The following is a 51,809-nucleotide window of genomic DNA, read 5'->3' as shown; positions in this document are numbered from 1 at the left end:
GAGTGAGCGAACCCTGGCGCAGCCAGGGCCGGATGACCGGGCGGAGGGTTTTGGTGACTTTTGTCGGGCCGGCCATCCGGGGCACGGTTGCTCGCCCGGGAGGGCGAAACCAAAGACATCAACCAAACCGCGGCAATCAGGAACAGACAGAAGAACAATCAACACCGTATTGCCAGTCCGGCATCAAGCAGCCCCGCACAAAATAAAAAAGCCCCGCCAGGCAAAGCCGGGCGGGGCTTTCGGGAGCGCCGCACGAGGCGGCGCAAACTGGCTTAGACGCTGTAGTACAGGTCGTATTCCAGCGGGTGTACGAAGGTACGTACCTTGATTTCTTCTTCGGACTTCAGCTCGATGTAGGCATCGATGAAGTCGTCGGAGAACACGCCGCCCTTGGTCAGGAACGCGCGGCCCTTGTCCAGCTCTTCCAGGGCTTCTTTCAGGCTGCCGCACACTTGCGGGATCAGCTTGCCTTCTTCCGGCGGCAGGTCGTACAGGTTCTTGTCAGCAGCATCGCCCGGGTGGATCTTGTTCTGGATGCCGTCGATACCGGCCATCAGCAGGGCAGCGAAGGCCAGGTACGGGTTGGCAGCCGGATCCGGGAAGCGTGCTTCGATACGGCGAGCTTTCGGGCTGGCAACGTACGGAATACGGATCGAAGCGGAACGGTTACGAGCCGAGTAGGCCAGCATGACCGGCGCTTCGAAGCCCGGAACCAGACGCTTGTAGGAGTTGGTCGACGGGTTGGTGAAGCCGTTCAGGGCCTTACCGTGCTTGATGATGCCGCCGATGAAGTACAGAGCGGTCTCGGACAGGCCGGCATAGCCTTCGCCAGCGAAGGTGTTCTTGCCGTCTTTGGCGATCGACATGTGCACGTGCATACCCGAACCGTTGTCGCCGTACAGCGGCTTCGGCATGAAGGTAGCGGTCTTGCCGTAGGCGTCGGCTACGTTGTGTACGCAGTACTTCAGGGTCTGAACTTCGTCAGCCTTGGCAACCAGGGTGTTGAACTTCACACCGATTTCGTTCTGACCGGCAGTGGCCACTTCGTGGTGGTGCACTTCGACGACCAGGCCCATTTCTTCCATGGCGTTGCACATGGCAGTACGGATTTCGTGGTCGTGGTCGCACGGCGGAACCGGGAAGTAACCGCCTTTGACGGCCGGACGGTGGCCTTTGTTGCCGCCTTCCACGTCCTGGTCGGTCATCCAGGAACCTTGCTCGGAGTAGATTTTGAACATCGAGCCGGAAATGTCGGACTTGAACTTCACTTCGTCGAAGATGAAGAACTCAGGCTCCGGGCCGACGAATACGGTGTCACCGATGCCGGTGGTTTTCAGGAACTCTTCGGCGCGCTTGGCGATGGAGCGCGGGTCGCGATCGTAGCCTTGCATGGTGCTCGGCTCGATGATGTCGCAGACCAGGATCAGGGTCGGCTCTTCGGTGAACGGATCCAGTACTGCGGTCTCGTCGACCGGCATCAGGATCATGTCGGAGGCTTCGATGCCTTTCCAGCCATGGATGGACGAGCCATCGAACATTTTGCCGTGCTCGAAGAAATCTTCGTCCAGGGCGTCACGGGCCGGCATGGTCACGTGGTGCTGCTTGCCCTTGGTGTCGGTGAAGCGCAGGTCTACCCACTTCACGTCGTGTTCTTTGATCAGTTGAACAGCCTTAGACATGTTGTCCTCCAGATGGAAAAGGCTCTTATCGTTGAGCCCCGATATGTACGGTGAAGCCCGGCGGGATAGTCCTTCAGGGCGACCTGCCTCACAAGGGAGCAAATTGCATGCCAGTGCCCCGTATTGGGCGGAGGCCCGGAAACTCAGGCACTGCGCGGCCTGCGCGTGGGTTTGAAGCTTATATTTGCACCATATTGAATCAGCAAAATATCGGAATGACCTATTTTGGTGCGCATCTGCTTGATGGCAGTATTTTTGGTCAAAGCTTGAACAATTTCCGCTATAATCCGCGCCCCTGTTTTTCCGCTGCCTGTTCGGGCACCTATTTCATGAAGCTGATCGTCAAAGTTTTCCCGGAAATCACCATCAAGAGCCGTCCGGTGCGCAAGCAGTTCATCCGCCAATTGGGGAAGAACATTCGCTCCGTGCTGCGCGATCTCGATCCCGAGGTGCGGGTGACCGGTGTCTGGGACAATCTGGAGGTCGAAACCGACCTCGACGATCCGCGCCTGCTCGAGGAAATGACCACACGCCTGCGTAACACCCCGGGCATCGGTTTGTTCCTCGAGGTGAATGAATACCCGCTGGGTGATCTGGACGACATCACCGAGCACTGCAAGCGCCATTACGCCGAGCAGTTGCCGGGCAAGATCTTCGCCGTGCGCTGCAAGCGCGGCGGCAAGCATGAGTTTTCTTCCATCGATGTCGAGCGTCATGTGGGCTCGCGCCTGCGCCGCGAGTGTGGTGCGGCCGGTATCGACCTGAAGAAGCCGGACGTCGAAGTGCGCATGGAGATTCGCGATCAGCGCCTCTTCGTGGTGCACAACCGTCACGAAGGCCTGGGCGGCTACCCGCTGGGCTCGCTGGAGCAGACCCTGGTGCTGATGAGCGGCGGCTTCGACTCCACCGTGGCGGCTTATCAGATGATGCGTCGCGGCCTGGTCAGCCACTTTTGCTTCTTCAATCTCGGTGGCCGTGCCCACGAATTGGGCGTGATGGAAGTGGCGCACTATATCTGGCAGAAATTTGGCCGCTCGCAGCGCGTGCTGTTCATCAGCGTGCCGTTCGAGGAAGTGGTCGGCGAGATTCTCGGCAAGGTCGACAACAGCCAGATGGGCGTCATCCTCAAGCGCATGATGCTGCGCGCCGCCACTCGCATCGCCGAGAAGCTGCAGATCGAGGCGCTGGTTACCGGCGAGGCGATCAGCCAGGTGTCGAGTCAGACCCTGACCAACCTCGCGGTGATCGATTCGGCCACCGACATGCTGGTGATGCGCCCGCTGATCGCCAGCCACAAGCAGGACATCATCGATACCGCCACGCAGATCGGTACGGCCGAGTTCGCCAAGAACATGCCCGAATACTGTGGCGTGATCTCGGTCAACCCGACCACCAAGGCGCGCGGTTATCGCGTAGAGAGGGAGGAGGCGCAGTTCGACATGGCCATCCTCGACCGTGCCCTGGAGCGCGCCACCCAACTGCCCATCGATCGGGTGATCGACGAGTTGGGCAAGGACGTGCAGATCGAGGAAGTGCGTGAAGCGCTGGCCGGACAGATCGTCATCGACATCCGTCATCCCGATGCCGCCGAAGATCAGCCGCTGGACGTGCCGGGTATCGAGGTGCAGGCGCTGCCGTTCTACGCACTGAACAACAAATTCAAGGAACTGGATGAGAACCGCCAGTACCTGCTGTATTGCGACAAGGGCGTGATGAGTCGCCTGCATGCCCATCACCTGCTGAACGAGGGACACGCCAATGTGCGCGTTTATCGTCCGGCATAGAACGCCGGGGTTGAATGGCGGAAGTATCCGCCATCGCCCTCCCGACTGCTCGCTTGCCCAGGTGGCTTGTTCGGCCCGCTGATTCCAATTTCTTCATATTCGTCGTCCAGGCTGGGCGACACACCGAAATCCTCTGATCGAGATACATACAGTGATCGAAAAACTGCGCAACATCGCCATCATCGCCCACGTCGACCATGGCAAAACCACCCTCGTCGACGCCCTGCTGCGTCAATCCGGCACCCTTGAGCGTAACGAGCTCAACGACGAGCGCGTGATGGACAGCAACGACCAGGAAAAAGAGCGCGGCATTACCATTCTGGCCAAGAACACCGCCATCAAGTGGAACGACTACCGCATCAATATCGTCGACACCCCCGGCCACGCCGACTTCGGTGGCGAAGTTGAGCGCGTGATGTCGATGGTCGACTCCGTACTGCTGGTCGTTGACGCCCAGGACGGCCCGATGCCGCAAACCCGCTTCGTGACCAAGAAGGCCTTCGAAGCCGGTCTCAAGCCGATCGTCGTGATCAACAAGATCGACCGTCCGGGCGCGCGTCCTGACTGGGTCATGGATCAGATCTTCGACCTGTTCGACAACCTCGGCGCCACCGATGAGCAGCTCGACTTCCAAGTTGTCTATGCCAGCGCCCTGAACGGCATCGCCGGTCTCGACCACACCGCCATGGCCGAAGACCTGACCCCGCTGTACCAGGCCATCGTCGACCACGTACCGGCGCCGAACGTCGACCTCGACGGCCCGTTCCAGATGCAGATCTCCGCGCTGGACTACAACAGCTTCCTCGGCATCATCGGCGTTGGCCGTATCGCTCGCGGCAAGATCAAGCCGAACACTCCGGTAACCGCCATCGACGTTGACGGCAAGAAGCGTAACGGCCGTATCCTCAAGCTGATGGGCCACCACGGTCTGCACCGCGTCGACGTTGAAGAAGCCACTGCCGGCGACATCGTCTGCATCAGCGGTATGGATCAGCTGTTCATCTCCGACACCCTGTGCGACATCAACCATGTCGAGGCGATGAAGCCGCTGACCGTTGACGAGCCGACCGTTTCCATGACCTTCCAGGTCAACGATTCGCCGTTCTGCGGTAAAGAAGGCAAGTTCGTCACCAGCCGCAACATCAAGGAGCGTCTGGACAAGGAGCTGCTGTACAACGTGGCCCTGCGCGTTGAAGAAGGCGACAGCGCCGACAAGTTCAAGGTCTCTGGCCGTGGTGAGCTGCACCTCTCGGTTCTGATCGAAACCATGCGTCGCGAAGGCTTCGAAATGGGCGTTGGCCGTCCGGAAGTAATCATCCGTGAAGTGAACGGCGTCAAGCAGGAGCCGTTCGAGAACGTCACCATCGACATCCCTGAAGAATCCCAGGGCAAGGTCATGGAAGAAATGGGCCTGCGTAAGGGCGACCTGACCAACATGTCGCCGGACGGCAAAGGTCGCGTGCGCCTGGAATACAACATCCCGGCTCGCGGTCTGATCGGTTTCCGTAACCAGTTCCTGACCCTGACCAACGGTGCTGGCATCCTGACCTCGATCTTCGACCGCTACGACACCGTCAAGCCGGGCACCATGTCTGGCCGTCAGAACGGCGTACTGGTGTCGATCGACACCGGCAAGGCGCTGACCTACTCCCTGGAGACCCTGCAGGCGCGCGGCAAGCTGTTCGTCGAGCACGGCCAGGAGATCTACAACGGTCAGATCGTCGGTCTGAACAGCCGCGACAACGACCTGGGCGTGAACCCGACCAAAGGCAAGAAGCTCGACAACATGCGTGCTTCGGGTAAAGACGAAACCATCGCCCTGGTGCCGCCGGTTCGCTTCACCCTGGAGCAGGCGCTGGAGTTCATTCAGGACGACGAGCTGTGCGAAGTGACGCCGAAGTCGATCCGTCTGCGCAAGAAGATCCTCGACGAAGGCGAGCGCACCCGCGCTGCCAAGAAAGCCAACAAGGCTTGATGCGGCTAGCTTAGCGCTGTAACTGAAAAGCCCCGCCAGAGCGATCTGGCGGGGCTTTTTATTGGGCGAGCGTCAGTCGCTGAAGGTCACGGAAAGCTTGGCGACAGCCTCGACGACGCGCTGGGACTCATTGCGAATGTCCTGTATCACTTCGCCCGCCTGGTTGACCAGGGTGACGCTGTCCCGTGCGCGGCCTCGGGTTGTGGCCATGCTGGACACCGCCATACGCGTAAGTTGGTTGTTCTGCTGCACGACGTTGTTGATTTCCTGAGTGGCCTGGCTGGTACGCGATGCCAGTTGTCTGACTTCGTCGGCCACAACGGCAAAGCCCCGGCCTTGCTCGCCTGCCCGCGCTGCCTCGATGGCGGCATTGAGTGCCAGCAAGTTGGTCTGATCGGCAATGCTGCGGATGACCTGGACAATGCTGCTTATCTGCTCGGACTGTTTGTTCAGGCCTTCGATCTGCTCGGCGACGGTGGTCAGTTCGTTGGCAATTTCATTCACTGCTGCCACGGTTTCTATCACCGTTTGAGTGCCATGGTTGGCGGTAACGTCGGTTTCCTTGGCAATGTCATGTGCCAACTGTGCTGCACTGGCTTCGGCATCGCGACGCTCCACTTGTGCAGTGATGTCGTTGGCAAACTTGACGAAGCCATAGATCTTGCCGTTTGCATCGTAGAGAGGGTTGTAAGTCGCGCGCAGCCAGACCTGGCGACCCTGCTTGGTTACTCGGCAGAAACGATCCGCTATGTATTCGCCTCTGTTCAGGCGCGCCCAGAACTGGCGGTAAGCATCGCTGCGGCTATCTTCCGGGCGGCAGAAGATGCGGTGATGCTGACCTGCTATCTCATCCTCGCGGTAGCCCATCAGCTCTTGGAAACGTTGGTTGGCATGCAGTACATGGCCATCCAGGCTGAATTCAATCACCGCCATGGAGCGGTTGATGGCCTCCAGATAGCTGCTGTGCTGTTGTTCGAGCTGTACTTGGCGGGTGATGTCAGAGGCAATCTTGATCACCTTGATGACCGCTCCCTGATCGTTCAGTACCGGCATGTAGGTGGCTTCGAGCCAAATCTCGCTACCCTCGCGTGTGCGGCGAGAGAAGCGGCTGCTGAAACGTTCGCCTTGCCGCAGGCGCTGCCAGAATTTGCCGTATTCCGGGCTTTCCGTCTGGCTGCGTGAGCAAAATATGCGATGGTGCTGGCCGACCACCTCATCGAGGGAATAGTGCACCACGCTCAGGAAAATCGGGTTGGCAGTCAGGACGACGCCCTGAGGATCGAACTCGATCATCGCCATGCTCTGGCGTATAGCCGAGAGCTCCGGAGACTCAATGGGCTTTGAGGCCCTTTCTTGTTGTAAGCGTTTTAGCCACATTGCGGGTCTCCCGGAGGGTGTGGTCGGCTCTTTGTGCGTTGTCTCACTCGGCGTGAAAGTTATACAAGAGTTGTACAAAGTCATAGCACGCCGAAGCATACTGAGCAATGCCCGCTGACAGGCGTCATGCAATCGAGCTGTCTGCTGCGGTTCGGGTCAGCTTGCCCAAGGAAGGGAAGCGTCTCTGTCGGAGGTTCGTGCCTATTTTCGGCAAGAGCTAAGCTGTCGCTGATCACGGTCACCTGCGAGCGGGCGCCGGACGGGTGGGGGACGTACGCCCGGGTCGATCTGCCTGCGCAGGCGGTTTCTCGACGACAACCCTAGCAAGCGTTTCGAGTTGGTGCTGGACGGGGGCTGATTCGGTCGCGCGACAGCTTGTGCCGCGCGAGGGGGAGGGGAGCGTGTGGAATCGGGTCAGGTACGGAACACACCCAGCCCGCTTCTTAGCGCGCGGGCGGTGTCGCCCAGTTCGGCGGCGGAGTCGTTGATTGCGTCGACGTCCAGGCGCGTGTGTTCGAAGGCGTTGCGCATCTGTCCCAGGCGGCCGGACATGTCGGTCACGGCATGCTGGATATGCGCGCTGCTGGCCAGGGCCTGCTCGACGTTGAGGTTCACTTCGTCCATTTGCCGCACCAGCGCATCCAGGGTGTCCAGGGCTTCGTCGGCATTGCCGGCGAGGGCGCGCGAGCGTTCGGCGGTGCTGCCCATGCGCTGGGCGATCTGGCGGATGGCACCGGTGACCTGATCGATCACCTTGTGCGCGTCGCCCAGCACGCTCTGAGTCTGGCTGGCCAGCTTGCGCACCTCGTCGGCGACCACGGCAAAACCGCGACCCGCCTCGCCAGCGCGGGCGGCTTCGATGGCGGCGTTGAGGGCCAGCAGGTTGGTCTGCTCGGAGATGCCGGCGATCATCTGCAGCACCTGGCCGATCTGTTGCGCTTCCTGGCTGAGGCGGTCGAGATCGCCAGCCAGCTCGATGTTCGAGTGGGTGCTGCCGTGCACCTCGGTGATCAGGCTTTGCAGTTCCTGATGGGCGCGGCTGAGTTCGCTGCTGGTGCGTTCCAGGTTGCTGCGCACGGCGCCGGCATGGGTGGAGGACTCGCCGGCGGCATGCTGGATGGAATGGCCGTGCTGGTCGACGTCGGCCAACTGCTGTGCGGCCTGTTGCAGTTGCTGGGTGATGTCGTCGGCGCGGCGCAGGAAGTTCTCTGCCAACTGCTGGTTGCTGTCGGCCATGCCCAGGGCAGCGGAGAGCGTCTGCCGTAGATCCTGTAGCAGGCTGGACAGGCGCGTGCCCATTTGTCCCAGCTCGTCGTTGCTGGTCACTGCCAGCGGACGTGAGAGGTCGCGGTTCTGTGCGATCTGGTTGAGTTGGCCGGTGAGTTGGCGGATGGCGCGTACCAGCATGCGCGTGGCCAGCCAGGACAGCAGCAGGCCAATGGCCAGGGTCACGGCGCCGATCAGCAGCAGGCTGTGCAGACTGTCGGCAATGGCCTGGTCGAGGCTGCTGAGGGTGACGTCGACGCCGACGACGTAGGGCTGGCCGCTGGCAGTGCGCATGGGCAGGAAGATCGAGCGGAAGGTACCGTAGCTGTCGGTGTATTCATCGAACTGGGGCTGGCCACTGCGGGCAGCCTCGAGCACGGCCGGGCTGGCATCGGTGTATTCGTCCAGATGCTTGGCATAGTTGTCCGCAGCGATTTCTCCCTGGCTGGCACCGTCGGAGAGGTAGAACACACGCTGGGCGCTATCGACCATCATGGTGTAGGCGAACTTCAGCCCGACTTCGGCTGCGTATTCACCCAGGTTGCGTACCTGAGTCAGGTATTCGCCATCGCGCAAGCCATCTGCCTTGCGCGTGCGCTCCAGGTAGTCGTTGCCGAGCAGGCGTGGCACGGCATGCGCGGCGGCGCGCAGGCGGTTGTCCATCTGCTCGCGGATGTCCTGGGATTTGACGTACTGGGCATAGCTGATGAAGGAGGCGATGCTGATCAGGTTGACCAGCGTGAAAGCCAGCAAAATCTTGGTTTGCAGGCTGAGAGCGCGAAGCGACGGCATGAAGTCAGTTCCATCCGAAGGGTGAGCAGGCCGTACTGGCGACGGCTTCACTGCTGTTTCGGAATAATCTGACACAACTTTAATGGCGAATGGCCAGTTCAGGGCATTAATTTTTCGCCAGCGGTGAGCCGTACCAGCCCCAAAAAACAACCCCGGCGTTTGCGCGCCGGGGTTGGTTCATTGCGAGGGCTTCAGCCTGCGCCTGGTCTGCAGGCCAGAACGCCGTATAGCGTCAGGCCGATCAGCACCAGGAGGCTGAGGGTCATCACTCGCCCGCCACCTGACGCAGGTTCTGCGCCGGGGTGTCGTCGAGGTTGTTGAGCATGCGCTCGCTGTACCAGTCGAGGAAGTTGATCACGCCGAACTCGTAGGTCTTGGAGTACGGGCCAGGCTGGTAGGCGGTGGAGTTGATACCGCGCTGGTTTTCTTCGCCCAGGCGACGATCCTGGTCGTTGGTGGCGTCCCAGACCTCGCGCAGACGGGCTACGTCGTAGTCGACGCCTTCGACCGCGTCCTTGTGTACCAGCCACTTGGTGATGACGATCGACTCCTGGGCGCTGACCGGCCACACGGTGAAGTTGATCAGGTGGTCACCCATGCAGTGGTTCCACGAGTGCGGCAGGTGCAGGATGCGCATCGAGCCCAGATCCGGGTCGGTGATGCGGCCCATCAGCTTCTTGCAGCCTTGCTTGCCGTCCAGGGTCATGGATACGGTGCCCTTGAGCAGCGGCATGCGCACGATGCGGTTGCGCAGGCCGAAGCTGGCGTGGGCGTAAGGGATGTTGTCCTTGTCCCAGCGGGTGGTGCACTCGGCAACCTGATCCTTGAACGCCTGGCTGGCGCGCGGGTCGGTGACGTCGTCCCATTCCAGCAGGGTGTTGAGCAGTTCCGGGTGCGAACCGTTGCAGTGGTAGCACTCGCGGTTGTTCTCGATCACCAGTTTCCAGTTGGCCTGCTCGCGCATGGTGCTCTGCACCGCGACCTTGGTGTTTTCCATGTCGTACGGTTCCATGTAGTGAGCCAGGGTGCTCAGGAACTCGTCGATGGCCGGCGGGTTGTCCGCCAGGCTGATGAAGATGAAGCCGCCAGCAGTCTTGCAGTTGACCGGCTTGAGGTTGTAGTCGGACAGGTTGAAGCCTTCACCCATTTCGGTGCCGGCGAACAGCAGACGACCATCCAGCTCGTAGGTCCACTGGTGGTAGGGGCACACCAGCTTGGCGACCTTGCCCTTCTCGGAAACGCACAGGCGCGAGCCACGGTGGCGGCAGACGTTGTGGAAGGCGTGGATCTGACCTTCGGCACCGCGGATGACGATGATCGGGTTGTCGCCGATCTGCACGGTGAGGAAGTTGCCCTTGGCCGGAATCTCGCTGGTCATGCCGGCGATCAGCCACTCCTTGTGGAAGATCTCCTGCATGTCGACCTGGAACAGGCGCTCGTCATTGTAGAAAGGCTGCGGCAGCGAGAAGGTGTGGTCACGCTCGTGCAGCATCTGGGCGGTGGCCTTGCGGACGGGCTCCAGCGGGTCGCCCAGGCTCAGGTTTTGGGTGCAGTCCATGTTGGCTCCTCAGTGGCTGGCGCGCGTTGCGCCTGCCGGAAAAAAGTGGCTGATACGGTGAATGCCGCAAGGTGGTCGTTTATCGCTGCCGCCTGCGATGGGCGTGCATGCTTGGTGAGGCGGAGTGTGGAGCCGAGCAAAGGCGAAACCTTATCCATGGGCGACATGGCCGGATGCGTTTCCGACGCGCCAGGCCCCGTGCTATCAGGCAGGTCGCGATAAGCATGTGGATGTCGCTGTTAGATAAATGACGCCACTCAGGCTTTCGCACAATCCGTCCCATATGGGCCGATATCCGGCCGTGTGGAGAGCTGTTCATGACTACCACCAACGCCTTCCTCAACCCGGTTACCACGCAGACCTGGACCAATGGCCGCCACCTGGTGCGCTGCGTCAAGGTCATTCAGGAAACCTGGGATGTGCGCACCTTCTGCTTCATGGCCGATCAGCCAGTGCTGTTCTTCTTCAAGCCCGGGCAGTTCGTCACCCTGGAACTGGAGATCGACGGCCAGCCGATCATGCGTTCCTACACCATTTCCAGCTCGCCTTCGGTGCCCTACAGCTTCTCCATCACCATCAAGCGCGTGCCGGGCGGCAAGGTCTCCAACTGGCTGCACGACAACCTCAAGGAAGGTGACGAGGTGCCGGTGCACGGTCCGGTCGGGCTGTTCAACGCCATCGATTTTCCCTCCGACAAGGTGCTCTACCTGTCCGGCGGTGTCGGCATCACCCCGGTGATGTCGATGGCGCGCTGGTTCTACGACACCAACGCCAACGTCGACATGGTCTTCGTGCACAGCGCGCGTTCGCCCAAGGACATCATCTACCAGCGCGAGCTGGAGCACATGGCGGCGCGCATCAGCAATTTCAGCGTGCACGTGATCTGCGAGAAGCATGGTCTGGGCGAGGCCTGGGCCGGCTACCGGGGTTACCTGAACAAGCCGATGCTGGAGCTGATCGCCCCGGATTTCCTCGAGCGCGAGATTTTCTGCTGCGGCCCGACGCCCTACATGAGCGCGGTCAAGCGTCTGCTCGAAGCCTCTGGCTACGACATGAGCCGCTATCACGAGGAAGCCTTCGGCCCGACGCCGCCGGAGATTCGTGCCGAGGTCAAGGAACTGGCCGCCGAAGCCGCCGATGCCCCCGAGGTGCCGGTGGGCGAGCTCAACCAGGTGGAGTTCATCAGTACTGGCAAGAGCATCCGCGTAGCCCCGGGCGAAACCGTGCATGCGGCGGCTGCCAAGCTCGGCCTGCATATTCCCAAGGCCTGCGGCATGGGCATCTGCGGCACCTGCAAGGTGATGAAGACCGCCGGCGAGGTGGACATGGAGCACAACGGCGGCATCACCGACGAGGACGTGGCCGAAGGTTACATCCTGTCGTGCTGCAGCGTGCCGAAGGGTGATGTGGCGATCGATTACTGATCGCCACGAAGATCCGTAGCCCGGACGAGATTCCGGGCAATTGATTGACCGCCCCGGATTGCATTAGCCAGAAGCCCCACGCGTGGGGCTTCTGTCGTTTCAGGCGCTCATCACTTCACGGATATCGGCAGCGAGCTGGCGTACGCGGGCTTCGTCGGTATCCCAGCTGCACATGAAGCGTGCACCACCGGCGCCGATGAAGGTGTAGAAGCGCCAGCCGCGGGCGGTGAGGGCGGTGATGGCCGGCTCCGACAGTTGCAGAAAGACGCCGTTGGCCTCGACCGGGAACATCAGACTGACGCCGGGCACGTCCTCGACCAGCGTGGCCAGCAGTTGCGCGCAGCGGTTGGCATGGTTGGCGTAGTTGAGCCAGACGTCGTTCTGCAGGATGCCGACCCAGGGCGCAGACAGGTAGCGCATCTTCGAGGCCAGTTGGCCGGCCTGCTTGCAGCGGTAGTCGAAGTCTTCGGCGAGATCCTTGTTGAAGAAGACGATGGCTTCGCCAACGGCCATGCCGTTCTTGGTGCCGCCGAAGCACAGCACGTCGACGCCAGCTTTCCAGGTCAGCTCCGCCGGGCTGCAGCCGAGGAAGGCGCAGGCATTGGAGAAACGCGCGCCGTCCATGTGCAGGTGCAGGCCCAGCTCTTCGCAGACCTGGCTAATGGCGCGAACTTCTTCCGGGCGGTACACGGTGCCGACCTCGGTGGCCTGGGTGAGGGTGACCACGCGCGGTTTCGGGTAGTGGATGTCCTGACGCTTGCGGGCGATTTCGCGGATTGCCTGCGGGGTCAGCTTGCCGTTCTCGGTCTTGGCCAGCAGCAGCTTGGAGCCGTTGGAGAAGAACTCCGGCGCGCCGCATTCGTCGGTCTCGACGTGCGCGGTCTCCGAACAGATCACGCTGTGGTAGCTCTGGCACAGCGAGGCCAGGGCCAGGGAGTTGGCGGCGGTACCGTTGAAGGCGAAGAACACCTCGCAGTCGGTCTCGAACAGGCGGCGGAAGTGATCGGCGGCGCGGGCCGTCCATTCGTCGTCGCCGTAGGCGCGTTGGTGGCCCTGGTTGGCCTCGGCCATGGCGGCCCAGGCTTCGGGACAGATGCCGGAGTAGTTGTCGCTGGCGAATTGCTGGGCATTGTCGGGCATTGGCGCGTTCCTTCTGAAAAGCAGCCGGCGATGATGCCGGCAAAGCGACCACTTTACTCCGCACCTCTGTGTGTCGGCCTGCGTTGCGGCGACGACTTGTTGTGTCGATGCGTACTGCGTGGGCAAATCCTGACCGACCGTTCGGCTCGTCGGGGGAACTCGGCGCTGCTTGGCGGGTTCACACCTCTGGAGGGCGGCATTCGGTTCGCCATCTGCAATCAGAGAAGGAGATTCACATGACCTATCGTCACCTGCTCGCCGTTGCCTTGCCGCTGGTCCTGGCATTGCCCGTTTCCGCCGCCGAATGGTCGGACAAGGCCAAGTCCGACTTCGTCCAGCAGTGCATCGCGGGCGCCCCGGCAGGCTACGAAGAGCCGCAACTGCGTGCTTACTGTGACTGTGCCGCCACGCGGGTCAGTGAGGAGTTCAGTGAGCAGGAGCTGCAGGCCATGAGCCGCCAGTCGCCGCCAGACGCGGCACTGCAGCAGCGCCTGGTCAAGGCCTCCAGCACCTGCAGCGGTGAGCTCAAGCCCTGATGGGCCTGAGTAAATAGCATGCGCTTGCGCCGGAGCCACGCAGGCTCTGGCCTGGCGCCAAGTGTCCACAGGCCGTGCACAGACAAATCCCCGATATTTGTGCACAAGCATCGGCTATCTCTTTGATCCTGTTCGTTTTTTAGGCGCCTTCCGGAAAGCCTTGGCCCGCCTGGCGTTGCCGGCTCGTCGAACAGCCTATGCACAGTTTCATCCACACCTTTTGTGCATATCCCCAGCTCGATCTTCTGCTGCAGCATGTCGCAAGTGGATAAATCCGCCGCCCCAGGCGCCTGCCTGAACCCTGACCAATTCGCTGCGTGCCATGGGGTGTCTACTCTGTAGCGGGGTGACTACAGGTTATCCACAGTCTATTCCACTGTTTCTGTGCATGACGATTATTGCTAACCGATTGATATCGTTCAAAAAGTGAGCGTCCTGGCAGGGCGCACGGCAGGCGTGGCCTGGCGGCCGTTCATGCACCTGTTATCCACAGTTTGATCCCCGTGTTTTGTGCGCATTTCGGCGGGTCGATTGCAAGGCGCCTGTTTACGACAAGGCTATGTCGCAAACGAATGCTCTCGCGGCGTTGGCAGGCATTTGAGTGGGCAGGGGCGGCCCTACCATCGCTGCACAGGGCCTTGCCGGCCCGTCAGTCCAAGACCGCCGCTCAAAGGCGCTGCAGGAGAGTCGAGATGTTCAGCAAACAAGATCAGATTCAGGGTTACGACGACGAGTTGCTCGCGGCGATCGATCAGGAAGAACGCCGTCAGGAAGAGCACATCGAGCTGATCGCCTCGGAAAACTATTGCAGCCAGCGCGTGATGGAAGCGCAGGGTAGCGGCCTGACCAACAAGTACGCTGAAGGCTATCCGGGCAAGCGCTACTACGGTGGCTGCGAGTACGTCGACAAGGTCGAGCAGTTGGCCATCGATCGTGCCAAGGCCCTGTTCGGTGCCGACTACGCCAACGTTCAGCCGCACTCCGGTTCCTCGGCCAACAGCGCCGTCTACCTGGCGCTGCTCAATGCTGGTGACACCATCCTCGGCATGAGCCTGGCCCATGGCGGCCACCTGACCCACGGTGCCAAGGTGTCGTCCTCGGGCAAACTGTACAACGCCGTGCAGTACGGCCTGGATACCGCCACCGGCCTGATCGATTACGACGAAGTCGAGCGTCTGGCCGTCGAGCACAAGCCGAAGATCATCGTTGCCGGCTTCTCCGCCTACTCCAAGACCCTGGACTTCCCGCGCTTCCGCGCCATCGCCGACAAGGTCGGTGCCTACCTGTTCGTCGACATGGCTCACGTGGCCGGTCTGGTCGCTGCCGGTCTGTACCCGAACCCGATTCCGTTTGCTGATGTGGTCACCACCACCACCCACAAGACCCTGCGTGGTCCGCGTGGCGGCCTGATCCTGGCCAAGGCCAACGAAGAGATCGAGAAGAAGCTCAACTCCGCCGTATTCCCGGGTGCCCAGGGTGGCCCGCTGATGCACGTGATCGCCGCCAAGGCGGTGTGCTTCAAGGAAGCCATGGAGCCTGAGTTCAAGGCTTACCAGCAACAGGTCATCGATAACGCCCAGGCCATGGCCAAGGTGTTCGTCGAGCGCGGCTACGAAGTGGTGTCCGGCGGTACCGACAACCACCTGTTCCTGCTCAGCCTGATCAAGCAGGGCCTGACCGGCAAGGATGCAGACGCTGCCCTGGGCCGCGCCGGTATCACCGTCAACAAGAACGCCGTACCGAACGACCCGCAGTCGCCGTTCGTGACCTCGGGTATCCGCATCGGTACTCCGGCCGTTACCACCCGTGGCTTCAAGGTCGCCCAGTGCCAGAGCCTGGCCGGCTGGATCTGCGACATCCTCGATCACCTCGGCGATGCCGATGTCGAGGCGCAGGTGGCCAAGTTGGTCGCCGGGCTGTGCGCGGATTACCCGGTCTATCGCTAAGCCAACCTTATCTCTCGGTCCCTCTCGCGCAGTCGCGAGAGGGCAGTAGAACCCTGGAGCATGCCCATGCAACGTTATTCCGGCTTCGGCCTGTTCAAGCACTCGTTCAGCCATCATGAGAACTGGCAGCGCATGTGGCGTAACCCAACGCCCAAGCCGGTTTATGACGTGATCATCGTCGGCGGTGGCGGTCACGGCCTGGCCACGGCCTACTACCTGGCCAAGGAATTCGGCGTGAAGAACGTCGCCGTGGTGGAGAAGGGCTGGCTTGGCGGTGGCAACACTGCACGTAACACCACCATCGTGCGTTCCAACTACCTGTGGGACGAGTCCGCGCACCTGTACGAGCACGCGATGAAGCTGTGGGAAGGTCTGTCGCAAGACCTCAACTACAACGTCATGTTCTCTCAGCGTGGCGTGTTCAACCTCGGCCACACCCTGCAAGACATGCGTGACATCGAGCGCCGCGTCAGCGCCAACCGCCTCAACGGTATCGACGGTGAAGTGGTGGATGCCAAGCAGGTGGCGGAGATGATCCCCTACCTGGATTGCTCGAAGAACACCCGTTACCCGATTCTCGGTGCCTCGCTGCAGCGCCGTGGTGGTGTGGCCCGTCACGATGCCGTGGCCTGGGGCTTCGCCCGTGCCGCCGACGCCTTGGGCGTCGACCTGATCCAGCAGACCGAAGTGATCGGTTTCCGCAAGGAAAACGGCGCAGTGGTCGGCGTGGAAACCACCAAGGGCTTCATTGGCGGCAAGCGCGTCGGCCTGGTCGCTGCCGGTAACTCCGGCCACCTGGCCAAGCTCGCCGGCTTCCGCCTGCCGCTGGAGTCGCACCCGCTGCAAGCCCTGGTATCCGAGCCGATCAAACCGATCATCGACACCGTGATCATGTCCAACGCCGTACACGGCTACATCAGCCAGTCGGACAAGGGCGACCTGGTCATCGGCGCCGGTATCGACGGCTACAACGGCTACGGCCAGCGTGGCTCCTACCCGACCATCGAACACACCCTGCAGGCCATCGTCGAGATGTTCCCGGTGCTGTCGCGCGTGCGCATGAACCGTCAGTGGGGCGGCATCGTCGACACCACGCCGGACGCCTGCCCGATCATCGCCAAGACGCCGGTGAAGAACCTGTTCATCAACTGCGGTTGGGGTACCGGCGGCTTCAAGGCCACCCCGGGCTCGGGCAACGTGTTCGCTGCCAGCCTGGCCAAGGGCGAGATGCATCCGCTGGCCAAGCCCTTCTCCATTGAGCGCTTCCACAACGGTGCGCTGATCGATGAGCACGGCGCGGCCGGTGTGGCGCACTGATTTTGGCGCCCTCTCTCGCTGAGAGAGGGACGATGGTTCTCTGGAGGTACCGAGCATGTTGCATATCTTCTGCCCTCACTGCGGCGAATTGCGTTCCGAAGAAGAGTTTCACGTCAGCGGCCAGGCGCACATCGCGCGCCCGCTGGATCCGAACGCCTGCACCGACGAGGAGTGGGGCGAGTACCTGTTCTTCCGCGATAACCCGCGCGGCATCCACCACGAGCTGTGGATTCACGCGGCGGGCTGCCGTCAGTACTTCAACGTCACTCGCCACACGGTGAGTTACGAGATTCTCGAAACCTACAAGATCGGCGAGAGCCCCAGCGTGACTGAAGCCACTGTCGCTGCGAAGAAGGCCGCCGACCAAGGAGTAACGGCATGAGCCAGGTCAATCGTCTTTCCCAGGGTGGCCGCATCGACCGGAGCCAGCCCCTGACCTTCAGCTTCAACGGCGAGACCTACCAGGGTTATGCCGGTGACACCCTGGCCGCAGCGCTGCTGGCCAACGGCGTCGACGTAGTCGGCCGCAGCTTCAAGTACTCGCGTCCGCGCGGCATCGTCGCTGCCGGTGCTGAGGAGCCCAATGCCGTCCTGCAGATCGGTGCCAGCGAAGCGGCGCAGATCCCCAACGTGCGTGCCACCCAGCAGGCGCTGTATCAGGGCCTGGCGGCTGCCAGCACCAACGGCTGGCCGAGCGTGAATACCGACCTGATGGGCATTCTCGGGAAGGTCGGCGGCGGCATGATGCCGCCCGGTTTCTACTACAAGACCTTCATGTACCCGCAGAACCTGTGGCTGACCTACGAGAAGTACATTCGTAAGGCCGCCGGTCTCGGCCGTTCGCCGAAGGAAAATGATCCGGACATCTACGACTACATGAACCGGCACTGCGACGTGCTGGTGGTCGGTGCCGGCCCTGCCGGTCTGGCTGCAGCCCTGGCTGCCGGTCGTAGCGGTGCGCGCGTAATCCTCGCCGACGAGCAGGAAGAGTTCGGCGGCAGCCTGCTCTCCACTCGCGAGATGCTCGATGGCAAACCGGCCGCCGAGTGGGTCGCCAAGACCCTCGCCGAGCTGGAGAAAATGCCGGAAGTGACCCTGTTGCCGCGTTCCACGGTCAACGGTTACCACGACCACAACTTCCTCACCATTCACCAGCGCCTGACCGATCACCTCGGTGAAGTCGCCCCGATGGGCCAGCCGCGTCAGCGCATGCACCGTGTGCGTGCCGGTCGCGTGGTACTGGCTACCGGTGCTCACGAGCGTCCGCTGGTGTACGCCAACAACGACGTGCCCGGCAACATGCTGGCCGATGCCGTCTCGACCTATGTGCGCCGTTACGGCGTCGCGCCCGGTCAGAAGCTGGTGCTGTCGACCAATAACGATTACGCCTACCGCGTGGTGCTCGACTGGCTCGACGCCGGTCGCCAGGTGGTGGCCGTGGCCGATGCCCGCAGCAACCCGCGTGGTAGCTGGGTCGAAGAAGCGCGCCGGCGTGGCGTGCGCATCCTCACGGGCAGTGCCGTGGTCGAAGCGCGCGGCAGCAAGCGCGTCACCGGTGCGCGCATCTGCGCCATCGATCTGGCCAAACACAAGGTCACCAGCCCGGGCGAAGTGGTCGATTGCGACCTGATCGCCAGCTCCGGTGGCTACAGCCCGGTCGTGCACCTGGCGTCGCACCTGGGCGGTCGCCCGGTATGGCGCGAAGACATCCTCGCATTCGTCCCGGGCGAAGGCTTCCAGAAGCGTCATTGCGCGGGTGCGGTCAACGGCGTATTCGGTCTGGGCGATAGCCTGGCCGATGGTTTCGAAGCAGGCGCCAAGGCAGCTGCCGAAGTGGGCTTCAGCGCCGTGACCGGCAACCTGCCGAAGGCCGAGAAACGCATCGAAGAAGCCACCGTTGCACTGTTCCAGGTGCCGCACGACAAGGGCACCTCGCGTGCACCGAAGCAGTTCGTCGACCAGCAGAACGACGTCACCGCTGCGGGTATCGAGCTGGCCACCCGTGAGGGCTTCGAGTCGGTCGAGCACGTCAAGCGCTATACCGCGCTGGGCTTCGGTACCGATCAGGGCAAGCTGGGCAACATCAACGGTCTGGCCATCGCGGCTCGTTCCATCGGCATCAGCATCGCCGAGATGGGCACCACCATGTTCCGCCCGAACTACACCCCGATCACCTTCGGCGCCATCGCCGGTCGTCATTGTGGTGAGCTGTTCGAGCCCAAGCGTTACACCGCCATGCAGAAATGGCACCTGGAGAACGGCGCCGAGTTCGAAGACGTTGGCCAGTGGAAGCGTCCCTGGTACTTCCCGAAAAACGGTGAAGACATGCACGCCGCCGTGGCCCGTGAGTGCCTGGCCGTGCGCAACGCGGTGGGCATCCTCGACGCCTCGACTCTGGGCAAGATCGACATCCAGGGCCCGGATGCGCGCGAGTTCCTCAACCGTGTGTACACCAACGCCTGGACCAAGCTGGACGTGGGCAAGGCCCGCTACGGCCTGATGTGCAAGGAAGACGGCATGGTCTTCGACGACGGTGTGACGGCGTGCCTGGCCGACAACCATTTCGTCATGACCACCACCACCGGCGGTGCCGCCCGCGTGATGGAATGGCTGGAAATCTACCACCAGACCGAATGGCCGGAACTGAAGGTGTACTTCACCTCGGTCACCGACCACTGGGCCACCATGACCCTGTCCGGCCCCAACAGCCGCAAGCTGCTGGCCGAAGTCACCGACATCGACCTGGACAAGGACGCCTTCCCCTTCATGACCTGGAAGGAAGGCAACGTGGGCGGCGTGCCGGCTCGTGTGTTCCGTATCTCCTTCACCGGTGAGCTGAGCTACGAAGTCAACGTGCAGGCCAACTATGCCCTGGGCGTGTGGGAGAAGATCATCGCCGCCGGCAAGAAGCATGGCCTGACGCCTTACGGCACCGAGACCATGCACGTGCTGCGCGCCGAGAAGGGCTTCATCATCGTCGGTCAGGACACCGATGGTTCGGTCACCCCGGACGATCTGGGCATGGGCTGGTGCGTTGGCCGTACCAAGCCGTTCTCGTGGATCGGTTGGCGCGGCATGAACCGCGAAGACTGCAAGAAGGAGAACCGCAAGCAACTGGTTGGCCTCAAGCCGCTGGATCCGAACAAGGTGCTGCCGGAAGGTGCGCAACTGGTCTTCGATCCCAAGCAGTCGATTCCGATGACCATGGTTGGCCACGTCACCTCCAGCTACATGAGTTCGGCGATGGGCTACTCCTTCGCCATGGCTCTGGTGCGCGGTGGCCTGTCGCGCATCGGCGAGCGCGTCTTCGCGCCGCTGGTCGATGGCAGCGTGATCGAAGCCGAAATCGTCAGCCCCGTGTTCTATGACCCGAAAGGGGATCGCCAGAATGTCTAACGCCAATGTTTTTCAACAACGCCCTGCCGACATTGAAGGGCAATCCTCCCTGCACCACGCCGGCCTGCACGAGCTGGTCGGCAAGGGCCGCAAGGGCGCCGGGGTCACGCTGCGCGAGAAGAAACTGCTGGGCCATCTGATCCTGCGTGGTCACGCCGATGATGCGAATTTCGCTGGCGGCGTGCACAAGGCGCTCGGCATCGAGCTGCCAGGGGCGTTGACCCTGGTGGCCAATGGCGGCACCTCGCTGCAGTGGCTGGGCCCGGATGAGTGGCTGCTGATCGTGCCAGGCGGCAGCGAGTTCGAGGTTGAGCGCAAGCTGCGTGAAGCCCTGGACGGCCAGCACATCTCGGTGGTCAACGTCAGCGGCGGGCAGACCCTGCTGGAGCTGTCCGGGCCGAAGGTGCGCGAGTTGCTGATGAAGTCCAGCAGCTATGACGTGCATCCGAAGAACTTCCCGGTCGGCAAGGCTGTCGGCACGGTGTTCGCCAAGTCGCAACTGGTGATTCGCCACACTGGCGAAGACACCTGGGAGTTGGTGATCCGCCGCAGCTTCTCCGACTACTTCTGGCTGTGGCTGCAGGATGCCAGCGCCGAGTACGGGTTGGCGGTCGAGGCCTGATCGCGAACGGCTCCCTCTGGGGAGCATGTAGGGTGGACGACGCTGTTTTCGTCCACCGTGATGCCGCAAAGGTGGATGGGGCCGGCCGCGTAGGCCAGGCGTCATCCACCCTACGCCGGGAAGGCGTAGCTCAACGAGGGCCCGAACATGAGCCGCACCCCCGATACCTGGATCCTCACCGCTCACTGCCCCAGCGTGCTGGGCACTGTGGATGCGGTGACGCGCTTTCTGTTCGAGCAGCGTTGCTACGTCACCGAGCACCATTCGTTCGATGACCGCCTGTCTTCGCGCTTCTTCATCCGCGTCGAGTTTCGTCAGCCGGAAGGGTTCGATGAGGCCGCGTTTCGTGCCGGCGTTGCCGAACGCCTGGCGCCGTTCGGCATGGAAGTAGAACTGACGCCACCGGGCTATCGCGCCAGGGTGGTGTTGATGGTGTCCAAGGCTGATCACTGCCTGAACGATCTGCTCTATCGTCAGCGCATCGGCCAATTGTCCATGGACGTGGTCGCGGTGGTGTCCAACCACCCCGACCTGGAGCCGTTGGCGCGCTGGCATGGGATCCCCTATCACCACTTTCCGCTCGACCCGGCCGACAAGCCGGCGCAGGAGCGCAAGGTGATGCGGGTGATCGAAGACACTGGCGCCGAGCTGGTCGTCCTCGCCCGTTACATGCAGGTGCTATCGCCCGAGCTGTGCCGCAAGCTGGACGGTTGGGCGATCAATATCCACCACTCGCTGCTGCCGGGTTTCAAGGGCGCCAAGCCCTACCACCAGGCGTATCAGAAGGGCGTCAAGCTGGTCGGCGCCACCGCCCACTACATCAACAACGACCTCGACGAAGGGCCGATCATCGCCCAGGGCGTGGAAGCCGTGGATCACGCGCACTATCCCGAAGACCTGATCGCCAAGGGCCGTGACATCGAGTGCCTGACGCTGGCGCGAGCAGTGGGTTACCACATCGACCGCCGCGTGTTCCTTAACGCCAACCGCACGGTAGTGCTCAACGCCTGAGGGCAGTCGCAGCCGTGTCACCGCGTAGGGTGGGCTTTAGCCCACCGGTCGCAATGAAAAACCTTATTGGTGGGCCGAAGCGGAACGCCGCCCGGCCCACCCTACGGAACCCGCCCTGCCAGATTTCAACGGCGGTTTCCGGCAACAGACGAAAGAAGCTCCAGTGCAAGGCCGCGCGGCATCTGTCGCGACTTGTATCCACAAAAAGAAAGGAGAGTTACGTATGTCTGGTAATCGTGGTGTGGTTTATCTCGGCGCGGGCAAGGTCGAAGTGCAGAAGATCGACTACCCGAAAATGCAGGATCCGCGCGGCAAGAAGATCGAGCACGGGGTCATCCTGAAAGTCGTTTCCACCAACATCTGCGGCTCCGACCAGCACATGGTGCGCGGTCGTACCACCGCTCAGGTAGGCCTGGTGTTGGGTCACGAGATCACCGGCGAGGTGGTCGAGAAGGGCCGCGACGTCGAGCGTCTGCAGATCGGTGATCTGGTTTCCGTTCCCTTCAACGTTGCCTGCGGCCGTTGCCGTTCCTGTAAGGAACAGCACACCGGCGTGTGCCTGACCGTCAACCCGGCGCGTGCCGGCGGCGCCTACGGCTACGTCGACATGGGCGACTGGACCGGTGGCCAAGCCGAATACGTGCTGGTGCCTTACGCCGACTTCAACCTGCTCAAGCTGCCGGATCGCGACAAGGCCATGGAAAAAATCCGTGACCTGACCTGCCTGTCCGACATCCTGCCCACCGGCTACCACGGCGCCGTTACCGCTGGCGTCGGCCCTGGCAGCACCGTTTACGTCGCTGGTGCCGGCCCGGTCGGCCTGGCCGCTGCTGCTTCGGCTCGCTTGCTCGGCGCTGCCGTGGTCATCGTCGGTGACCTCAACCCGGCTCGTCTGGCGCATGCCAAGGCTCAGGGCTTCGAGATCGCCGATCTGTCCCTGGACACCCCGCTGCACGAGCAGGTCGCTGCGCTGCTGGGCGAGCCGGAAGTCGACTGCGCCATCGACTGCGTGGGCTTCGAGGCTCGTGGTCATGGTCACGAAGGCGCCAAGCACGAAGCACCGGCCACCGTGCTCAACTCGCTGATGCAGATCACCCGCGTTGCCGGCAAGATCGGTATTCCGGGCCTGTACGTTACTGAAGACCCGGGTGCGGTGGATGCCGCCGCCAAGATCGGCAGCCTGAGCATTCGCTTCGGCCTCGGCTGGGCCAAGTCGCACAGCTTCCACACCGGCCAGACTCCGGTGATGAAGTACAACCGCGCGCTGATGCAAGCCATCATGTGGGATCGCCTGAACATCGCCGAAATCGTCGGCGTAGAGGTGATCAGCCTGGACGAAGCGCCGCGCGGTTACGGCGAGTTCGACGCGGGCGTGCCGAAGAAATTCGTCATCGACCCGCACAAGACCTTCAGCGCCGCGTGACTGCCATACCCCGGCTGCCTCCGGGGTTGGTAATGATAGGTTTCACGGCCTAGGCGCATTGGTCCGCGCCTTTCTTTGGGAGCCTTCGGGCTCCCTTTTTCTCTTATGCGTAATCACTGCCGTTCGGCACGAATCTGCGCGATGCGCGCGTCCTTCTCCTGCCAGAGCTGAGTGACCCAGTCCTGCATGTACTGGCGAAATACCGGGTCGTTCTGGTAGTCGCCCTGCCACAGCTCCGGGGCCAGGCTGCGAGTCTGGATATCGACGATCACCTTGCCTACCTGACCGCTGAGCAATGCCCAGAAGCCAGGAGGCTTGCCCTCGGGGTAGACCAGCGTGACGTCGAGCACGGCGTCGATCTGTTGGCCCAGCGCGGCGAGAACGAAGGCCACACCACCCGCTTTTGGCTTGAGCAGATAACGGTAAGGCGATTGCTGCTGGGCCTGCTTGGCCGGGGTGAAGCGGGTGCCTTCCAGGTAGTTGACCACCGTTACCGGCAGGCGCTTGAACTTCTCGCAGGCAGCCTTGGTGATCTCCAGATCCTTGCCCTGCATGTGTGGGTTCTTCTGCAGAAAGGCCTTGGAGTAGCGTTTCATGAAGGGGTAGTCGAGCGCCCAGAAGGCCAGGCCGAGGAAGGGCACCCAGATCAGTTGCTGCTTGAGAAAGAACTTGAAGTAGGGCGTCTTGCGGTTGAACGCCTGCACCAACGCTGGGATGTCGACCCAGGACTGGTGGTTGCTGATCACCAGATAAGAACGGTCGCTACGCAGCTCGGCGTTGCCGCGAATGTCCCAGTGCGTCGGGGTGAGCAGGGCGAAGATGCGCTTGCAGTTTTCGGCCCAGAACTCGGCGACCCACATCACCCCGCGCGAGCAGGTATCACGCGCCGACTGCCCCGGCAGCACGAACTTGGCGAGGGCGATCAACAGCAGTGGGCCGATCAGGATCAGGGTGTTGACAAGCAGCAGAACGAGGGTGGCGAGGCCGGTCAGCAGAGGGCGCATGTCGACTCCATGGCAGGCATTGAGCATCCATCTTATGCAAGCGTGGCGCCTGACTCAAAGTCGGCCTCACTGGCGTATTGCCAGGTTGGGGCCGATGTGCCAAAACTCGCAACAGCGACATCATGTTTGCCACGGACGGTTGGTTCTCTTTGCCGGTGTACGTTCAATGCTTAAAAGGATCGCCGTAGCCGATCTGCGGGTCGGTATGTTCATTCAGGAATTCTGCGGCTCCTGGATGGATCATCCGTTCTGGAAATCCAAGTTTCTCCTCGACTCCGACAAGGATCTGGCACGCATCCGCGACAGTGCCATCAGCGAGCTGTGGATCGATGTCAGCAAGGGCGCCGACGTCGCGGCCGGGGTACAGGCCGCCACCGCAGCCGAGGTTGAGTGCGAAGCCGAGGCCCGCCTGATGGCGGCCATGGCGCCCCCCGAGATCAAGCGTTTGTCCATGGAGCAGGAGCTGGAGCACGCAGTGAAGCTCTGCGCGCGCTCCAAGCAGGCCGTGATGGATATGTTCAGCGATGCGCGCATGGGCCAGGCGCTGCAGTTCGAGCAGGCCGAATCGCTGGTCGAGGAAATCTCCCAGTCGGTGATGCGCCACCCCAATGCCCTGATCAGCCTGGCGCGGCTCAAGCACAGCAACGAGTACACCTACATGCACTCGGTCGCTGTATGCGCATTGATGATCGCCTTGGCGCGCCAGCTGGGCCTGCCCGAGACCGCCGTGCGCGAGGCCGGCCTTGCCGGACTGCTGCATGACATCGGCAAGATGGCGGTGCCGCAGGAGTTGCTGGACAAGCCAGGCAAGCTCACCGACAGCGAGTTCGCCACGGTGCGCAGGCACCCGGAGGAGGGCGGCAGTATTCTGATCGCCAGCAAACAGGTCAGCGCCCTGGTGCTCGATGTCTGCCTGCACCACCACGAGAAGGTCGACGGCAGCGGCTATCCGCATCACCTGCAGGGCGAGCAGATCAGCTTGCTGGCGAAGATGGGCGCGGTCTGCGACGTGTACGACGCCATCACCTCGAACCGGCCGTACAAGCAGGGCTGGGATCCGGCCGAGTCGATCCGCAAGATGGCCGAGTGGAAGGGGCATTTCGACGAACTGGTGTTCCAGGCCTTCGTCAAAACGGTCGGCATCTACCCGGTGGGTGCGTTGGTGCGCCTGCAGAGCGGACGGCTGGCGGTGGTCATGGAGCAGAACCCCAAGGCGCTGCTGGCGCCCAGGGTCAAGGTGTTCTTCTCGGCCAAGTCGCGCCTGCCGCTGAAGCAGACGGTGGTCGACCTGAGCAAGATCACCGACCAGGATCGCATCGTCGGCCGCGAGTCGGCGCAGGAGTGGGGGTTCGAGGGCCTGGACGAGTTGTGGACGGGTATGGAGCTCAATGGCCGTGGGCGCTAGGTTCTGTACGAAAAGTGCCTGCGCTCGGTGATGCTTCGTTAAAAACAGGTTCGGAATGCTCATTTACAGCTCGTAAACTCCGCTTCCTCAACTGTTTTTGCCTCGCCTGACCTTCGCTCGACGACTTTTCGTACAGAACCTAGCAGCATGTTGTAACGCTTGTGCCGGAACATGGCGGGCCCGGTGCAGTCCGACTCTCGGTCAACCCAAGCGAGAGGATCGATCCTTGAAACATGCCCTGCTTCTGCTGGCTGCTGCTGTCAGCCTGCCGACCCTGGCCGACGAACAGCCCGATCTCTATGGCCGCTACGAGCTGGTTACCCTGCCTGCCCTCGGTAAGACCCTCAAGGCCAAGATGGACACCGGCGCCATGACCGCCTCTTTGTCGGCCACGGATATCGAACCGTTCGAGCGCGATGGCCAGGACTGGGTGCGCTTTCGCCTGGCGGTGGACGGTGCGCAGGACACCCTTTACGAACACCCGCTGGTGCGTATCGCCGAGATCAAGAAGCGCACGGAAGAGGGTGACCAGGCCGGGACGCAGGAGGTCGCCTATTCCCAGCGGCCGGTGATCGAAATGCCGGTCTGCCTGGGCGGTGAACAACGCAATATCGAAGTCAATCTGACCGACCGCAGCACCTTCAGCTATCCCCTGCTGATTGGCGCCAGCGCCATGCGTGAGTTCGGCGTGGCGGTCGATCCGGCGGCACGCTACACCCGTGATCGTCCGCAATGCTGAGCAAATTGTCGCATTTCAGAAAAGCCTGATACGCAATGGCCAGTACACTCCTGCCGAGTGTCCCGCCTCCCTTTCGCCACCTTGAACGGTAACTGCGGGCCTGTTTCTTGCTAGCTGCATTTGTCCGCCAGGCCGCTAGGCCCAACAGGTTGCTGAGGTGTCGCGATGACGGGAGTACTCGAGCCAGGTGTACGGCTATTCCAGCGTTTCAGTTTTGCCCGCAAGTTTCAGGTGGTGTTTCTTTTGTTCGCGCTGCCGCTGGGCTACGCCCTGTGGATCATCAGCAGCGACTACCTGGGGCGTCTGCAGTCGATAGACGATGAGCTCGAAGGCGCGCAGGCGTTGCAGCGCATGGCCCAGGTACAGCAGGAGCTGATTGCCCAGCGCACGCTGCTGGCGCGCTGGAGGGGCACCGAGAAAGCTGCCGAAGGGCTGCTGCGAGAACGCGAAGCCGAACTCGACAAAGCCTTGCAGGCCGCAGCCGAGCCACTGCAGAGCAGCCTGATCAGCGACGAGGCGCGCCAGCACTTCCAGGCGCTGCAGAGCAGCCGCGATGGCCTGCGCGTCAACGCACTGGCGAGCCTGGCATTGCCTGACGCGCTGGAGCGCTACCAGAAGACGCTGCTGACATTGATTGCCCTGCGTGAACAGGTGGCGACCGACAGCACGCTGATCCTCGATCCGCGCCTCGATACCTACCTGATGATGGAGCAGGTCACCTACATCATGCCGCGCCTGCTCGAGCAGCTTGGCACTTTCGCGGCGCAGGGCCACGGTGCGGTGGTCGCGCAGCATTTCACCCTCCAGAGCCGTGTGCTGATTCGCGATCTGCGGCGCAGCCTGGATGAACAGCGTGCGCAACTGATCAAGGCGCAGACCACGCTGTCACGCGAAGCGCCGCAGGCCATGCGGCAATTGAGCGCGCCATTCGATACCGCCCTGAAAGCCTTCGACGACTTCCTGGCACAGATCGACCGGGACATGTTCGAGGCCAGCCCCATGGCGCTCACGCCCGAGCAGTTCGTACAGCGCGAAATGGCGCTGGAAACGCAACTGCAAGCCCTGCAACAGGCGCTCTACCAGCAATTCTCCGACAGCCTCGGCGTTTACCGGCAACGCGCCCTGTCGCAGATGATCGAGGTGATCGGCGCCTTCGGCGTGCTCACCCTGATCGCCCTCTACGTACTGCTGTGCCTCAATACCTCGATCCGCCAGGGCACCCGTACCATCATCGACGCCGCGCGCGGGCTGCGTGACGGCGATCTGCGCGTGCGCATGCAGGTCGCCGGGCGTGACGACCTGGCCGCCATTGCCCAGGCGCTGAACACCGCCGTGGAGCAGATGCGTGACTCCTTGCAGGGCGTCAACCGGGAGAGTCAGCAGCTCGACGGCACCGTCCATCTGCTCGGTACCCAGGCGCGCGATTCGCTGGATGCCGTCGAGCAGCAACAGGCGCAGATGAGCCAGATCGCCACGGCTGCCACACAGATGGCCGCCACCGCCCAGGGCGTCGCGCAAAGCTGCGAACAGGCGGCGATGGAGGCCCAGCAAACGCGTGAAGTGGCGCTCGGCAGCAGCCAGCGCAGCGAGCGCACCAGCGCCAGCATGCGTCAGCTCAGCCGTCGCCTGGGCGACAGCGCCGAGGCACTGCAGCAGTTACGCGAACAGACCCAGCAGATCAACCGCGTGGTCGAGGTGATCAAGGGCATCGCCGAGCAGACCAACCTGCTGGCGCTCAACGCCGCCATCGAGGCCGCGCGGGCAGGCGAGGCCGGGCGTGGCTTCGCTGTGGTTGCCGACGAGGTGCGCTCGTTGTCCAAGCGCACCCAGGACTCGACCCAGGAAATCGCCCAGACTGTCGACAATCTGCAACGCGTGGTCGGTCAGTCGGTGACGCTGATGGAAGATGCCTGCAGCCAGGCCGATGGCGACATCGGCAGCGTACTGGCCATGGGCGACGAGTTGCAGCGCATCGTCGACTCGGTGCAGCGCGTCAGCGACCGTTTGGCACAGATCGCCACCGCTGCCGAGCAGCAGGCGGCCACCGCCGACGAGGTCAGCGGCAATATCCAGCAGGTCGATCAGGCCGCCGGCCAACTGCTCGAAGGTGCTCAGGCGGTCAGCCAGGCGGCGGAACAGTTGCAGCGCGGCAGCGAGGGCTTGGCACAGAACACCGGGCGTTTCCGCCTCGACTGAGTGACCAGGCGGTCGAAGTCTGCTAAAAAACAGCTCTAACCACTGGGAGCCCTAGCATGAAAACGGTCGCCGAGATTCTCCGAACCAAGCCCAACGCCTTTCTGCACAGCATCGATGCCGACGATTCGTTGCTCGACGGCCTGCGCATCATGGCGGAGAAGGGCATCGGCGCTCTGGTGGTGATGTCCGGCGGGCGCCTGGTGGGCATCGTCAGTGAGCGCGACTACGTGCGCAAGGTGGCCCTGGCCGAGCGCTCCATGCTCAACGCCAAGGTCAGCGAGATCATGACCCGTGACGTGATCACCGTTGGTCCGCGTGACAACCTGCAGCACTGCATGGAACTGATGACCGAGCGCCGTTTGCGCCACCTGCCGGTACTGGCCGAAGGCGAACTGATCGGCCTGCTGTCCATCGGTGACCTGGTCAAGGAAACCATCGCCGAACAGGCCGACCTGATCCGCCAGCTGGAACAGTACATTCGCGGCGAGCACTAAGGGAGGCCCTGCCTACGGCGCTCGGCGGGTTTCACCCGCCCTACGTCCATTGTCTGCCTGACGCCTGATCTCTTCCTCAGCATCCCGTAGGGCGGGTGCAACCCGCCAACAGCCCCCCGGCGGATTTCACCCGGTCTACGTTCCATTGCCCGCTTGATGCCTGATCCCGCCCTTAGCGGCTCCGCCCCGGTCGCCCCTGTAGGGCGGGTGCAACCCGCCAACGGCGTTCGGCGGGTTTCACCCGCCCTACATCCATTGCCTGCTTGACGCCTGATCCCGCCCTCGGCAGTCTCCTGCCGTCGCCCCCCCCGGTGCAGGATGCCCCATGCCGCAGATACTCATAGTCGAAGACGAAGCCGCGATTGCCGATACGCTGGTTTACGCCCTGCAGGCCGAAGGCTTCGTCACGCACTGGACGAGCCTGGGTGGCGAAGCGCTGACGTTGCTGGAAAACGGCGCCTTCGACCTGGCCATTCTCGATGTCGGCCTGCCCGATATCAGCGGCTTCGAAGTGTGCAAGCGCCTGCGCCGTTTCTCCGAGGTGCCGGTGATCTTTCTCACCGCACGCAGCGAGGAAATCGACCGCGTGGTGGGCCTGGAAATCGGCGCCGACGACTACGTGGTCAAACCCTTCAGCCCGCGTGAGGTGGCGGCGCGGGTCAAGGTCATTCTGCGGCGTGTGCTGCCCCGTGATACTGCAGAGGCACCAGCACCGAGCCTCTTCCAGATCGATGAGGCGGCCTTTCGCATTCACTACCATGGCCAGGCGCTGAGCCTGACCCGCCACGAATTCCGCCTGCTGCGCACCTTGCTCGGCCAGCCGCGCCGCGTCTATTCCCGCGAGCAATTGCTCGATGCTCTCGGCGTGGCCAGCGAGGCCGGCTACGAGCGCAATATCGACAGCCATATCAAGAGCCTGCGCGCCAAGCTGCGCGCCATCGCCCCGCGCGAAGAGCCGATCCAGACCCATCGCGGCCTGGGTTATAGCTTCGAGCCGGAGAGCTGACTCATGCCGCTCGGCGTACGCATCTTCCTCGTCTACTTCCTCTTTGTCGGGCTGTCCGGCTGGTTCGTGCTCAGTACGGTGATGGACGAGATTCGCCCCGGTGTGCGCCAGAGCACCGAGGAAACCCTGGTCGACACCGCCAATCTGCTGGCCGAGATCCTGCGCGACCAGGTCAAGGCCGGCACGCTCGGCCAGGGGCGTCTGAACGAGGCGCTGGAGGCCTATGGCCGGCGTCAGCCGCAGGCGACCATCTGGGGCCTGACCAAGGCCGAGGTCAATCACCGCATCTACGTCACCGACGACAAGGGCATCGTCCTGCTCGACTCCACCGGCCAGGCCATTGGCCAGGACTACTCGCGCTGGAACGACGTGCTGCTGACCCTGCGCGGCCAGTACGGTGCGCGCTCGACCCGTGAAGATCCGAACGATCCGGACTCTTCGGTGATGTACGTGGCCGCGCCGATCAGAGACGGTGAGCGGATCATTGGCGTGGTCTCGGTGGCCAAGCCCAACCGTACTCTGCAGCCCTACATCGAGCGCTCGCAGAATCGCCTGAGCTGGCTCGGCGCCGGGCTGATCGGCCTCGGTCTGCTGATCGGCGCGGCGCTGTCCTGGTGGCTCAGTGCCGCGCTGGGCAAGCTCACCCGCTACGCCCAGGCAGTCAGCGAGGGCCAGCGCGCCGAGCCACCCAAGGTGCGTGGCGGCGAGCTGGGGCAACTGGCACAGGCGGTGGAGCGTATGCGTACCGAGCTGGAAGGCAAGGCCTATGTCGAGCGCTATGTGCACACCCTGACCCACGAGCTGAAAAGCCCGCTGGCGGCCATCCGTGGCGCCGCCGAACTGCTCGACAGCGACATGCCTACCGACCAGCGCCAGCGCTTCGTGGCCAATATCCAGCAGGAAAGCGCGCGTCTGCAGAACCTCATCGAACGCCTGCTGCACCTGGCTCAGGTAGAACAGCGCCAGGGGCTGGAAGAGCGCGTAGCGGTGCCGCTGGCGCCACTGGTGGACGAACTGCTGCAAGCGCAGCAGGCGCGCATCACCGCCGCCAATCTGCAGATCGAACAGGTACTGCCGACCGGGCTGAACCTGCGCGGCGAGCGTTTCCTGCTGCGCCAGGCGCTGGCTAACCTGCTGGACAACGCCCTCGACTTCACCCCGCCCGGCGGGACGATTCGCATCGCCGCCGAGCGCCAGGGTGAGCGCATCGTCCTGCGCCTGTTCAATCAGGGCGAAGCCATTCCCGATTACGCGCTGGCCCGCCTGACCGAACGCTTCTACTCCCTGCCGCGCCCCAATGGCGGGCGCAAAAGCACCGGGCTTGGCCTGAACTTCGTGCAGGAAGTGGCCGAGCTGCATGGAGGGGAACTGCATATCGGCAATGTCGACGGCGGGGTGGAAGTGCGCCTGGCCTTGCTCGCCTAGATTGCGCTGCGCTGTAGGAGCGGCTTTAGCCGCGACTCGCCGCTGAAGCGCCTCCCACAGTCCGAGCGGTCATCATGGGGGCGGGTGGGCGGTATTCCGTTTCAGCCATGAAGTTCTGAAGCAACCTCAAATCCATCCTTGGCACCGAGCCCTATCGCCCAGGCAGGCGAAGTGAGCACTTTGGTATTGCCTTATACATCGATAAAGTTGATTGTTTTGTTTATTTATTTGCGCTTTTTAATCGATTTAATGCGAGTAGCATAGGTTCCGTAGCCACTTACCAGCCTCATCCAGGAGCCTGATCATGAAAAAGCAAATCCTCGCCAGCCTTGTTATCGCCGCCCTGTCCACCAGCGTTTTCGCTTTGCCGCAGGTCACCGCTCAATCCACCGCTGCCCCCGTCGTCGCTGAAGACGGTGCTGACCATGTTGGTGCCAACCACTTAGCTGAAGGCGGCGCTGACCGTGTCGGTGTAAATCGCGTAGCTGCCGATGGTGCAGACCGCGTCGGTGCTAATCGTGTCGCTGAAGGCGGTGCTGATCGTGTCGGTGTGAATCGCGTAGCTGCAGATGGTGCAGACCGCGTCGGTGCCAACCGCGTAGCTGAAGGCGGCGCTGACCGTGTCGGCGTGAATCGCGTAGCTGCAGATGGTGCAGATCGCGTCGGCGCCAATCGCGTAGCTGAAGGTGGTGCAGACCGTGTCGGTGCTAATCGTGTAGCTGCCGATGGTGCAGATCGCGTGGGTGCCAATCGTGTCGCTGAAGGCGGTGCTGATCGTGTCGGCGTGAATCGCGTAGCAGCAGATGGTGCCGATCGTGTTGGTGTTAACCGCACTGCCTGATCGCCCCTGCAACATCCGCTCCGACTGAAGGCGTCCGTTTGGGCGCCTTCGTCGTTCTGGTGGTGTAGGCAAAGTGTAGGGCGGGTAGAGCAACGCCAAACCCGTCTTCGGCCTCGATGATGGCGGATAAAACGGAATGCCGCCCAGCCGATCCTACAGGTCGGGTTGCGGCTCGGGGGTGGGAGTTTTGAGCGGCAAGCGCAGCAGTTCCACTTTCCACCAGTTCGGCAGCAGGCGGCGCACTTCCGGGCGGGCGAAGCGGTCGTCGATCAGGTAGAGCACGCCTTGGTCTTCTGGCGTACGGATCACTCGGCCGGCGGCCTGCACCACTTTCTGCAGGCCGGGGTAGAGGTAGGTGTAGTCGTAGCCATTGCCGAACAGGGTGTCCATGCGCTGGCGGATTTCTTCGTTGATCGGGTTGAGCTGGGCCAGGCCGAGGGTGGCGACGAAGGCGCCGATCAGGCGTTCGCCGGGCAGGTCGACGCCTTCACCGAAAACCCCGCCGAGTACGGCGAAGCCGATGCCGCGCCCGCCAATCTGGAAGCGCTCGATAAAGCCCTGACGCGTTGCTTCGTCCATCTGCCGGGATTGCGTCCACACCGGGATCTGCGGGTGCTCGCGGCGTAGCTCCTGCAGCACCTGTTCCAGGTACTGATAGCTGCTGAAAAAGGCCAGGTAGTTGCCCGGGCGTTCGGCGTACTGGCGTGACATCAACTGGCAGATCGGCGCCAGCGAGGCGTCGCGGTGCTGGTAGCGGGTGGACAGGTTGCGCACCACCTGCACGTGCAGTTGTTCGGCGCTGAAGGGCGAGGCCACATCCAGACACTGGGTCTCTTCCGGCAGGCCGAGCAGGTCGAGGTAGTAGTGGCTGGGGCTGAGGGTGGCGGAGAACAGCGTGGCGCTGTGGGCATCCTCGAAGCGCGGGCCGAGGAAGGGCGCCGGCAGGATATTGCGGATGCACAGGGTCGAATAGCTGCGCCCATTACCGACTTCATCGCGGTTGATATCGAACAGCGAGTGCGGGCCGAAGCTTTCTGCAAGGCGGCAGAACAGCATGGCGTCCATGTAAAAGCTGAGCAGCTCACCGCCATTGCCTTCAGGCTGGTCGGTAAGCAGGTCGGTGATTGCGCTGACCGCCTTGCCCAGCGCAGCGAGCAACAAGTCCGGCGCCAGCGGGTAGACCTGATAGGGCACCGCTTGCTCGCGGTGCAGCTGATCCCAGTGGCGGTCGACCCGTTCCAGCACGCTTTTCAGGCGCTTCGGCGCGTCGCGACACATGGCTTTGAAGCGCGCCTGATCCAGCTCGGCGCTGTACATGCCGCGCCCGCGTTCCACCAGGTTGTGCGCTTCGTCCACCAGCAGGCAGACGCGCCACTGGTTGATCAGGGTGAGGCTGTGCAGCAGGGCGCCGAGGTCGAAGTAGTAGTTGTAGTCGCACACCACCGCGTCGCTCCAGCGGCACAGTTCCTGGCTCAGGTAGTAGGGGCACACGCCGTGGGCGATGGCGATATTGCGCACGGCCTGCTGATCCAGCCAGCGTTCCTTGAGCGCCGCACTGCGCGCTGCCGGCAGGCGGTCGTAGAAGCCCTTGGCCAGCGGGCAGGAGTCGCCATGGCAGGCCTTGCTCGGGTGCTCGCAGGCCTTGTCGCGGGCGACGTGCTCCAGCACACGCAGCGGCGTGTCCGGCTCGCGCAGGCGTTGCAGGGCATCCAGTGCCAGGCGCCGGCCTGGCGTCTTGGCGCTGAGGAAGAACAGGCGGTCGAGCTGCTGGCCGGGCATGGCCTTGAGCTGCGGGAACAGGGTGCCGAGGGTTTTGCCGATGCCGGTGGTGGCCTGCGCCAGCAGGTAGTGGCCGTCACGCGCGGCTCGGTATACGGCTTCAGCCAGTTGCCGTTGGCCATGACGGAATTCGCCGTAGGGGAACTCCAGCGCTTCCAATGCCTGATTGCGTGCTTGCTGATGCGCCTGCTCCTGCCGCGCCCATTCGATGTAACGGCGGCAGTGCAGGGCGAAGAACTCGCCCAGCGACGCGGCGCTGTGGCGCTCGCGGAACACCGTTTCCTGTTGGGTCATGACGTTGAAGTACACCACCGCCAGATCCAGTTCCTCGAAGCCCAGTTCCTGGCACAGCAGCCAGCCGTAGATCTTCACCTGCGCCCAGTGCAGCAGGCGGTGGTTGGCCGGGATGCGCGAGATGTCGCCACGGTGGGTCTTGATCTCTTCCAGCAAGCGAAACTCGGGGTCGAAGCCATCGGCGCGGCCACTGACGGTCAGCCCCTCGAACTGGCCGATTAGTGGCAACTCGGCCACATAGTCCGGGCCGCGCCTCGCCACCACCGTGGCGTGCCCGGCCATGCCTTCCTGCGCGGTAGGCGAGGGGGTGAAGCGCAGGTCGAGGTCACCTTCCTTGGCGGTGAACTCGCACAGCTCGCGCACGGCGATGCGCAGGCTCACTCGGCCCACTCCACATAGCAGACGCTGACCGGCATGCCGTGCTCGGCGCAGAAGGCCAGCCAGCGCTTCTGGTTGTCCTGCAGGCGGTCGCCGGGGCCTTTCACCTCGATCATTCGGTAGCGGCCTTCGGCCGGCCAGAACTGGATCAGGTCGGGCATGCCGGCGCGGTTCTCGCGGATGTCTGCGAGCAGGCGGCGGAACCAGGCGGCCAGGTGCGCGGGTGGCAGGCAGGTTAGCGCCTGTTCCAGACGTTCGGTATCGAGCAGCTCCCAGAACACGAAGGGCGACTGAATGCCGAACTTCTCGGCGTGGGTGCGGCGCATGGCCTCGAGGTAGCTGCCGTCGTCCAGGCGCGCCAGGCAGGCGGCGAACAGCTCGCTGCGGCGGGTGTGGAAGTCGGCGCGGTGCAGATCCACCGGGCCGGTGTGAAAGGGGTGGAAGAAGGCGCCAGGCAGCGGGGCGAAGATCGCCTCCCAGCAGAGCAGGCCGAACAGCCCACAGATCAGTGTGTTCTCCACGTAATGTACCGGCGCATCGGGTTCGGCCAGGTGCATGGCCACGGCCAGCTCGACGCTGGCGGCGCGCGGCAGGCGCAGGTCGAGGCGATCCTCGATCAGCTTCGCCGCCTTGGTCGCAGGTGGTAGGCTGAGGCGTTTGCGCAAACGTGTGCGGGCTCGCTCGGCCAGTTGCGCCTCTTCGGCATTATGCGGTGCCGCGATTACTTGTTCGGCCAGTGCCAATGCTTCGGCATCCTGGCCTAGGCGCTCCAGCACGCGAATCTGCCGTTGCCGCGAGCCCACTGCACGGGTGTCGCGGTATAGCGCCAGCGCCGAGTCCAGCTCGCCAGCGCGCTCCAGATGCTGCGCCAATTGCAGCAGCAGGCGCTGGTGGCGTTCGCCTATATGCGGGCTGTCGCTGGAGAAATCGCCGAGCTGCTGCAGTACCTCGGTGACCGTCATGCCGACCTCGAAGGCCTCGCGACAGGCGCGCAGGTGCAGGTAGTCGTCGACGTCCTGGCGGTGACGAAAGCCGCGCGAGCCCGGCGTGATTGGTACCTGCTCGTAGCGGAAGATGCCCAAGTCGGCGAGCACGAACTCCGACCAGTCCTGCGCGAGGTTGCCGAAAAACATCAGGCGCAGGCGGTCGCACAGCGGGCCGATGGCCAGGCTCAGCAGGCACTCGTGCAGATTAGGGCACCAGTCGGCCAGGCTGCGTGGTTCGATATGCAGCTCGCGCAGGTGGTCGAGCGCTTCGCTCTTTTTCAGATTGCCGTCTGGCAGATCGCTGGCGAAATGCGCGGCCAGTTCGTCCTTGAGCAGCAGGGCGCCCAGCTCGTCGAAGGTCAGGGCGGCGCAGTCGATCAGCCAGCCCCGTTGCAGCAGTGGCGCGGCGGCAGTGGGGATATCACCGATCTCGGCGTAGCGCAGTTTGCTCACGCGAAAGTGCACGCCCTTGCGCATCACCAGGCGCACCAGCAGCGCCTGAGCGGGCAGGGGCAGCTGAGGAAAATCCGCGAGGAAGGCGCGCTCGGCGTCGTCCATCAGGTCGCGGTGATGGGCGTCGAGCCAGGCAAGCGCCTTGCGGAAGTTGGCCAGGTAATAGAGTTCGGGGGCGTCGAGGCTGAGCATGAGGCGAAGTTTTACTGGTTTTTTATACAGATGCCAGTGCCGTTCACTCGCAGCGCTGTCGAGCAGACGGAAGGCGAGGGGGCTGCCGAGAGGTCAGTCGTGCTGACTATCTGTCTGATCGATAAGGGCTTTTCCAAGTATCGATGGCATTGATTGTCACTATCCCGAGATGTGCCTTTTGCCGTTTTGGGGCGTGCGTAACATGGGCCCCGTAGCCAGTTACTTACCCCCCTCTTTCGGAGAACGACCATGAAAAAGCAAATCCTCGCCAGCCTCGTTATCGCCACCCTGTCTGCCAGCGCTTTCGCCCTGCCGCAGGTTTCCGCCGAACAGTCCGCTGCCCCTGTCGTCGCTGAAGATGGCGCAGATCGTGTCGGCACCAACCGCGTTGCCGAAGGTGGCTACGAGCGTACCCTGGAGCGCTTCCGCATCGTTGAAGATGGTGCCGACCGCGCTGGCGCGAACCGCGTAGCCGCAGACGGTACTGATCGTGTCGGTGCGAACCGCGTAGCTGCCGACGGTGCTGATCGTGTCGGCGCGAACCGTGTAGCTGCAGACGGTGCTGATCGTGTCGGTGCGAACCGCGTAGCTGCAGACGGTGCTGATCGTGTCGGTGCCAACCGCGTAGCTGCAGACGGTGCTGATCGTGTGGGTGCCAACCGCGTAGCCGCAGACGGTGCTGACCGTGTGGGTGCCAACCGCGTAGCCGCAGATGGCGCTGACCGCGTGGGTGCCAGCCGTATCAGCTGATCCGGTCATCCATCACGCGGGAGCAGTCTTATGCCGCATAGCAGTTAGAAAGGGCGCCCTGAATCGGCGCCCTTTCTCGTTCATACAGTCTCCACACAATCTCCACGTTCACCCCATACGCCTCCCATCGCCGCTGCCCAGACTCTGCCGTACCTTCACTCGCTACGGAGAGCCGTACCATGAGCCGTACCCTGGGCTTCAAGCTGGGCGCCATCGCCCTGTTGATTTTGCTGCTGATGATTCCCCTGTTGATGATCGATGGCCTGGTCGACGAGCGCCAAGGCCTGCGCTATCAGGTGCTGCAGGACATCGCCCGCAGTTCCAGCTATCGCCAGCAGATTACCGGGCCGATCCTGGTCGTGCCCTATATCAAGACCACCCATGAGTGGAAAACCAACGAGAAGACCGGTGAGCGCTACAGCGAAGAACACCAGCGCCGTGGTCGCCTGTATTTCCTGCCGGAACGCTTCGTGCTCGACGGTCAGATCGGCACCGAGCTGCGCGCCCGTGGCATTTACGAGGCGCGCCTGTATCGCAGCGATAGCCAGGTCAGCGGCCAGTTCCGCCTGCCGGCGCGTCTGGGGCTGGGCGACGACCTGGGCTTCTATCGCTTCGAGACGCCTTTCCTCGCCGTCGGGATCAGCGATATTCGTGGCATCAACAATGACCTCAAGTTGCGCCTCAATGGTCAGACCCTGAGCTTCGCGCCCGGCACCCACGACAACCGTTTCGGCGATGGCGTGCACGTAGCGCTGCCAGCGCTGGACAGCCAGGGCGGGCAGGTGCTCGACTTTGCCTTCGACCTCAAGCTGCAGGGCACCGAGCAACTCGATGTGGTGCCGGTGGGCCGCGACAGTCGCGTCAGCCTGAAGTCCGACTGGCCGCACCCGAGCTTCGTCGGCGAATACCTGCCGAGTCGTCGTGAGATCACCGATCAGGGTTTCAGTGCCGAATGGCAGACCAGCTTCTTCGCCACCAATCTCGAGGAAGCGCTGCGTAGCTGTGCTGGCGAGAACCAGTGCCAGGCACTGTTCGGCCGCAGCTTTGGCGTGAGTTTCGTTGATCCCGTCGACCAGTACCTGAAGACCGATCGCGCGATCAAATATGCGCTGCTGTTCATCGCCCTGACCTTCGCCACCTTCTTCCTCTTCGAGGTGCTCAAGCGCCTGGCCGTGCACCCGGTGCAGTACGCCCTGGTCGGTCTGTCGCTGGCGCTGTTCTACCTGCTGCTCCTGTCGCTCTCCGAGCACCTGCCGTTTGCCCTGGCCTATGGCCTGTCGGCAGGCGCCTGCGTCGGCCTGATCGGCTTCTACGTCAGCTTCGTGCTGCACAGCTGGCAGCGTGGCCTGGGCTTTGGTGCCTTGCTGGCGGCGTTGTACGGGATGCTCTTCGGCCTGCTCAGCGCCGAGGACTACGCCCTGCTGATGGGCTCTCTGCTGGTGTTCGGCGTGCTCAGCAGCGTGATGGTGCTGACCCGCAAGCTGGACTGGTACGGCGTTGGCCGCAACGTCTGAAGCCCAATGCGCGGCCAAGGCCGCGCCTTATTTCTGGAGGTGATCCCATGCGTCTTTTGCTGCAGTTTTCCGCCTGCCTGGGCCTTGGTCTGGTGGTGGCGGTGGTGATTCTGATCGGCCTGATGTTCTTCGGCTGGTTCAACCTGATCGATGGCCTGCTGCTGAGCGGCAAGCCGCTGGCCAGTCTGAGTCTGATGGTGTTGCCGGAAGGGTTCTGGAATGAACTGACCGGCGTTCACGATGCGGTGAACAACCCATCGCTGTGTTCGTTCCTGGCGATGTGCGCGGCGCTGGGCCAGGTCGGCCTGCTACTGGCGCTTGGCTTCATGCGTCTGTGGTACCGGGCATGAGCGGGCATATCGGTTTGCGCGAGGAGGCGCGTGCCGGGCAGTGGCTGGCGCGGCGGATTGCCGGGTTGTTTCGCGATGCCCATCATGGGCCGTGGGCGAGTGGTCGCGTAGACTCGCGGCACATTGAACGGGAGTGCTTCAAGGATGAACAAGAGACTGCTCATCGCTCTTGGCGGTCTGCTGCTGGCGAGCCTGGCGCAGGCCGATGATTGCCGGCAGCAACTGCCGGCCTGGATCGCAATGGCCCATCCGGGTCACGAGGCTGGCCAGGCGCTGGAGGACGAGCGCGGGCGCTACCGGGTGGATGCCGAACGGAGCATCTGCAAGGTATGGCCGGCGCGGCCTGAACTGACCTTGATCGCGCTGCCGTTGGTACGCGCAGAGTACGATGGTTATGGAGAGACGGATCTTGAAGTGCTGGTGCTGGATAACGCCAAACAGCGTTTCGTGGCGCGCTTGGTCGAGCCCAATAAGTTGGACTGGGATGCGATTTACGTCGAGGACATGTCGTTCGACACTGCACCTTATCGGCTGCGCAAGGATGATATCGCTTTCGGTGTGCGGATATCGCGCAGTGGCAGTTCCCGGCCCAACCCTTCCTATGAAACCCAACTCAGCCTCTACCAACTGGACGCTCAGCAATTGCGACCATTGTTGAGCGAGTTACCGGTTAGAAAGGTCTGGGGCGAGTGGGATACCAACTGCGCTGGAGTGTTCAGCAAAACTGAGGGTGTGGTCATCATTAGCGATCAGGTCGGTAACCAGGGGTATCGCGATCTGCTGCTCAAGGATGTCCGCGTCGAACGACGCAAGGCATTGGTCGACGGCGAATGCCAGACTGTCGAAGAGAGTACGCATCGCTACCAGTTGCCCATAGAGTTCGGCGACGAACGCTATCTGTTGCCAATCGAGCAGGTCTCCGATCCGCTCTAAGGTACATGGCTCGGATGTAGTCCGGGGACAGCTCGACAAGGCTATCCCCGGATTGCATCCGGGCTACGGGGTGGCAAGCCAGGTGAACCGTGCTCACCTGATGCCCGGCGTTACAGACTGACCGAAATCCCCGCCTGCAGCGTACGCGGCTCGCCCGGGTAGGCCCAGACGTTCCAGGCGCGTTCCTCGTAGTGCTTGTCGAACACGTTGTTCAGGTTGAGGTTCAGGCGCACGTTCTCGGTCAGCGGGTAGTAGGCCAGCAGGTCGACCACGGTGTAGCCGTCCATGTCGAAGGTGTTGTTGCTGGTCTGGCCCTGACGCTCGCTGACGTACTTCACGCCCATACCCAGGCCCAGGCCGTCCAGTGTGCCGCCATCGAACTCGTAGGTGTCGAGCAGGTTGAAGCTGTGCCGTGGCACGTTGGCCAGGCGCGAGCCTACCGGCATGGTCGCGCTGGTGCTTTCGGTGACTTCGGCATCGACGTAGGCATAGCCACCGATTACCCGCCACTGCGGGGTGATGTTGCCGGCCAGGTTGATGTCGAAACCACGGCTGCGTACTTCACCGGCAGCGATGCTGCGGGTGCTGTCCAGCGGGTCGCTGGTCAGCACGTTTTCCTTGACGATATGGAACAGGGCCGCAGTCAGGCTGAGGTCGCGGTCGAGCATGTCGTACTTGATGCCGACTTCATGGGCGACACCTTTTTCCGGGTCGAAGGAGTTATTCAGGCGATCCGCACCCCGGTTGGGCTTGAACGAGCGCGAGGTGTTGGCGAACACCGCCAGTTCGTCGGTCAGGTCGTAGATCAGGCCGAAGCGCGGGGTGACGGCGTTGTGCGCCTGATCCCAGTCGCCGCTGGTGGTGAGCTTGTCTTCGTAGCTCTGCTCGAAACGCTCGATGCGCGCGCCCACCTGAGCCTTGAGGCGTTCGGTGAGCGCGACCTGATCCTGCAGGTAGAGGGCGTAGGACTCCAGCGTTTCGGCATCATGCGTGGTGGTGCGGGTCAGCGCCGGCAATGGCTGGCCGTGTACCGGGTTGTACAGGTCGATGGGGAATGCGTTGTCGTTCGGCGAGCGGATGATCAGCGAGTTGTAGTTGAACTTGTCGTACTCCACACCCACCAGCAGGGTGTGGGCGAAACCAGCAAGGTCGAAGTTGCCTTCGGCATTGGCCTGGGCGTTGACGTCATTCCAGTTCAGCCAGCGCTCGTTGTAGTTGCGCCCGACGCTGCTGGCGCCTGCAGGCAGGCCGGTGTAGGCGTTGCTGTTGTTCTCCACGGCGCCGCCGTAGATCTTGCCATCGAGGTATTGCACGCCACCGCGCAGCGTCCAGCTGTCATTGAGCCGGTGCTCGATGCGCAGCTGGGTGCTGGCGTTCTCGTTGGTCAGCTTGCCGGCGGCTTCTTCACCGAGGAAGCGATCACGCGGCAGCTTGCCGTTCTGGTTGGCGTAGCGGGTCACGCCACGGTCGAGCGGGTGGCGATTGTGCAGGTAGTCACCTTCGAGGGTGATGGAGGTGTCGTCATTGAGCTGCCAGCGCAGCACCGGGGCGACGTTGTAGCGCTCGCTCTCGACATCATCGCGGAAGCTGTCGCCGCCTTCGGTCACCAGGTTCAGGCGGTAGGTGAAGGCGGCCTGCTCGTCCAGCGCGCCGGTGGTGTCCAGGGTGCCGCGACGCAGGCCTTCGCTGTTGATCTGGCTGCCGAGTACGGTGCGGCGTTCGGCCTGCGGCTGCTTGCTGACGATGTTGAAGGTGCCGCCAGGGTCGCTACGGCCGTAGAGCATGGCCGCCGGGCCGCGCAGCACTTCGATGCGTTCGATGGTGCTGGCGTCGGGCATGTTCGGGTAGCCGCGGTTGACGGCGAAGCCGTTGCGGTAGAACTCCTGGCTGTTGAAGCCGCGAATCAGGAACTCGGTCAGGCCCTGGCCGCCGAAGTTGTTGCCGCGCTCCACGCCACCGGCATAGTCGAGTGCGTCTTCCAGGCGTACGGCGCCGATGTCCTGCACCACCTCGGCGGGAACCACGCTGATCGACTGCGGGATCTCGTGGATCGAGGTGTCGGTGCGCGTGGCACTGGCCGAGCGGGTGGCGCGGTAGCCAGTCACGGGGCCATCGACGCGCTCACTGGCTGCATTGACCTGCAGCGCTTCCAGAGCGAGCGGGGCATTGTCTTCGGCGGCTGAAGCATTGGCGGAAAGACAGGTAACGGCGGGTAGAGCCAAGAGCGGGACGACCAGGCGGCGCATTCATAGATCCTTGGGACAGGGAAAAAGCGCCGGCATGGTAGTGCTACGAAGAATTATTATCAATTGCAAATGAGCGTTTGCCCTCCGCCATTTATTTGTCTCGGCAGAATCGACTGCAGGCCAGGGAAAATGGGGAATGAGCGTCTCACCCGAGCGGGGCTAATACCAATGTCTAGCTGTCGACTTTTGCTGGCCTGCTGCTAGCTTGAAGGTGCATCAGAATAACAATAACCGGAGGCAGCTATGACTTCTGATAAAGCAAACGCGGCGGCGTACTGGAAAGCGAACGTGCGCCTGATCACCCTCAGCCTGATCGTATGGGCACTCGTCTCATACGGTTTCGCCATGATCCTGCGACCCATGCTCTCGGGCATCATGGTCGGCGGTGCGGATCTTGGCTTCTGGTTCGCCCAGCAGGGCTCCATCCTCTTCTTCATCGGGCTCATTTTTCACTACGCGTGGAGACTGAACAAACTCGATAAAGAATTCGGCGTCGAGGAGTAAGTGGTCATGAGCCAATTCGTCATCAACATGTTGTTCGTAGGCGCGTCCTTCGCGCTCTACATCGGCATCGCCATCTGGGCGCGTGCCGGCTCGACCAAAGAGTTCTACGTCGCCGGCGGTGGTGTGCATCCGGTCACCAACGGCATGGCGACTGCCGCTGACTGGATGTCCGCAGCCTCCTTCATTTCCATGGCCGGCCTGATCGCCGCTGGCGGTTATGCCAACTCCACCTTCCTCATGGGCTGGACCGGCGGCTACGTGCTGCTGGCGATGCTGCTGGCACCGTACCTGCGCAAGTTCGGCAAGTTCACCGTGCCGGATTTCATCGGTGATCGCTTCTACAGTCGTGGCGCACGCCTGACTGCGGTGATCTGCCTGGTGATCATTTCCGTGACCTATGTGATCGGCCAGATGGCCGGTGCCGGCGTTGCCTTCTCGCGCTTCCTCGAGGTGAGCAACTCCACCGGTATCTGGATCGCTGCGGCGGTGGTGTTCGCCTACGCCGTATTCGGCGGCATGAAGGGCATCACCTACACCCAGGTTGCTCAGTACGTGGTACTGATCGTGGCCTACACCATCCCGGCCATCTTCATCTCCCTGCAGCTGACCGGTAACCCGATCCCGCCGCTGGGCCTGTTCGGTGACCACGTCGAGTCGGGCGTGCCGCTGCTGCAGAAACTCGATGAAGTGGTGCGTGAGCTGGGCTTCGCTGCCTACACCGCCGATGTCGACAACAAGCTGAACATGGTGCTGTTCACCATGTCGCTGATGATCGGTACTGCCGGTCTGCCGCACGTGATCATCCGCTTCTTCACCGTGCCGAAAGTGGCCGATGCGCGTTGGTCTGCTGGCTGGACGCTGATCTTCATCGCCCTGCTGTATCTCACTGCGCCGGCCGTGGCCTCCATGGCGCGTCTGAACCTGGTGACCACCATCTATCCGGAAGGCGCCAGCGCCCCGGCTCTGGCGTATGCCGAGCGTCCGGACTGGGTCAAGAACTGGGAACAGACCGGTCTGATCAAGTGGGAAGACAAGAACGGTGACGGCCGTATCCAGATGTACAACGATGCGGCGCCGGCCTTCACTGCCACCGCCGACTCGCGTGGCTGGAAGGGTAACGAGCTGACCGTTAACAACGACATCCTGGTTCTGGCCAACCCGGAGATCGCCAACCTGCCTGCCTGGGTAGTCGGTCTGATCGCGGCGGGTGCCATTGCTGCGGCACTGTCGACGGCCGCTGGCTTGCTGCTGGCGATTTCTTCGGCGATCAGTCATGACCTGATCAAGACCTTGATCAACCCGAAGATCAGCGAGAAGAACGAAATGATCGCGGCGCGGATATCGATGGCGGCGGCGATTCTGCTGGCCACCTATCTGGGCCTCAATCCACCGGGCTTCGCTGCGCAGGTGGTGGCGTTGGCCTTCGGTATCGCGGCTGCGACCCTGTTCCCGGTGCTGATGATGGGGATCTTCTCCAAGCGCATGAACGACAAGGGTGCGATCTGCGGCATGGTGGTCGGTCTGGTGGTGACGCTGGTGTACATCTTCACCTACCTGGGCTGGTTCTTCATCCCGGGCACCAACAGCCTGCCCAATACCCCGGACCAGTGGTTCATGGGTATCTCCCCGGCATCCTTCGGTACCGTCGGTGCGCTGATCAACTTCGCCGTGGCCTACGGCGTCTCGATGGTCACTGCCGAACCGCCGCAGGAAATCCAGGATCTGGTGGAGAGCGTGCGTACTCCCAAAGGTGCTGGTGCCGCGCTGAGCCACTGAGCATAATCCCGGCCTGACGCCACCAGCCGGTGGCCAGGGCTTCAGTACACGGGCCTCCTATGGAGCGCCTCTAAAAACGTAGGCGAGGCAGCCAGCGCAAGGCAAAAACAGGCGAAAAAGCGGAGTTTACGCGCTGTAAATGAGCATTTTGAGCCTGTTTTTAACGCCGCGATGGCAACGCAGATAGTTTTTAGAGGTGTTCCAATGGAGGCCCGTCGTCTTTCAGGAACAGTCATATGTTGTGGACTTTGCTCGCCATCGTGGTAGCGGGGATCGGCGCTGCCGGTGTGGCCCTGCTGTTGCGCAAACTCACCGGTAATCGCCTGCCGCGCTGGTTGGTGCCGCTGTTCGGCGGCCTGGGCATGCTGGGCTACCAGGTGGTGTACGAGTATTCCTGGTTCGACCATCAGCTCGAGCGCCAGCCGCCTGAATCGGTAGTCGTGGCCAGCGAGGCCGGGCATGTGTTCTGGCGTCCCTGGAGCTATTTCCTGCCCATCACCACCGCCTTCACCGTGCTCGACAGCAAGAGCGTCGTACGCCGCGAAGTGGGCGATGCGTCGGTGGCCGAATTCATGCTCTATCGCTTCGAGAAACAGCACATCGATCATGTCTCGAATCAGGCGCATCTGCTCAACTGCCAGACAGGCGAATTGCTGCCGCTGGATGCGCAGCAAAAGCCGGTGCTGGAGCAGCTCAAGCGTATCGACAAAGGCGGCGTGCTGTACCAGCGCGTCTGTAGCTAGCCAGCGGCTGGAACGCTGCCCGTCAGTTGCATCACGAAGCCCCGGCATGCCGGGGCTTCGCCTTTCCATAGATGCAGATCAATGAGCGCCGCACGCTGCCTGCCTAGAATCGCCGGCTTTGCCTTGCAAGCAGGTGCTCCATGTCGTGTCGTCCCGAATTGCTGTCGCCCGCCGGCAGCCTCAAGAATATGCGTTATGCCTTCGCCTACGGCGCCGATGCGGTTTACGCCGGGCAGCCGCGTTACAGCCTGAGGGTGCGCAACAACGAGTTCGATCACGCCAACCTGGCCCTGGGCATCGCCGAGGCCCATGCCCAGGACAAGCAGTTCTACGTGGTGGTCAACATCGCCCCGCACAACGCCAAGCTGAAGACCTTTCTCAAGGATCTGCAGCCGGTGATCGACATGGCACCGGATGCGCTGATCATGTCCGACCCCGGCCTGATCATGCTGGTGCGCGAGCACTTCCCGTATATGCCGATTCACCTGTCCGTGCAGGCCAACGCGGTGAACTGGGCCAGCGTCGAGTTCTGGCGACGCCAGGGGCTGAGCCGGGTGATCCTCTCTCGCGAGCTGGCGCTGGAGGAGATCGAAGAGATTCGCCAGGCCGTGCCGAAGATGGAGTTGGAGGTGTTCGTCCATGGCGCGCTGTGCATGGCCTATTCCGGGCGTTGCCTGTTGTCGGGCTACATCAACCGTCGCGATCCCAACCAGGGCACCTGCACCAACGCCTGCCGCTGGCAGTACCAGGCCACGCCCGCTAGTGAGAACGAAACCGGCGATATCGTCCGTCTGGTCGAGCCGACCCTGGGCGAAGGCGCGCCGACCAGCCAGGCTTTCCTGCTGGAGGAGGCGACCCGACCGGGTGAGCAGATGGCCGCCTACGAGGACGAGCACGGCACCTACATCATGAACTCCAAGGATCTGCGCGCGCTGCAGCACGTACCGCGGCTGGTGGCCATGGGCGTGCATTCGCTGAAGATCGAGGGGCGCACCAAGAGTCATTTCTACTGCGCGCGAACCGCCCAGGCCTACCGCCGCGCCATCGACGATGCGCTGGCTGGCCGGCCGTTCGACCCCAGCCTGATGCAGGATCTCGAATCACTGGCCAATCGCGGCTACACCGAGGGCTTCCTGCGCCGCCATGTGCATGATGAATACCAGAACTACCAGCACGGCAGCTCGCGTAGCGAGCGGCAGCAGTTCGTCGGCGAATTGACCGGCGAACGCCGGGGCGAGCTGGCCGAGGTGCTGGTGAAGAATCGCTTCGAGGTAGGCGACGGCATCGAGTTGATGACCCCGCAAGGCAACCTGCATTTCACCCTGGAACATCTGGAAAACCGCGCGGGTGCGCGTATCGCGGTGGCGCCGGGCGACGGCCATCGGGTGTTCCTGCCAGTCGCGCCAGGTGTCGACCTCAACCACGCCTTGCTGCTGCGTGATCTACCGCCGCACAGCGGGCAGTAGATCGAGGCGTCAGAGCGACATGGCCTGCTGCCGACGGCGACGGCTGGAGAGTTGGCGCTCCAGTTCGACCAGGCTGTCGATGCCCTGGCGGCGTGCCTTGCTGAACAGCATCAGCGCCAGTTCGGCAGTGACCAGGGCATCGGCGCTGGCATGGTGACGTTGCTGCACCTGCAAGCCGAAGGCCTCGACCCAGGCGTCCAGACCGCGTAGCTGCGACGAGCCGTCAGGGCATAGCAGCGGCGCGATCTCGGCCACGTCGAAGAAGTGATGTTGCAGGCGATAGTCCAGGCTCTGCTTTAGGGCGCGGGCCAGCATGCGCTGGTCGAAGCCGGCGTGAAACGCCAGCAGCGGGCTGTTGCCGACGAACTCCATGAACTCCAGCAGTGCCTGTGCCGGGTCGACGCCACGTGCCACTTCGCTGGGGGCGATGCCGTGGATCAGGGTGCTGACGCTGGCCTGGTGATTCGGCCGGCACAGGGTGCATTCGAACTGCTCGGCGAAGTCGATGGCGCCGTTGTCGATCACCACCGCGCCGATGGCCAGCACCAGGTCGCGGCGCAGGTTCAGGCCGGTGGTTTCCAGATCGAGGACAACGAAGCGTTGCTGGTGCAGCGGGCGCTCGTCCAGCGGCGCCGGCAGCGCCAGGGCCTGGCGCCGCTCCAGTTGCTGCTGGGTCAGGGCCGGGCCACGGCCGCTGAACCAGGTGAATTTGCTCATAGCTGATACCTCGTGGCCAGGCTGCTCTGCAGGCGCTGGGCCTGGCGAAAGGATTCGCGCAGGATGCGCCGATCCAGCAGGTTCAGGCTGTCGGGGTCGAGTCGGTTGGAGTAGGGCAGCTCGTCGCGCGCCTGCAACTGGTGCTGCTGCATCCGCGTTTGCTGGATGAAATGATAGGCCTCCTCGAAGGCCGCGCCGTCCAGCGCCTCGATCACGCCACGGCTGATCAGGGCGCGCAGACGCTCCAGGGTGCCGACGGCGCCCACGCCATTGGCCAGTGCCAGCAGGCGCGCACCGTCGACGAAGGGCGTCAGACCCTGCACCTTGAGATCGAGGGTGTCCTTGTCGGCACCGGAGCGGGCCACCACGAAGTCGCGGAAGCGTCCGACTGGCGGACGCTGGCGCAGGGCGTTCTCGGCCAGCATGCGCTGGAACAGGCTATTGCCGGCGACCCGTTCGAGCAGCTCGCTACGCAGATGTTCGCAGCCCTCGGTCGGCCCCCAGACGCTGCGCAGATCGAAGTAGATCGACGAGCCCAGCAGATTCTCCGGGGTCGCCTCATGGATGAACCCGGCGAAGCGTCGCGACCACTCCTGGCGTGACAGGCACAGCTCGGGGTTGCCGGCCATGATATTGCCCTTGCACAGGGTGAAGCCGCACTGCGCCAGGCGCTGGTTGATCTCGGCGGCCAGCGGCAGCAGGCGTCCGCGAATGGCGGCGGCCTCGGCTGCGTCGCTGGCCTCGAAAAGGATGCCGTTGTCCTGATCGGTGTGCAGGGTCTGCTCGCGGCGGCCTTCGCTGCCGAAGCACAGCCAGGTGAAGGGCACGCCGGGGTCGCCCTTTTCCTCCAGCGTCAGTTCGATCACCCGGCACACCGTGTGGTCGTTGAGCAGGGTGATGATATGGGTGATCTGCGTCGAGCTGGCGCCGTGGGCGAGCATGCGGTCGACCAGCAGACGGATGTCGCTGCGCAGCCCGGCCAGGGTTTCGATCTTGCCGGCGTGGCGAATGGTGCGTGCCAGGTGCACCAGATCGACGCGCTGCAGGCTGAACAGGTCGCGCTCGGAGATGACTCCGCACAACTGCTCGTTCTCCACCAGGCAGACGTGGGCGATATGCCGCTCGGTCATGGCGATGGCGGCGTCGAAGGCGCTGGCATCCGGCGGCAAATGGAAGGGGGCGGTGGTCATCAGCGCGCTGATCGGCTGTGCCAGGTCGATGCCATCGGCGACCACCCGGCGCAGGTCGCGCAGGGTGAAGATGCCTTGCGGGCGGCGCTGCGGATCGAGGATCACGATGCTGCCGACGTGCTGCTCGTGCATCAGCCGCACGGCATCGCGCAGTGGCGTGTCCGGCGCGCAGCCGATGGGTTGGCGCATGGCCAGCTCGCCCAGGCGAGTGTCGAGCGAGTATTGCGCGCCGAGGGTTTCCACCGCGCGCAATTGCACCTGCTGGTTGACCTGGTCGAGCAGGCTGCTGACGCCGCGCAGGGCGAAGTCGCGCAGCGGGTTGGAAACGGCGAACAGCTTGACGAAGGCGTGCTTGGCCAGCAGCAGGCAGAAGGTGTCTTCGGCGGCCAGGTGTTCGGTGCGCGTGGCGCGCTCGCCGATCAGCGCCGCCAGCGGGAAGCACTCGCCGGCGGTGATCTCGAAGGTGGTCTCGGTGCCGCGCCGGGCGCTGTGCGGGCGCTCGCCATGCACACGGCCCTGCTTGACGATGTAGAAGTGCTCGACCGGGCCATCGCTGGGCTTGATGATCGAATCGCCTTCAGCGTAGAAACGCAGCTGGCAATGCTCGACCAGAAACGCCAGATGGGCCGTGTCCATCTGGTTGAAGGGGGGGAACTTCTGCAGGAACTCCATGGTGCCATGGATGTTCTGCAGCACCGCCGTCCTGCCCGCCTGGGCGAGCATGTCCGCTTTGCTCATGGCGCGGCCTCGTGATCTTGTTTGTTCGCATTGTGCCTGTGGGTGGGCGGATTGCCCATTGCACCTAAGTCGCAGCGCCAGGCTGGAACGATAATTCTTCTTTTTTGACGAAATTTTGACTTCCTTTGCGGCACACTAGGTGTGCCTGCATCGCGCTCGCGAGTAGGCTCACGCTGCGTACTCCCATCCCTCAGCTCAAGGCCGTTCCATGCAGTCACCCGCATCCACCGCGCGCCCGACGGTGCCGGTCAGTATTGGCAGTCACCTGGCGTTCCTCCTCGGCAGCGTGTTGTGCATGCTGCTGCTCTTCGCCCTGGCCCGTGCCGGCCTGTTGGCCTACAACCAGGCGATGATCGGGCAGACGCCGCTGGCCAGCTTCGTCGAGGCATTCTTCAATGGCGCGCGCTTCGATCTGCGCCTGATCGTCTATCTCTGCCTGCCGCTGACGCTGTCGTTGTTCAGCGTGCGGGCCATGGCCGCGCGCCGTCTGCATGTGGCCTGGCTGACCGTTGCCACCAGCCTGTGCCTGTTCCTGGCCGTGGCGGAGCTGAACTTCTATCGCGAATTCCACCAGCGCCTGAACAGCCTGGTGTTCCAGTACATGCAGGAAGACCTCGGCACGGTGTCGAGCATGATCTGGAACGGCTTCCCGGTGCTGCGCCTGCTGCTGGTCTGGGCGCTGGCCACGGCTGTGCTGGCCTGGCTGTTCCGCCGCATCGAGCGCGCCACGCGGGCACGCAGCCACGCACCAGTACCGCGCTGGCCCGCGCGCACGGCGGTGTTCGTGATGCTCCTGCTCGTCAGTGTGGTGTCGGCGCGCGGCACGCTGCGTTCCGGCCCGCCGCTGCGCTGGGGCGATGCCTATACCACCGAGTCGATGTTCGCCAACCATCTCGGCCTCAACGGCACCCTGACGCTGGTGAGCGCCGCCAGCTACTTCTTCTCCGACCAGGGCGACAACCGCTGGAAGGCGACGCTGCCTGAAGCTGAAGCGCTGCAGACGACGCGCAACATGCTGCTGACACCGAACGATCGCTTGATCGATGACGACCTGGCGGCGATTCGTCGTGTCACCACGCCGCCTGCCGAGGGCCGCCTGCCGCAGGTGCGCAACGTGGTGGTGATCCTCATGGAGAGCATGGCCGGCCGCTACATCGGCGCCATGGGCAATACCGACGGCATCACGCCGAACTTCGATGCCCTGGCCAAACAGGGCCTGCTGTTCCAGCGCTTCTTCTCCAACGGCACCCATACCCACCAGGGCATGTTCGCCACCATGGCCTGCTTCCCCAACCTGCCGGGGTTCGAGTACCTGATGCGCATGCCCGAGGGCGGCCACCAGTTCTCCGGGCTGCCGCAGCAGCTCAGTGTTCGTGGCTACGACGACGTCTACGTCTACAACGGCAGCTTTGCCTGGGATAACCAGTCAGGCTTCTTCGGCAACCAGGGCATGCGCAACTTCGTTGGCCGTGAGGACTTCGTCGACCCGGTGTTCATCGACCCGACCTGGGGCGTGTCCGACCAGGACATGTTCGACCGCGCGGCCACCGAGCTGGCCAGCCTCGACAAGAAGGGCAAGCCCTTCTATGCGCTGCTGCAGACCTTGTCCAACCACACGCCGTACGCCCTGCCGGAAAACCTGCCGGTCGAGCGCGTCACCGGCCACGGCTCGCTGGACGAGCACCTGACCGCCATGCGTTACGCCGACTGGGCCCTCGGCCAGTTCTTCGCCAAGGCGCGTCAGGAGCCGTACTTCAAGGACACCCTGTTCGTGATTCTGGGTGACCACGGCTTCGGCAACGACGAGCAGATCACCGAGATGGATCTGTCGCGCTTCAGCATCCCGTTGCTGATGATCGGCCCTGGCGTGCAGGAAACCTTCGGCGCCAGCCGCGATATCGTTGGCAGCCAGATCGACGTGGTGCCGACCATCATGGGCCGCCTGGGCGAGTCGACCCAGCAGCAATGCTGGGGCCGTGACCTGCTCAGCCTGCCGCAAGACGATGCCGGTGTGGCGGTGATCAAACCGTCGGGCAGCGATCCGACTGTGGCGCTGGTCAGTGGCGAGCACATCCTGGTCAAACCGCGTGACCGCGACGCGCATCTTTACCGTTACTGGTTGGGGCGTGACGCGGGGGGCAAGGTGGTCGATGAGCCGCAACTGCGTAGCGAGATGGAGCACAAGCTCTCGGCGTTCGAGCAGACGGCTACTGACAGCCTGATCAACAACACCACGGGCGCTCACCCGAAGCAGGTGCCGGGCAACCGCTGAGCGCAGGTTTTGGTATCAGGGAGGTTCTGCGGAGTCTCTCTGGTACTGGACTGGCAAGTTTGTGTGAATCTGCTGTTATTTTCGGTGCTCAAGCTGCTTATCGCGTTCTGCTGATATCTCCCGTTTCGCCTCCCGGCGACCTTCTTTTGTCAAACGCCACAAAAGAAGGCAA

General features: G+C 63.0%; 38 protein-coding genes and 4 pseudogenes. 26 read left to right on the top strand and 16 right to left on the bottom strand.

Annotated elements, in window-relative coordinates:
* Positions 1-206: hypothetical protein (locus tag ACODS1_RS21120; RefSeq protein ID WP_489087199.1), on the top strand; the 206-nt coding region annotated here is incomplete at its 5' end.
* A gap of 66 nt (positions 207-272) precedes the next feature.
* Here the strand turns inward: ACODS1_RS21120 and glnA are convergent.
* Positions 273-1,679 carry a glutamate--ammonia ligase gene (glnA, locus tag ACODS1_RS21115; RefSeq protein WP_489087198.1) on the bottom strand — a complete coding sequence of 469 codons (1,407 nt, stop codon included), beginning with the start codon at positions 1,677-1,679 and terminating at the stop codon, positions 273-275.
* A gap of 329 nt (positions 1,680-2,008) precedes the next feature.
* Between glnA and thiI the strand changes: the two genes are divergently transcribed.
* Complete coding sequence (thiI, locus tag ACODS1_RS21110) at positions 2,009-3,463, top strand: tRNA uracil 4-sulfurtransferase ThiI (RefSeq protein WP_489087197.1); 1,455 nt, start codon at positions 2,009-2,011, stop codon at positions 3,461-3,463.
* Between the two features lie 151 nt (positions 3,464-3,614).
* Positions 3,615-5,438 carry a translational GTPase TypA gene (gene typA, locus ACODS1_RS21105; RefSeq protein ID WP_322978835.1) on the top strand — a complete coding sequence of 608 codons (1,824 nt, stop codon included), beginning with the start codon at positions 3,615-3,617 and terminating at the stop codon, positions 5,436-5,438.
* A 72-nt stretch (positions 5,439-5,510) separates the two neighbouring features.
* Here typA and ACODS1_RS21100 read toward each other — a convergent pair.
* The 5 genes and pseudogenes from ACODS1_RS21100 to gbcA form a co-directional block, all read right to left on the bottom strand.
* Positions 5,511-5,951, bottom strand: a pseudogene (locus ACODS1_RS21100) (methyl-accepting chemotaxis protein); the annotation flags it as partial.
* Between the two features lie 105 nt (positions 5,952-6,056).
* Positions 6,057-6,731: pseudogene (locus ACODS1_RS21095) on the bottom strand (PAS domain-containing protein); the annotation flags it as partial.
* Between the two features lie 498 nt (positions 6,732-7,229).
* Positions 7,230-7,748 (bottom strand): annotated as a pseudogene (locus ACODS1_RS21090) (methyl-accepting chemotaxis protein); the annotation flags it as partial.
* A gap of 336 nt (positions 7,749-8,084) precedes the next feature.
* Positions 8,085-8,222, bottom strand: a pseudogene (locus tag ACODS1_RS21085) (HAMP domain-containing protein); the annotation flags it as partial.
* A gap of 916 nt (positions 8,223-9,138) precedes the next feature.
* The gene (gene gbcA, locus ACODS1_RS21080; protein ID WP_322978833.1) at positions 9,139-10,431 is read right to left on the bottom strand and encodes a glycine-betaine demethylase subunit GbcA; all 1,293 of its coding nucleotides are present in this window, start codon (positions 10,429-10,431) and stop codon (positions 9,139-9,141) included.
* 317 nt (positions 10,432-10,748) lie between these two features.
* Here gbcA and gbcB point away from each other — a divergent pair, with 317 nt between their 5' ends.
* Positions 10,749-11,855: a glycine-betaine demethylase subunit GbcB gene (gene gbcB / locus ACODS1_RS21075; protein ID WP_322978832.1), complete on the top strand. Its 1,107-nt coding sequence runs from the start codon at positions 10,749-10,751 to the stop codon at positions 11,853-11,855.
* A 99-nt stretch (positions 11,856-11,954) separates the two neighbouring features.
* On the opposite strand, the gene ACODS1_RS21070 is transcribed toward gbcB, so the two are convergent.
* Entirely contained in the window at positions 11,955-12,995 is a 1,041-nt protein-coding gene (locus tag ACODS1_RS21070) for a threonine aldolase family protein (RefSeq protein ID WP_489087196.1), read from the bottom strand.
* A gap of 236 nt (positions 12,996-13,231) precedes the next feature.
* On the opposite strand from ACODS1_RS21070, the gene ACODS1_RS21065 reads away from it, so the two are divergent.
* The 8 genes from ACODS1_RS21065 (at position 13,232) to fdhA (ending at position 23,246) form a co-directional block, all read left to right on the top strand.
* Positions 13,232-13,531, top strand: coding sequence for a hypothetical protein (locus ACODS1_RS21065; RefSeq protein ID WP_322978830.1), 300 nt, complete (start codon positions 13,232-13,234; stop codon positions 13,529-13,531).
* Positions 13,532-14,223: 692 nt separating this feature from the next.
* Entirely contained in the window at positions 14,224-15,477 is a 1,254-nt protein-coding gene (gene glyA, locus ACODS1_RS21060) for a serine hydroxymethyltransferase (RefSeq protein ID WP_322978829.1), read from the top strand.
* A 66-nt stretch (positions 15,478-15,543) separates the two neighbouring features.
* Complete coding sequence (locus tag ACODS1_RS21055) at positions 15,544-16,794, top strand: sarcosine oxidase subunit beta family protein (protein ID WP_322978828.1); 1,251 nt, start codon at positions 15,544-15,546, stop codon at positions 16,792-16,794.
* 55 nt (positions 16,795-16,849) lie between these two features.
* The gene (locus tag ACODS1_RS21050) at positions 16,850-17,176 is read left to right on the top strand and encodes a sarcosine oxidase subunit delta (RefSeq protein ID WP_268179294.1); all 327 of its coding nucleotides are present in this window, start codon (positions 16,850-16,852) and stop codon (positions 17,174-17,176) included.
* Complete coding sequence (locus ACODS1_RS21045) at positions 17,173-20,190, top strand: sarcosine oxidase subunit alpha (RefSeq protein WP_489087195.1); 3,018 nt, start codon at positions 17,173-17,175, stop codon at positions 20,188-20,190. Before ACODS1_RS21050 ends, ACODS1_RS21045 begins: the two co-directional genes overlap by 4 nt.
* Positions 20,183-20,812, top strand: coding sequence for a sarcosine oxidase subunit gamma (locus tag ACODS1_RS21040; protein ID WP_489087194.1), 630 nt, complete (start codon positions 20,183-20,185; stop codon positions 20,810-20,812). The genes ACODS1_RS21045 and ACODS1_RS21040 overlap by 8 nt, the downstream gene beginning before the upstream one ends.
* 147 nt (positions 20,813-20,959) lie before the next feature.
* A complete protein-coding gene (purU, locus tag ACODS1_RS21035) occupies positions 20,960-21,823 on the top strand; it encodes a formyltetrahydrofolate deformylase (RefSeq protein WP_489087193.1) in 864 nt (287 codons plus the stop codon).
* 223 nt (positions 21,824-22,046) lie between these two features.
* A complete protein-coding gene (fdhA, locus tag ACODS1_RS21030) occupies positions 22,047-23,246 on the top strand; it encodes a formaldehyde dehydrogenase, glutathione-independent (protein ID WP_322978824.1) in 1,200 nt (399 codons plus the stop codon).
* Between the two features lie 113 nt (positions 23,247-23,359).
* Here fdhA and yihG read toward each other — a convergent pair whose 3' ends face one another.
* A complete protein-coding gene (gene yihG / locus ACODS1_RS21025) occupies positions 23,360-24,250 on the bottom strand; it encodes a 1-acylglycerol-3-phosphate O-acyltransferase, YihG family (RefSeq protein WP_489087192.1) in 891 nt (296 codons plus the stop codon).
* 166 nt (positions 24,251-24,416) lie between these two features.
* Between yihG and ACODS1_RS21020 the strand changes: the two genes are divergently transcribed.
* From ACODS1_RS21020 to creC, 6 genes are all read left to right on the top strand, one after another.
* Entirely contained in the window at positions 24,417-25,655 is a 1,239-nt protein-coding gene (locus ACODS1_RS21020; protein ID WP_489087191.1) for an HD-GYP domain-containing protein, read from the top strand.
* Positions 25,656-25,881: 226 nt separating this feature from the next.
* Complete coding sequence (gene rloA2, locus ACODS1_RS21015; RefSeq protein WP_322978811.1) at positions 25,882-26,394, top strand: retropepsin-like aspartic peptidase RloA2; 513 nt, start codon at positions 25,882-25,884, stop codon at positions 26,392-26,394.
* A gap of 165 nt (positions 26,395-26,559) precedes the next feature.
* Positions 26,560-28,590: a methyl-accepting chemotaxis protein gene (locus ACODS1_RS21010; RefSeq protein WP_489087190.1), complete on the top strand. Its 2,031-nt coding sequence runs from the start codon at positions 26,560-26,562 to the stop codon at positions 28,588-28,590.
* A 56-nt stretch (positions 28,591-28,646) separates the two neighbouring features.
* Positions 28,647-29,084 carry a CBS domain-containing protein gene (locus ACODS1_RS21005; RefSeq protein ID WP_489087189.1) on the top strand — a complete coding sequence of 146 codons (438 nt, stop codon included), beginning with the start codon at positions 28,647-28,649 and terminating at the stop codon, positions 29,082-29,084.
* Positions 29,085-29,409: 325 nt separating this feature from the next.
* Positions 29,410-30,090: a two-component system response regulator CreB gene (gene creB, locus ACODS1_RS21000; RefSeq protein ID WP_489087188.1), complete on the top strand. Its 681-nt coding sequence runs from the start codon at positions 29,410-29,412 to the stop codon at positions 30,088-30,090.
* Positions 30,091-30,093: 3 nt separating this feature from the next.
* Complete coding sequence (creC, locus tag ACODS1_RS20995; protein WP_489087187.1) at positions 30,094-31,515, top strand: two-component system sensor histidine kinase CreC; 1,422 nt, start codon at positions 30,094-30,096, stop codon at positions 31,513-31,515.
* 286 nt (positions 31,516-31,801) lie between these two features.
* On the opposite strand, the gene ACODS1_RS20990 is transcribed toward creC, so the two are convergent.
* From ACODS1_RS20990 to ACODS1_RS20970, 5 genes are all read right to left on the bottom strand, one after another.
* Entirely contained in the window at positions 31,802-31,942 is a 141-nt protein-coding gene (locus ACODS1_RS20990; protein WP_489087186.1) for a hypothetical protein, read from the bottom strand.
* 15 nt (positions 31,943-31,957) lie between these two features.
* Positions 31,958-32,371, bottom strand: a complete 414-nt coding sequence (locus ACODS1_RS20985; protein WP_489087185.1) for a hypothetical protein — start codon at positions 32,369-32,371, stop codon at positions 31,958-31,960.
* Positions 32,372-32,509: 138 nt separating this feature from the next.
* Entirely contained in the window at positions 32,510-34,810 is a 2,301-nt protein-coding gene (locus ACODS1_RS20980; protein WP_489087184.1) for an ATP-dependent DNA helicase, read from the bottom strand.
* Positions 34,807-36,438: a VRR-NUC domain-containing protein gene (locus ACODS1_RS20975; protein ID WP_489087183.1), complete on the bottom strand. Its 1,632-nt coding sequence runs from the start codon at positions 36,436-36,438 to the stop codon at positions 34,807-34,809. Before ACODS1_RS20975 ends, ACODS1_RS20980 begins: the two co-directional genes overlap by 4 nt.
* Before the next feature lie 219 nt (positions 36,439-36,657).
* Positions 36,658-37,197 carry a hypothetical protein gene (locus tag ACODS1_RS20970; RefSeq protein WP_489087182.1) on the bottom strand — a complete coding sequence of 180 codons (540 nt, stop codon included), beginning with the start codon at positions 37,195-37,197 and terminating at the stop codon, positions 36,658-36,660.
* 170 nt (positions 37,198-37,367) lie between these two features.
* Between ACODS1_RS20970 and creD the strand changes: the two genes are divergently transcribed.
* From creD to ACODS1_RS20955, 3 genes are all read left to right on the top strand, one after another.
* On the top strand, positions 37,368-38,702 hold the full coding sequence (creD, locus tag ACODS1_RS20965; RefSeq protein ID WP_489087181.1) for a cell envelope integrity protein CreD: 1,335 nt from the start codon (positions 37,368-37,370) through the stop codon (positions 38,700-38,702).
* A 47-nt stretch (positions 38,703-38,749) separates the two neighbouring features.
* Positions 38,750-39,052 (top strand): hypothetical protein, encoded by a 303-nt coding sequence (locus ACODS1_RS20960; protein WP_489087180.1) that lies wholly within the window; start codon positions 38,750-38,752, stop codon positions 39,050-39,052.
* Positions 39,053-39,196: 144 nt separating this feature from the next.
* Positions 39,197-39,985 carry a PA3715 family protein gene (locus ACODS1_RS20955; RefSeq protein ID WP_489087179.1) on the top strand — a complete coding sequence of 263 codons (789 nt, stop codon included), beginning with the start codon at positions 39,197-39,199 and terminating at the stop codon, positions 39,983-39,985.
* A gap of 110 nt (positions 39,986-40,095) precedes the next feature.
* Here the strand turns inward: ACODS1_RS20955 and ACODS1_RS20950 are convergent, their stop codons facing one another.
* Positions 40,096-42,231, bottom strand: a complete 2,136-nt coding sequence (locus tag ACODS1_RS20950) for a TonB-dependent siderophore receptor (protein ID WP_489087178.1) — start codon at positions 42,229-42,231, stop codon at positions 40,096-40,098.
* Between the two features lie 243 nt (positions 42,232-42,474).
* Here ACODS1_RS20950 and ACODS1_RS20945 point away from each other — a divergent pair, with 243 nt between their 5' ends.
* The 4 genes from ACODS1_RS20945 to trhP all read left to right on the top strand — a co-directional run bounded on the left by ACODS1_RS20945 (position 42,475) and on the right by trhP (position 46,720).
* Positions 42,475-42,735 (top strand): DUF4212 domain-containing protein, encoded by a 261-nt coding sequence (locus tag ACODS1_RS20945; RefSeq protein ID WP_322978795.1) that lies wholly within the window; start codon positions 42,475-42,477, stop codon positions 42,733-42,735.
* A 6-nt stretch (positions 42,736-42,741) separates the two neighbouring features.
* Positions 42,742-44,511, top strand: coding sequence for a sodium:solute symporter family protein (locus ACODS1_RS20940; RefSeq protein WP_489087177.1), 1,770 nt, complete (start codon positions 42,742-42,744; stop codon positions 44,509-44,511).
* A gap of 236 nt (positions 44,512-44,747) precedes the next feature.
* The gene (locus ACODS1_RS20935; RefSeq protein ID WP_489087176.1) at positions 44,748-45,254 is read left to right on the top strand and encodes a hypothetical protein; all 507 of its coding nucleotides are present in this window, start codon (positions 44,748-44,750) and stop codon (positions 45,252-45,254) included.
* 140 nt (positions 45,255-45,394) lie between these two features.
* On the top strand, positions 45,395-46,720 hold the full coding sequence (gene trhP / locus ACODS1_RS20930) for a prephenate-dependent tRNA uridine(34) hydroxylase TrhP (protein WP_489087175.1): 1,326 nt from the start codon (positions 45,395-45,397) through the stop codon (positions 46,718-46,720).
* A 9-nt stretch (positions 46,721-46,729) separates the two neighbouring features.
* On the opposite strand, the gene ACODS1_RS20925 is transcribed toward trhP, so the two are convergent.
* Positions 46,730-47,437, bottom strand: a complete 708-nt coding sequence (locus tag ACODS1_RS20925; protein WP_489087174.1) for a 3'-5' exonuclease — start codon at positions 47,435-47,437, stop codon at positions 46,730-46,732.
* Complete coding sequence (locus tag ACODS1_RS20920; RefSeq protein WP_489087173.1) at positions 47,434-49,365, bottom strand: putative nucleotidyltransferase substrate binding domain-containing protein; 1,932 nt, start codon at positions 49,363-49,365, stop codon at positions 47,434-47,436. Before ACODS1_RS20920 ends, ACODS1_RS20925 begins: the two co-directional genes overlap by 4 nt.
* Before the next feature lie 208 nt (positions 49,366-49,573).
* On the opposite strand from ACODS1_RS20920, the gene ACODS1_RS20915 reads away from it, so the two are divergent.
* Positions 49,574-51,637, top strand: a complete 2,064-nt coding sequence (locus ACODS1_RS20915) for an LTA synthase family protein (RefSeq protein ID WP_489087172.1) — start codon at positions 49,574-49,576, stop codon at positions 51,635-51,637.
* Positions 51,638-51,809 lie beyond the last annotated feature (172 nt).

It is taken from the genome of Pseudomonas sp. FG29 (genome assembly GCF_057809355.1).
Note: the sequence above shows the minus strand (reverse complement) of the source record. Positions and strands in the feature narration are given on the sequence as shown.

What these genes read in the sequence shown, in the direction of transcription:
- glnA (WP_489087198.1), bottom strand. Translation starts at nt 1,679, where the DNA reads ATGTCTAAGGCTGTTCAACTGATCAAAGAACACGACGTGAAGTGGGTA.
- thiI (WP_489087197.1), top strand. Translation starts at nt 2,009, where the DNA reads ATGAAGCTGATCGTCAAAGTTTTCCCGGAAATCACCATCAAGAGCCGT.
- gbcA (WP_322978833.1), bottom strand. Translation starts at nt 10,431, where the DNA reads ATGGACTGCACCCAAAACCTGAGCCTGGGCGACCCGCTGGAGCCCGTC.
- gbcB (WP_322978832.1), top strand. Translation starts at nt 10,749, where the DNA reads ATGACTACCACCAACGCCTTCCTCAACCCGGTTACCACGCAGACCTGG.
- ACODS1_RS21070 (WP_489087196.1), bottom strand. Translation starts at nt 12,995, where the DNA reads ATGCCCGACAATGCCCAGCAATTCGCCAGCGACAACTACTCCGGCATC.
- ACODS1_RS21065 (WP_322978830.1), top strand. Translation starts at nt 13,232, where the DNA reads ATGACCTATCGTCACCTGCTCGCCGTTGCCTTGCCGCTGGTCCTGGCA.
- glyA (WP_322978829.1), top strand. Translation starts at nt 14,224, where the DNA reads ATGTTCAGCAAACAAGATCAGATTCAGGGTTACGACGACGAGTTGCTC.
- ACODS1_RS21055 (WP_322978828.1), top strand. Translation starts at nt 15,544, where the DNA reads ATGCAACGTTATTCCGGCTTCGGCCTGTTCAAGCACTCGTTCAGCCAT.
- ACODS1_RS21050 (WP_268179294.1), top strand. Translation starts at nt 16,850, where the DNA reads ATGTTGCATATCTTCTGCCCTCACTGCGGCGAATTGCGTTCCGAAGAA.
- ACODS1_RS21045 (WP_489087195.1), top strand. Translation starts at nt 17,173, where the DNA reads ATGAGCCAGGTCAATCGTCTTTCCCAGGGTGGCCGCATCGACCGGAGC.
- ACODS1_RS21040 (WP_489087194.1), top strand. Translation starts at nt 20,183, where the DNA reads ATGTCTAACGCCAATGTTTTTCAACAACGCCCTGCCGACATTGAAGGG.
- purU (WP_489087193.1), top strand. Translation starts at nt 20,960, where the DNA reads ATGAGCCGCACCCCCGATACCTGGATCCTCACCGCTCACTGCCCCAGC.
- fdhA (WP_322978824.1), top strand. Translation starts at nt 22,047, where the DNA reads ATGTCTGGTAATCGTGGTGTGGTTTATCTCGGCGCGGGCAAGGTCGAA.
- yihG (WP_489087192.1), bottom strand. Translation starts at nt 24,250, where the DNA reads ATGCGCCCTCTGCTGACCGGCCTCGCCACCCTCGTTCTGCTGCTTGTC.
- ACODS1_RS21020 (WP_489087191.1), top strand. Translation starts at nt 24,417, where the DNA reads ATGCTTAAAAGGATCGCCGTAGCCGATCTGCGGGTCGGTATGTTCATT.
- ACODS1_RS21010 (WP_489087190.1), top strand. Translation starts at nt 26,560, where the DNA reads ATGACGGGAGTACTCGAGCCAGGTGTACGGCTATTCCAGCGTTTCAGT.
- ACODS1_RS21005 (WP_489087189.1), top strand. Translation starts at nt 28,647, where the DNA reads ATGAAAACGGTCGCCGAGATTCTCCGAACCAAGCCCAACGCCTTTCTG.
- creB (WP_489087188.1), top strand. Translation starts at nt 29,410, where the DNA reads ATGCCGCAGATACTCATAGTCGAAGACGAAGCCGCGATTGCCGATACG.
- creC (WP_489087187.1), top strand. Translation starts at nt 30,094, where the DNA reads ATGCCGCTCGGCGTACGCATCTTCCTCGTCTACTTCCTCTTTGTCGGG.
- ACODS1_RS20990 (WP_489087186.1), bottom strand. Translation starts at nt 31,942, where the DNA reads ATGGTCAGCACCGTCTTCAGCGACGACGGGGGCAGCGGTGGATTGAGC.
- ACODS1_RS20985 (WP_489087185.1), bottom strand. Translation starts at nt 32,371, where the DNA reads ATGTTGCAGGGGCGATCAGGCAGTGCGGTTAACACCAACACGATCGGC.
- ACODS1_RS20975 (WP_489087183.1), bottom strand. Translation starts at nt 36,438, where the DNA reads ATGCTCAGCCTCGACGCCCCCGAACTCTATTACCTGGCCAACTTCCGC.
- ACODS1_RS20970 (WP_489087182.1), bottom strand. Translation starts at nt 37,197, where the DNA reads ATGACCGGATCAGCTGATACGGCTGGCACCCACGCGGTCAGCGCCATC.
- creD (WP_489087181.1), top strand. Translation starts at nt 37,368, where the DNA reads ATGAGCCGTACCCTGGGCTTCAAGCTGGGCGCCATCGCCCTGTTGATT.
- ACODS1_RS20960 (WP_489087180.1), top strand. Translation starts at nt 38,750, where the DNA reads ATGCGTCTTTTGCTGCAGTTTTCCGCCTGCCTGGGCCTTGGTCTGGTG.
- ACODS1_RS20955 (WP_489087179.1), top strand. Translation starts at nt 39,197, where the DNA reads ATGAACAAGAGACTGCTCATCGCTCTTGGCGGTCTGCTGCTGGCGAGC.
- ACODS1_RS20950 (WP_489087178.1), bottom strand. Translation starts at nt 42,231, where the DNA reads ATGCGCCGCCTGGTCGTCCCGCTCTTGGCTCTACCCGCCGTTACCTGT.
- ACODS1_RS20945 (WP_322978795.1), top strand. Translation starts at nt 42,475, where the DNA reads ATGACTTCTGATAAAGCAAACGCGGCGGCGTACTGGAAAGCGAACGTG.
- ACODS1_RS20940 (WP_489087177.1), top strand. Translation starts at nt 42,742, where the DNA reads ATGAGCCAATTCGTCATCAACATGTTGTTCGTAGGCGCGTCCTTCGCG.
- ACODS1_RS20935 (WP_489087176.1), top strand. Translation starts at nt 44,748, where the DNA reads ATGTTGTGGACTTTGCTCGCCATCGTGGTAGCGGGGATCGGCGCTGCC.
- trhP (WP_489087175.1), top strand. Translation starts at nt 45,395, where the DNA reads ATGTCGTGTCGTCCCGAATTGCTGTCGCCCGCCGGCAGCCTCAAGAAT.
- ACODS1_RS20925 (WP_489087174.1), bottom strand. Translation starts at nt 47,437, where the DNA reads ATGAGCAAATTCACCTGGTTCAGCGGCCGTGGCCCGGCCCTGACCCAG.
- ACODS1_RS20920 (WP_489087173.1), bottom strand. Translation starts at nt 49,365, where the DNA reads ATGAGCAAAGCGGACATGCTCGCCCAGGCGGGCAGGACGGCGGTGCTG.
- ACODS1_RS20915 (WP_489087172.1), top strand. Translation starts at nt 49,574, where the DNA reads ATGCAGTCACCCGCATCCACCGCGCGCCCGACGGTGCCGGTCAGTATT.